The sequence below is a fragment of the Janthinobacterium amylolyticum genome (assembly GCF_051380655.1).
In the GTDB taxonomy this organism is placed as follows: domain Bacteria; phylum Pseudomonadota; class Gammaproteobacteria; order Burkholderiales; family Burkholderiaceae_D; genus Janthinobacterium.
This window is the reverse complement of record NZ_JBNYXL010000003.1, coordinates 458651-516321: the sequence shown is the minus strand read 5'-3', so window position 1 is coordinate 516321 and position 57671 is coordinate 458651. Positions and strand designations below refer to the sequence as shown.

The 57671-nt window shown below is 61.3% G+C and carries 39 protein-coding genes (1 of these 39 cut by a window edge); 22 read left to right on the top strand and 17 right to left on the bottom strand.

Annotated features, from left to right (window positions below; genetic code table 11):
- Positions 1–2: 2 nt before the first annotated feature.
- Complete coding sequence (locus tag ACQ4WR_RS08790) at positions 3–257, bottom strand: acyl-CoA-binding protein (RefSeq protein ID WP_034782468.1); 255 nt, start codon at positions 255–257, stop codon at positions 3–5.
- Positions 258–456: 199 nt separating this feature from the next.
- Positions 457–813, bottom strand: coding sequence for an FKBP-type peptidyl-prolyl cis-trans isomerase (locus tag ACQ4WR_RS08785; RefSeq protein WP_034760263.1), 357 nt, complete (start codon positions 811–813; stop codon positions 457–459).
- Positions 814–1010: 197 nt separating this feature from the next.
- On the opposite strand from ACQ4WR_RS08785, the gene ACQ4WR_RS08780 reads away from it, so the two are divergent.
- From ACQ4WR_RS08780 to ACQ4WR_RS08750, 7 genes are all read left to right on the top strand, one after another.
- A complete protein-coding gene (locus tag ACQ4WR_RS08780; protein ID WP_495542681.1) occupies positions 1011–1982 on the top strand; it encodes a YVTN family beta-propeller repeat protein in 972 nt (323 codons plus the stop codon).
- 14 nt (positions 1983–1996) lie between these two features.
- Positions 1997–2980, top strand: coding sequence for a polysaccharide deacetylase family protein (locus ACQ4WR_RS08775; RefSeq protein ID WP_436486668.1), 984 nt, complete (start codon positions 1997–1999; stop codon positions 2978–2980).
- Positions 2977–4002 (top strand): sterol desaturase family protein, encoded by a 1026-nt coding sequence (locus ACQ4WR_RS08770; protein ID WP_258002951.1) that lies wholly within the window; start codon positions 2977–2979, stop codon positions 4000–4002. Before ACQ4WR_RS08775 ends, ACQ4WR_RS08770 begins: the two co-directional genes overlap by 4 nt.
- A complete protein-coding gene (locus ACQ4WR_RS08765; protein ID WP_102294404.1) occupies positions 4002–4829 on the top strand; it encodes an EI24 domain-containing protein in 828 nt (275 codons plus the stop codon). The genes ACQ4WR_RS08770 and ACQ4WR_RS08765 overlap by 1 nt, the downstream gene beginning before the upstream one ends.
- A gap of 43 nt (positions 4830–4872) precedes the next feature.
- Complete coding sequence (locus ACQ4WR_RS08760; protein ID WP_436486666.1) at positions 4873–5658, top strand: competence/damage-inducible protein A; 786 nt, start codon at positions 4873–4875, stop codon at positions 5656–5658.
- 386 nt (positions 5659–6044) lie between these two features.
- On the top strand, positions 6045–9161 hold the full coding sequence (locus tag ACQ4WR_RS08755; protein ID WP_436486664.1) for a transglycosylase domain-containing protein: 3117 nt from the start codon (positions 6045–6047) through the stop codon (positions 9159–9161).
- A 60-nt stretch (positions 9162–9221) separates the two neighbouring features.
- Positions 9222–9602 carry a hypothetical protein gene (locus ACQ4WR_RS08750; RefSeq protein ID WP_436486662.1) on the top strand — a complete coding sequence of 127 codons (381 nt, stop codon included), beginning with the start codon at positions 9222–9224 and terminating at the stop codon, positions 9600–9602.
- On the opposite strand, the gene ACQ4WR_RS08745 is transcribed toward ACQ4WR_RS08750, so the two are convergent.
- Entirely contained in the window at positions 9599–10204 is a 606-nt protein-coding gene (locus ACQ4WR_RS08745; RefSeq protein ID WP_436486660.1) for a glutathione S-transferase family protein, read from the bottom strand. The two genes, ACQ4WR_RS08750 and ACQ4WR_RS08745, sit on opposite strands and share 4 nt — an antisense overlap.
- A gap of 131 nt (positions 10205–10335) precedes the next feature.
- Here ACQ4WR_RS08745 and ACQ4WR_RS08740 point away from each other — a divergent pair, with 131 nt between their 5' ends.
- The gene (locus ACQ4WR_RS08740; RefSeq protein ID WP_102294415.1) at positions 10336–11688 is read left to right on the top strand and encodes a TAXI family TRAP transporter solute-binding subunit; all 1353 of its coding nucleotides are present in this window, start codon (positions 10336–10338) and stop codon (positions 11686–11688) included.
- 139 nt (positions 11689–11827) lie between these two features.
- Here ACQ4WR_RS08740 and ACQ4WR_RS08735 read toward each other — a convergent pair whose 3' ends face one another.
- From ACQ4WR_RS08735 to ACQ4WR_RS08725, 3 genes are all read right to left on the bottom strand, one after another.
- Positions 11828–12112 carry a Fis family transcriptional regulator gene (locus ACQ4WR_RS08735; protein WP_436486658.1) on the bottom strand — a complete coding sequence of 95 codons (285 nt, stop codon included), beginning with the start codon at positions 12110–12112 and terminating at the stop codon, positions 11828–11830.
- Positions 12109–12468 (bottom strand): type II toxin-antitoxin system RelE/ParE family toxin, encoded by a 360-nt coding sequence (locus tag ACQ4WR_RS08730; protein ID WP_436486657.1) that lies wholly within the window; start codon positions 12466–12468, stop codon positions 12109–12111. Before ACQ4WR_RS08730 ends, ACQ4WR_RS08735 begins: the two co-directional genes overlap by 4 nt.
- Before the next feature lie 157 nt (positions 12469–12625).
- Complete coding sequence (locus ACQ4WR_RS08725; RefSeq protein ID WP_102294399.1) at positions 12626–13087, bottom strand: rhodanese-like domain-containing protein; 462 nt, start codon at positions 13085–13087, stop codon at positions 12626–12628.
- Positions 13088–13473: 386 nt separating this feature from the next.
- Here ACQ4WR_RS08725 and glnA point away from each other — a divergent pair, with 386 nt between their 5' ends.
- From glnA to ACQ4WR_RS08695, 6 genes are all read left to right on the top strand, one after another.
- Positions 13474–14889, top strand: a complete 1416-nt coding sequence (glnA, locus tag ACQ4WR_RS08720) for a type I glutamate--ammonia ligase (protein WP_029496182.1) — start codon at positions 13474–13476, stop codon at positions 14887–14889.
- Between the two features lie 175 nt (positions 14890–15064).
- Positions 15065–15559: a DUF4124 domain-containing protein gene (locus ACQ4WR_RS08715; protein WP_436486795.1), complete on the top strand. Its 495-nt coding sequence runs from the start codon at positions 15065–15067 to the stop codon at positions 15557–15559.
- A 5-nt stretch (positions 15560–15564) separates the two neighbouring features.
- Positions 15565–16653 (top strand): nitrogen regulation protein NR(II), encoded by a 1089-nt coding sequence (gene glnL, locus ACQ4WR_RS08710; RefSeq protein WP_102297590.1) that lies wholly within the window; start codon positions 15565–15567, stop codon positions 16651–16653.
- Between the two features lie 48 nt (positions 16654–16701).
- Positions 16702–18189, top strand: coding sequence for a nitrogen regulation protein NR(I) (gene ntrC, locus ACQ4WR_RS08705; RefSeq protein ID WP_436486655.1), 1488 nt, complete (start codon positions 16702–16704; stop codon positions 18187–18189).
- A 146-nt stretch (positions 18190–18335) separates the two neighbouring features.
- On the top strand, positions 18336–19301 hold the full coding sequence (corA, locus tag ACQ4WR_RS08700; protein WP_436486653.1) for a magnesium/cobalt transporter CorA: 966 nt from the start codon (positions 18336–18338) through the stop codon (positions 19299–19301).
- Between the two features lie 135 nt (positions 19302–19436).
- A complete protein-coding gene (locus ACQ4WR_RS08695) occupies positions 19437–20819 on the top strand; it encodes a GAF domain-containing sensor histidine kinase (RefSeq protein ID WP_102297597.1) in 1383 nt (460 codons plus the stop codon).
- Here the strand turns inward: ACQ4WR_RS08695 and ACQ4WR_RS08690 are convergent.
- Complete coding sequence (locus tag ACQ4WR_RS08690; RefSeq protein ID WP_146012481.1) at positions 20787–21128, bottom strand: hypothetical protein; 342 nt, start codon at positions 21126–21128, stop codon at positions 20787–20789. The two genes, ACQ4WR_RS08695 and ACQ4WR_RS08690, sit on opposite strands and share 33 nt — an antisense overlap.
- Positions 21129–21218: 90 nt before the next feature.
- On the opposite strand from ACQ4WR_RS08690, the gene ACQ4WR_RS08685 reads away from it, so the two are divergent.
- A complete protein-coding gene (locus ACQ4WR_RS08685; protein WP_436486650.1) occupies positions 21219–23909 on the top strand; it encodes a TonB-dependent receptor in 2691 nt (896 codons plus the stop codon).
- Between the two features lie 77 nt (positions 23910–23986).
- Here the strand turns inward: ACQ4WR_RS08685 and ACQ4WR_RS08680 are convergent, their stop codons facing one another.
- Positions 23987–25621, bottom strand: coding sequence for an NAD(P)/FAD-dependent oxidoreductase (locus ACQ4WR_RS08680; RefSeq protein WP_436486648.1), 1635 nt, complete (start codon positions 25619–25621; stop codon positions 23987–23989).
- A gap of 1144 nt (positions 25622–26765) precedes the next feature.
- Here ACQ4WR_RS08680 and ACQ4WR_RS08675 point away from each other — a divergent pair.
- Positions 26766–29639 carry a TonB-dependent receptor domain-containing protein gene (locus ACQ4WR_RS08675; protein ID WP_436486646.1) on the top strand — a complete coding sequence of 958 codons (2874 nt, stop codon included), beginning with the start codon at positions 26766–26768 and terminating at the stop codon, positions 29637–29639.
- 192 nt (positions 29640–29831) lie between these two features.
- Here the strand turns inward: ACQ4WR_RS08675 and ACQ4WR_RS08670 are convergent, their stop codons facing one another.
- The gene (locus ACQ4WR_RS08670) at positions 29832–30557 is read right to left on the bottom strand and encodes a 16S rRNA (uracil(1498)-N(3))-methyltransferase (protein ID WP_436486645.1); all 726 of its coding nucleotides are present in this window, start codon (positions 30555–30557) and stop codon (positions 29832–29834) included.
- A gap of 196 nt (positions 30558–30753) precedes the next feature.
- Between ACQ4WR_RS08670 and tkt the strand changes: the two genes are divergently transcribed.
- Both tkt and gap read left to right on the top strand, forming a co-directional pair.
- Positions 30754–32751: a transketolase gene (gene tkt / locus ACQ4WR_RS08665; protein WP_436486643.1), complete on the top strand. Its 1998-nt coding sequence runs from the start codon at positions 30754–30756 to the stop codon at positions 32749–32751.
- 92 nt (positions 32752–32843) lie between these two features.
- Entirely contained in the window at positions 32844–33854 is a 1011-nt protein-coding gene (gap, locus tag ACQ4WR_RS08660; protein ID WP_046685413.1) for a type I glyceraldehyde-3-phosphate dehydrogenase, read from the top strand.
- Positions 33855–33909: 55 nt separating this feature from the next.
- Here gap and ACQ4WR_RS08655 read toward each other — a convergent pair whose 3' ends face one another.
- From ACQ4WR_RS08655 to glnE, 5 genes are all read right to left on the bottom strand, one after another.
- A complete protein-coding gene (locus ACQ4WR_RS08655) occupies positions 33910–34098 on the bottom strand; it encodes a major surface glycoprotein (RefSeq protein WP_146012443.1) in 189 nt (62 codons plus the stop codon).
- A 138-nt stretch (positions 34099–34236) separates the two neighbouring features.
- The gene (locus ACQ4WR_RS08650; protein WP_102296589.1) at positions 34237–35019 is read right to left on the bottom strand and encodes a YoaK family protein; all 783 of its coding nucleotides are present in this window, start codon (positions 35017–35019) and stop codon (positions 34237–34239) included.
- Positions 35020–35126: 107 nt separating this feature from the next.
- Positions 35127–35591 (bottom strand): hypothetical protein, encoded by a 465-nt coding sequence (locus ACQ4WR_RS08645; protein WP_258003097.1) that lies wholly within the window; start codon positions 35589–35591, stop codon positions 35127–35129.
- Positions 35592–35692: 101 nt separating this feature from the next.
- The gene (locus ACQ4WR_RS08640) at positions 35693–38542 is read right to left on the bottom strand and encodes a TonB-dependent receptor domain-containing protein (RefSeq protein ID WP_436486640.1); all 2850 of its coding nucleotides are present in this window, start codon (positions 38540–38542) and stop codon (positions 35693–35695) included.
- 1019 nt (positions 38543–39561) lie between these two features.
- Entirely contained in the window at positions 39562–42315 is a 2754-nt protein-coding gene (glnE, locus tag ACQ4WR_RS08635; RefSeq protein WP_436486638.1) for a bifunctional [glutamate--ammonia ligase]-adenylyl-L-tyrosine phosphorylase/[glutamate--ammonia-ligase] adenylyltransferase, read from the bottom strand.
- Between the two features lie 268 nt (positions 42316–42583).
- On the opposite strand from glnE, the gene ACQ4WR_RS08630 reads away from it, so the two are divergent.
- The 3 genes from ACQ4WR_RS08630 to tldD all read left to right on the top strand — a co-directional run bounded on the left by ACQ4WR_RS08630 (position 42584) and on the right by tldD (position 49172).
- The gene (locus ACQ4WR_RS08630) at positions 42584–46744 is read left to right on the top strand and encodes a YhdP family protein (RefSeq protein ID WP_436486636.1); all 4161 of its coding nucleotides are present in this window, start codon (positions 42584–42586) and stop codon (positions 46742–46744) included.
- Positions 46745–46772: 28 nt separating this feature from the next.
- Positions 46773–47573, top strand: coding sequence for a carbon-nitrogen hydrolase family protein (locus ACQ4WR_RS08625; RefSeq protein ID WP_436486634.1), 801 nt, complete (start codon positions 46773–46775; stop codon positions 47571–47573).
- 138 nt (positions 47574–47711) lie between these two features.
- On the top strand, positions 47712–49172 hold the full coding sequence (gene tldD, locus ACQ4WR_RS08620; protein WP_436486632.1) for a metalloprotease TldD: 1461 nt from the start codon (positions 47712–47714) through the stop codon (positions 49170–49172).
- A 437-nt stretch (positions 49173–49609) separates the two neighbouring features.
- On the opposite strand, the gene ACQ4WR_RS08615 is transcribed toward tldD, so the two are convergent.
- The gene (locus ACQ4WR_RS08615; RefSeq protein ID WP_436486630.1) at positions 49610–52456 is read right to left on the bottom strand and encodes a TonB-dependent receptor; all 2847 of its coding nucleotides are present in this window, start codon (positions 52454–52456) and stop codon (positions 49610–49612) included.
- A 498-nt stretch (positions 52457–52954) separates the two neighbouring features.
- Here ACQ4WR_RS08615 and aroG point away from each other — a divergent pair, with 498 nt between their 5' ends.
- A complete protein-coding gene (gene aroG, locus ACQ4WR_RS08610; protein ID WP_102294441.1) occupies positions 52955–54019 on the top strand; it encodes a 3-deoxy-7-phosphoheptulonate synthase AroG in 1065 nt (354 codons plus the stop codon).
- A 128-nt stretch (positions 54020–54147) separates the two neighbouring features.
- Here the strand turns inward: aroG and ACQ4WR_RS08605 are convergent, their stop codons facing one another.
- Together ACQ4WR_RS08605 and ACQ4WR_RS08600 are read right to left on the bottom strand one after the other, a co-directional pair.
- Entirely contained in the window at positions 54148–56799 is a 2652-nt protein-coding gene (locus ACQ4WR_RS08605) for a TonB-dependent receptor (protein WP_436486628.1), read from the bottom strand.
- Between the two features lie 379 nt (positions 56800–57178).
- Positions 57179–57671: the 3' portion of a TonB-dependent receptor gene (locus ACQ4WR_RS08600; RefSeq protein WP_436486626.1), read on the bottom strand. The gene runs 2177 nt beyond the window's last position; 493 of the gene's 2670 nt are visible here — the last part of the coding sequence; its start codon lies off the right edge, out of view; its stop codon occupies positions 57179–57181.

Genomic DNA, 57671 nt, shown 5'->3' with positions numbered 1-57671 from the left:
GATCAGTCCTTCAAGTCTTCGATCAGGTCGATGTATTGCTGCTGCGCCTCTTCTTTCGAGGTGCCGGCCAGGGCGGCCCACGCGTCGAACTTGGCGCGGTTGACGAAGTCGGTCATGCCTGGACGCTCGCCCGTGGCGTCGCCGCTCGAAGCTTGCTTGAACAAGGCGTAGATTTTCAACAAGGTCATATTGTCCGGACGCTCGGACAGGGTCTTGGAATCGAGCTGCGCTTGTTCGAATTGCTCTTGTAAACTCATGATGGCTCCTGTGTGCTGATGGAATCGCTGGAAAAGTGCGGCAGGCCCGGCGGAGTGGCCACCGTGCGTGCTGCAGTGCCTGACATCATAGTGAAAAAAGCGCGCCGTGCATTAGAGGACACACTCAAAACAAAAACGCCGCCGCTGTGTGAACAGGGGCGGCGTCTGGCGCGGTCCTTGGAGCGCAGCCTTCAGCTTCTTATACGCCCAGCAGTTCGACGTCGAAAATCAGGGTGGCGTTCGGTGGAATCACGCCGCCGGCGCCGCGTGCGCCATAGCCCAGTGCCGCAGGGATGATCAGCTGGCGCTTGCCGCCCACTTTCATGCCTTGCACGCCTTCGTCCCAGCCCTGGATGACGCGGCCGGCGCCCAGCGGGAATTCAAACGGGTCGTTGCGGTCCTTGCTCGAGTCAAATTTCGAACCGGCGCTGCCGTCGTCGTTCTGCAGCCAGCCCGTGTAATGCACGACAACATTGTTGCCAGCTTGCGCTTCAGCGCCTTCGCCAACAACGGTGTCGATGTATTGCAGGCCGGAAGCGGTAGTGGTGGTGGTCATGATAATCCTTGTGTAGGCGATGAAAGCTTCAGATTGTAGAGCAATGGCTTGCAAAGCGCTATTCCAGGCCGCGCCGGCCCAAAAACCGGAAATTACCGCCACTTGTGGCCATTGGTATCATTCCTAGGGGAATTAGTTCAGAAAATACAGTGTTTCCACGTAAAATACATGTTTTGTATTTAACAGTGATTTCTTCCATGTTCCGCAGTCTACGCCGCCTCATTTTTTCCTCGCTGTGCCTGGTTTCCGCAATGTCCACGGCGCAAGCCGAAGTAGTGGTGGTGCTCAATTCCCGTGACGCTACGGTGCAATTGCTAGACCAGAAAACCTATGCCCCCCTGTCCACCTTTGCCGTCGGCAAGGAGCCACACCATCTGATGGAAACGCCGGACGGCAAGTCGCTGATTGTCGCCAGTTCCGTCGGCAATGAACTGATCTTCCTGGACCCCGTGTCCGGCCAGATCCAGCGCCGCATCAGCAATATCCTTGACCCCTATCAAATTGGTTTTTCGCCGGACCAGAAATGGTTCATTTCCAATTCGCTGCGCCTGGACCGCATCGACCTGTACCGCTACGACGGCAAGAACCTGACCCTGGCCAAACGCATCGCGCTGCCCAAGCTGCCCAGCCACATGGCGTTCACGGCCGACAGCAGCATGGCCTTCATTACGCAGCAGGGCAGCAACCAGGTCAGCGCCATCGACCTGGCCACGCAGACGGTGAAATGGACCATGCCCGTCGGCCCCGCCCCGGCCGGCATCACCATGACGCCCGATGGCAAGCATTTGCTCGTCGGCATCATGGGCAGCGACTACGTGGAAGTGATCGACTGGCGCACGCAAAAGACCGTCAAGCGCATCAAGGCTGGCGCCGGCACGCATAATTTCCGCGCGCTGGGAGACAACCGAATGACGTTTGTCTCGAACCGCGTGTCGAACACCATCAACATCATCGACCAGAAGACCCTGGAAAACGTCGGCACCATCAATGTGCCAGGCGGCCCGGACTGCATGGAAATCACGCCCGATGGCAAGACCATGTGGGTGACCCTGCGCTGGATCAAGAAAGTGGCCGTGATCGACCTGACCACGCGCAAGGTGATCAAGATGATTCCCGTGGGCCGCTCGCCCCATGGCGTGTATTTCGCCAGCCACGCGCCGCGCATGTGATGGCGGGAGGAAAGATGAAACACCTGACCATGCGCCACCCGACGCCGGGGCTGATGCGTTGCGGCCGCATGTCCGCCGTGCTGCTGTGCGCCATTGCCATGCTGCCGCACGCTTGCGCTCACGCACATGCAAGCGCTCCTGGCATGGCCAATGCCAGCGTCGCGCTTGCCAAGCCCGGCGCACACCTGCCCGCAGCCCTCACCACTGCGGCACCCGCTGCCGCATCCACCGCAGCATCCACCGCCGCATCCACTGCAGCATCCACCGCCGCGTCTGCCGCCCCTGCCGCCTGCAAGGGCACGATATACATGACCTTCGACACGGGTAGCCAGTCGCAGGCGGACTTGATCGCCAATGTGCTGAATAAACGCCATGTGAAGGCGACCTTCTTCCTGGCCAATGAAAAGACCACGCGCGGCGACTATTCGCTCGATGCCTCGTGGGCACCGTACTGGAAAGCACGGGTCGCCGAAGGCCATGCCTTTGGCACGCATACGTTTGACCACGTGTACTGGAAGAAGGATCTGGCCAATGGCTTGATCCAGGTCAAGCCCCAGTTCGGCAAGGATGGCGGCAAGCTGGCGTCGTTCTCGGATAAACAATTCTGCGAGGAATTGCGCCGCGTCGACACGCGCTTCCAGGAGCTGACCGGCCGCAAGCTCGATCCGTTCTGGCGCGCGCCGGGCGGCTATACCTCGCCGCGCACCCTGGCCGCCGGCAGTGCCTGCGGCTACCAGCATGCGGGCTGGGCGCCTGCCGGCTACTCCGGCGATGAACTGCCCAGCGACAAGTATCCGAACGCCATGCTGCTGAAAAAAGCGCTGGCGAACCTGCGCAGCGGCGACATCTTCATTGCCCACATGGGCATCTGGTCGCGCAAGGAGCCTTGGGCGCCGGCCAACCTCGACGCCCTGATTCGTGGCCTGCAAGACAAGGGTTTCTGCTTTGCCACCCTGCGCGAGCATCCCGCCTACGTGCAGAAGAAGGGCCAGCCATGATGGAAGTGCTCACTCCTGTCATCGATATGCTCGTCGAGACCTTTGGCGATGCGCAAGGCTGGCTGTTCCAGACCGTCGTCAACCCGCTCGTGTATCACCTGGGTTTTGGCGAATTCACGGAAGAAGCGTTCGAGGGCACGGAGTGGCTGCTGATCGGCCTTTGCGAACTGGTGCTGCTGTTTCTCGTGCTGCGTCCGCTCGAAGCCTTGATACCCGCGCAGAAGATGACGGACCCGCGCGCCCGCTGGAACGATTTTATCTATACCGTGCTGCACCGCATCGGCCTGTTCCCCGTGCTGATCTTCTTCACGCTCGATCCCCTGATGGATGGTCTGGCTGGCGCTTTGCGTTTCGATAACATTCATCCCTTGAACCTGGAATCGCTGTTGCCCGGCATCAGCCCCTTGCTCAGTTTTATCATTTATTTTGTGATACTGGACTTCGTCGACTATTGCTACCACCGCGCCTCGCACCACTTTGGCTGGTGGTGGGGCTTGCACAGCCTGCACCACAGCCAGCAGAACATGAACTTGTGGAGCGACGACCGCAACCACCTGCTCGACGATTTTCTGCGCGACGTGGTGATGGCGCTGGTGGCGCTGGGCATCGGCGTGCCGCCGGGGCAATACGTGCTGCTGGTATCGGTATCGCGCATTTTGCAAAGCTTGCAGCACGCGAATGTGAGGATACACTTCGGCCGCATCGGCGAGCGGCTGCTGGTTTCGCCGCGTTTCCACCGCACGCATCACGCCATCGGCGTGGGGCATGAGTCGCAAGGCAAGGGCAGCATGGGCGGTTGCAACTTCGGCGTGGTCCTGCCGATTTGGGATATGCTGCTGGGCACGGCGAATTTCTCGGCGGGCTATGCGCGCACGGGCGTGCGCGACCAGCTGGCGCGCATCGATAGCGAAGGCGTCGGCCGGCCGGGACGCAACTATGGACGCGGCTTCTGGCAGCAGCAATGGCTGGGCCTGCGCCGCATGGTGGAATTTGCAAGACTGAAACGAAAAGGACGCCGTTGATGCGTAATGTGTTGAACTCGTATGGCCGTGCCTTCCTGTCGCAATTGCACGGCAGGATATTGCTGCTGAGCGCAGTGCCGTTTGTGCTGTCGCTGGTGCTGTGGGGCGTGCTGCTGTACCTGGGCCTGCAGCCGCTGATCGACAGCCTGCATGCGCTGTTCACGCAGTATGACTTTTTCCGCACCAGCGGCCAGGTGCTGTCCACTTTTGGCCTGGGCGTGCTGAAAGCCGTCATCGTGCCGCTGATCGCCATGTTCATGCTGCTGCCGCTGATGATACTCACGGCGCTGATCTTCATGGGCCTGTTCGCCATGCCGGCCATCGGCCGCCATGTGGGCGGGCGGCATTTCCCGCAGCTGGAGAAGAAGTATGGCGGCAGTCTGCTGGGCAGCGTCGGCACCTCGCTGGCCACCTTTTTGCTGTTTATCTTCGTCTGGGTACTGATGTTGCCCCTGTACGCGTTTCCGCCGGCCGCGCTGGCGGGCCAGGCCGTGCTGTGGGGCTGGCTGACCTACCGCGTCATGGCGTACGACGCCATGGCCGACTACGCCAGCAAGGAAGAGCGCCAGGCCATCATGCGCGGGCAGCGCTGGCCTTTGCTGGCCATCGGCATGGTTTCGGGCGCGGCGGGTGCCGTGCCGGGCTTGCTGTGGATGGGCGGCGTGATGTCCGTCGTCTTCTTCCCTTTCCTGGCAGCATTCGCCATCTGGCTGTATGTGCTGATCTTTATCTTTACGGGTCTGTGGTTCCAGTATTACTGCCTGGAAGCGCTGGCGCGTCTGCGAGGCGTGCGCGGCATGACCGACGTGGCGCCGGCGGACGCTTGAGCCTACCATCGAATTTAACCATCGAATTGAACAAGGAAGTTTCATGGCTATCGGATTGATCATCATTGGCGACGAAATCCTGTCGGGCAAGCGCACGGACCAGCATTTTCCGAAAGTGGTGCAAATGCTCAAGCAGCGGGGCTTGCAGCTGAGCTGGGCGGAATACGTGGGCGACGAACCGGCCCGCCTGGTGGCCTTGCTCAAGCGCAGCTTTGCCAGCGGCGACATCGTCTTCAGCTTTGGCGGCATCGGCGCGACGCCGGACGACCATACGCGCCAGGCGGCGGCCGATGCGCTGGGCTTGCCGCTGGTGCTGCATGAGCAGGGCAAGAAGAATATTCAGCAGCGCATCACGGAAATGGGCGAGGAGGCGGGCGTGCCGGCCGATTTGCATTCGCCGGAAAACCTGCACCGCCTGAAAATGGCGGAATTCGTGCAGGGTGCCGAGCTGATTCCAAATCCGTACAACAAGATCGCCGGCTTTGCCGTGCGCGAACATTATTTTGTGCCGGGCTTTCCCGTCATGTCCTGGCCCATGATCGAATGGGTGCTCGACACGCATTACGCGCACCTGTTCAACCAGGTGCCGCACGCGGAACATGCCTTGCTCGTGTACGAAACGGCCGAGTCCCTGCTGACGCCGCTGATGGTGCGCCTGGAAGCGCAATATCCGCAGATCAAGGTGTTCAGCCTGCCCAGCGTGGGCGACGCGCAGACGCGCCGGCATATCGAACTGGGCGTCAAGGGCGAACCTGAGCAAGCGGCCGCGGCCTTTGCGGACATGCGCGCCGAACTCGACGCCATGCAAGCGGAATACGCCACCCTCTGAGTTGTTGCCAGCCCGGCGCCGGCGGCTTTTTCGCTGGCGTCCAGCCCGCCTCGGGCCTATGTACGCAAGCGCACACTCCAAGTCGTTGTTTTTTTGCGAAAATCTTCAATGAAGCAAGATTTTTGTGTGCGCTCGTCAGTCGTTTTCATGCCGATGTGGTGGAATGGTGAACAGGGGCTCCGCGTGTCAACGGGGGCAGCCTGCCTGTGCAGTAGAACGTATTTTTGATTCACCGGTATGGACATCATGTTAAGCAAGTTTCATCGTGACCGGCCCTGGCTGGCCCCGGCCCTGACCAGCGCCGATGGCCGCCTTTGCCGCACCAGCGTGCGGTGCAGCTGCCGCATTTTCCACGCCGTCCACACCCAACCTTACCCCAGCATCCCATGAAAGACACAGGCGTCAATCTGGCCGCGCAAGAGCGGCCCCAGGAAGAACCAGCTGCGCAGGCGCCGCCACCGGCCAGCCCGCCGAAAAAGCGCCGTTCGCGCATCTGGCCCATCTTTGCCATCATCGTGCTGGCGCTGCTTGCCGGCGTGGCCTGGTTCGTCATGCGCGAAGTGCGCACCTCGGCCCTGCAGGCGGAATTTTTTACGCGCCTGGACCGCCAGCTGAGCTATAAAGTCGAGCCTGGCCCGGCGCCTGCCGGCGCCATCCGCTATCCGCAGCATGGGCCGTACGACGAACGCCTCGGCTATGCCAGCCTGCCCGACTTCATCACCAAGCTCAATGCGCGCGACTATGCAGTCACGGCGCAGGCGCGCATGTCGCCGAAGATGGTGCAACTGGTTGACCGGGGCATCTTTGCCACCTATCACGAGAAAAACCGCGCGGGCCTGTCGATCCTCGACTGCCGCGCCGCGCCCCTGTTTGCCGCCAGTTATCCGGAACGCATGTTCGACGGCTTCGCCGAAGCGCCGCCGGCGCTCGTGCAAAGCCTGCTGTTCATTGAAAACCGCGAATTGCTCGATCCGGGCACGCCCATGCGCAATCCGGCCGTGGAATGGGACCGCCTGAGCAAGGCCGTCCTCGACAAGGCCTTGAACCTGTTTGGCGGCCACCGCGGCGGCGGCGGCAGCACGCTGGCCACGCAAATCGAAAAATACCGGCATTCGGAAGATGGCCGCACCAGTTCCATGCAGGACAAGCTGTGGCAGATGGTGTCGGCCAGCCTGCGCGCCTACCAGGATGGCGAAAACACCATGGAAGCGCGGCGCAAGATCGTCGTCAATTACCTGAATACCGTGCCGCTGTCGGCGAAAAGCGGTTTTGGCGAGGTCAACGGCATCGGCGACGGCATGTGGGTCTGGTATGGTCGGCCGTTTGCCGAAGTGAAGACTTTGCTCAAGGGTAATATGGACCAGCCCGGCAGCGCACTGGCCTACAAGCAGGCGTTGAGCCTGCTGATCGCCCAGCGCCGTCCCTCGCATTACCTGGTGGCTGGCGGCGCCGACCTGGAAGAATTGACCAACAGCCATTTGCGCCTGCTGGCGCAAGCGGGCGTGATCTCGCCGCAGCTGCGCGATGCTGCCATTGCCGAGAAGCTGCGCCCGTCGACGGCCTCGGGCGTGCAGTCGGAAGCGTCGACCTCGTTTGTCACGCGCAAGGCTTCGAATGCCGTGCGCAACCACCTGGCGGGCATGCTGGGCGATCCGCGCCTGTACAACCTCGACCGCCTGGACTTGAAAGTGGTCAGCACGCTGGACGCGCAGGCGCAAAACGCCGTCACCAAGGTCTTGCGTGAATTGCGCGATCCGGAAGTGGCGAAAGCGGCGGGCCTGACGGGCAAGGGCATGCTGGGCAATGGCGATCCCGCCAATGTCGTCTACAGCTTTACCCTGCTGCAAAAGGGCGAGCAGGCCAACTTGCTGCGCGTGCAGACGGACAACTACGACCAGCCACTGGACATCAATGAAGGCGCCAAGCTGGACCTCGGTTCCACGGCCAAGCTGCGCACCCTCGTCACCTACCTGGACATCATCGACCAGCTGCACCAGCGTTACAGCGGCATGAGCGCGGCCGAGCTGGGCAAGATTGCCGTCGATCCGAAGGACATGCTGTCGCAATGGGCTATCGCCTACCTGAAACCGTTGCCCATCGGCGAGGCGCGCAATCTGCCGGCCATGCTGGCGGCCGCCATGGAACGCAAATACTCGGGCAATCCCGGCGAAGGCTTCTTCACGGGCGGCGGCTTGCACCATTTCGGCAACTTCTCCAAGCTCGACGACAGCCGCATCATGACGGTGCAGCAAGCCTTGCGCCAGTCGACCAACCTGGTGTTCGTGCGCCTGATGCGCGACGTGGCCCGCTACTACATGTTCTCGCGTCCGGATTCCTCGGCCTCGCTGCTGGCCGATGCGGACGATCCGCGCCGCGCCCAGTACCTGAGCCGTTTTGCCGACAAGGAAGGGCGCGAATTCCTGCACCGCTTCTACCAGAAGTACCGCGGCAAGAGCGTCGACGAGCAGGAAAAAATCCTGCTGGCCAGCATCCGCCCGACGCCCGTGCGCCTGGCGAATATTTTCCGCACCATCAATCCGAAGGGAACCGTGGCGGAATTCGGCGACTTCCTGAACGCCAACCTGCCATCGCAGAATGAAGTGCCGCCCGAGCGCGTGGCCAAGATGTACCAGCAGTACGCGATGGAAAACTGGTCGCTGGCCGACCGCGGCTACCTGGCGAACGTGCATCCGCTGGAACTGTGGATGGTGGCGTACTTGCGCCAGCACGAAGGTTCCACCCTGTCGCAGATGGTGGCGGCCAGCGAGAAAGAGCGCCAGGAAGTGTATAAATGGCTGTTCAATACGCACCGCAAGCATGCGCAGGACCGCCGCATCGCCAACTTGCTGGAAGTGGAAGGTTTCCTGGAAATCCACCGCCAGTGGAAGAAGATGGGCTATCCGTTCGATTCCCTGGTGCCATCGTACGCGACGACCCTGGGCGCTTCGGCCGACCGGCCCGCCGCGCTGGCCGAATTGATGGGCATCATCATCAACGACGGCGTGCGCAAACCAAGCGTGCGCATCGATTCCATGCATTTCGCCGCCAATACGCCATATGACACCATGGTCAAGCGCGGCACCAAGGTGGAGGCCGAGCAAGTGTTGTCGCCGGACGTGGCGAAAGCGGTGGCCAAGGCCATCCGCGAAGTGGTGTCGGACGGCACGGCGAAACGGGCGAAGACGGCGTTTGTTGGCGCCGACGGCGTGCCTATCCCGATGGGCGGCAAGACGGGCACGGGCGACCAGCGCTTCGACGTGTATGGCGCCGGCGGCCGCCTGATCGAGTCGCGCTATGTGAACCGCTCGGCCACGTTTGTGTTCAATATCGGCGAGCGCTTCTATGGCAGCATGACGGCGTATGTGCGCGGACCGGAATCGAAAAACTACGACTTTACCAGCGCCTTGCCGGTGCAATTGCTGGTCTCGTTGGCGCCGAGCCTGATGCCGCTGATCGAGGCGCCCGCGCCGGCCGAAGGCGTGGCGAAGCAGTGCACTAACTAAAAATATCTAGCCTGTGTGAACGCCGGCCCGCAAGGCCGGCGTTTTTTTTGAGGAGTGCAATTGGACAGGACGCAGCAGATTTTTCAGCAATACCACCGCTTTGACGATGGCGCGCTCGTGTCCATCGAGCAGCAGTATCAGCCCGGCGGCATGCAGGCCGTGCGCATCGTCTTGTATGCAAGAAACCATGGGCTGGAAGGCAATGTCTGGCGCCACGTCGCCATCACGTTGGGCGACGTACGGCAAGTGGTCATTAAGACGCCGGGCAACTTCATCAACCGCATCTGCTGCGGCGTGAAGCTGCTGCGTTTCGGCGACGTATGGTGCGTGGATATCGACGGCACCTACACGCACGATGATCCCGCTACGCTGGACGAGGTACGCCGCGATGGCGACTGCTATGTCATCGGCGGCACGGTCGAGGCAATCGAACTCGATTAGCCGGCAAACACGGCCGTTTTATCCGCCAGGCGCGCGTGATAAGTGGCGATGGCCGGGTAGGCGGGACGCTGCATCGGCGCCATCAGCCAGCGCTTGACGGACAGGCCCAGCACGATATCGGCCAAGGTGAATTGCTCGCCGCACACATAGGCGCCCGTGCGCTGCAATTGCTGCTCCAGCACGCCCATCATCTTGTTCCATCCGGTAATACCGGCCGCCAGCTGGGCCGCATCCTGATGTGCCGGGCTGTGGCGCACCAGCGACATGAAGGCGTAGCGCCAGCTGTTGTTCAAATCGCCCATCTGCCAGTCCATCCATTTTTCCACTGCCGCACGGGCGCGCGGATTGCTGGGCAGCAAGTCGTCGCGGCCTGCCTGCGCGCACAGGTAGCGGCAAATCGTGTTCGATTCCCACAGCACCAGGTCGCCGTCGATCAGCACGGGGACCATGGCATTCGGGTTCAGCGCCAGGAAGGCGGGGTCGTCGGTGGCGCGAAAGCCGCTGCCCCAGTCCTCGCGTTCGTAGGGCAGGTCGAGTTCGTCGCAGGTCCACAGGACTTTGCGGACATTGATCGAGGCGGCTTTTCCAAGAATTTTCAGCATGCGGGGCTCCGAAGGACAGATGGTTGATCTTGCACTGTAGCGGATTTGGCCACGCCGCGCCTGCGAAAGTGCCTTGCATAGTTGAGCTTTTCTTGGCATCGTAGCCACCCATGAAACCTATGCGCCACCACATGTCCAAAATCCTCGCGTTCAGCCGCTTTTCCGTGCGCGATTTCCTCGCCACCGCCGGCCCCACCCTGCTGCTGGTCGGCGCCTTTTGCGCGCTCGCTTACTGGCTGGTCGACCCGGCGCCGCCGCGCCAGGTAAGCCTGTCGACGGGGCAGGACAATAGCGCCTACGAAGAGTTCGGCAAAAAATACGCGGCCACCCTGGCCAAACACGGCATCAAGGTGACCTTGCAGCCCTCGCTGGGCTCGCAGGAAAACCTGCAGCGCCTGAATGCCGGCAAGACCGATATCGCCTTCGTGCAAAGTGGCTCGACGGAACACGACGATGCCGAGCGCCATGGCCTCATTTCCCTGGGCAGCCTGTTTACGGAACCCGTCTGGCTGTTCATGCGCGAAGACAAGGCCGTCACGGAGCTGACGCAGCTGAAGGGCATGAAGATCAACCTGGGGCCGGAGGGCACGGGCGTGCCCGGCCTGTTCCGGCAGTTGCTGTCCGTGAATGGCGTGGAAGCGAACGAGCTGACGGTGAGCGACTTGCAAAATACGCCCGCCACGGTGGAGCTGCTGGAAGGGCGCATCGACGGTCTGGTCTTCAGTTCGGCGCCGGAAGCGCCGCTGATCCAGATGCTGCTGCAAACGCCAGGCATCAAGCTGTTTGATTTTTCGCAAGCGGAAGCGTACACGCGGCGCCTGCCCTTCCTGACCCATGTCGTTTTGCCGCGTGGCATTGTCGACCTGGGGCAGAACATTCCCGCGCAGGATTATCACCTGATCGCGCCGACGGCCACCCTGGTGGCGCGCGAAGACTTGCATCCTGCCCTCGTCGACCTGTTCGTGCAGGCGGCGGCCGGCATCCATGGCGGCACGGGCTGGTTCCAGCAGCAGGGGCAGTTCCCGTCCGCGCGCTACACGGAAATTCCCGTGGCGCCGGAAGCGCTGAAATTCTACAAGGATGGCGCGCCCGTGCTGCAGCGCTACATGAGTTTCTGGCTGGCCAATTTCTTCGACCGCATGTGGGTGCTGGTGGTGGCCTTGGGCGCGCTGATTTTACCGCTGTCGCGCGTGGTGCCGCCCCTGTACGTGTGGCGCATCCGCTCGCGCGTGTACCGCTGGTATGGCCAGTTGCGCACGGTCGAGCAGGCGCTGGAAGACGTGCCGGAAGAGCAGCGCGCGCAAGTGTACGCGGCGCAATTGAAACGGCTCGACCAGATCGAGGAGATGGTCAACCAGATCTCGATTCCCCTGTCGTTTGCCGATGGCCTGTATGGCTTGCGCAGCCACATCAATTTCGTGCGCAAGCGCATCCTGACCCTGATGGGCGAGCATCCTGCCGCCGAGGTGGGAGAGCCGGCCTGAGCAATTGACTCGCTTAACAACGCCTCATAAAAACCGTAGCGAGCGGAAGGAAGTTGTGGTTGAGAAGCGCAACTGTACGAAGGTACAGTGAGCATCGTAGACCGCAAATGACGACGCGTAGTAGGTTTTGATAGGCGTACTAAACAAGGGTGATCGACAGCTTGCGCCCGACCGGCGCAGCGGCCCGCTCCAGGGTGGACAGCGTCACATCGCTGCTGGGGTCGAGCAGGCGGTCGAGCTGCGAGCGGCTCGTCTGCAGCAGGGCCGCCATGCGCGTCTTCGACATCGCTTGTTCCTGCATCGCCTGCGTCAGTTGCCAGGCGATCACTTCCTTGATGGCGCGGTTTTGCGTTTGCTCGAAGATGCCTTCTTCCTTGAGGAAGTCGTCGAGACTGCTGCCGAGGTGCGGTGCGGTGGCGTTCATGTCAGTTCCTTGTAGCGTTTGCGGGCCAGGGCCAGATCGTCGTCGGGCGTGGCGCGGGTTTTCTTGATAAAGCCGTGCAGCGCCACCAGGCAGTCGCCGTGATGGCAGATCAGCACACGCGCAAAATGGTTGCCGGGGTTGCCGGGCAGGCTGCTGCGTACCTCCGACAAGCCGTGTCCCAGGTGGCGGCACAGGGGCATGCCCACGGGCCAGCGCCATTGCGCATGCATCAAGTCCTGTCCGATCACATGGCGCTCTTCAACTGGCAGCGACTTGAGCCAGTCGCGCACGGGTTCTCCGCCATTGCCGTTCGCATAGAACAGCAGGGTAATCTGCCGCAAGCCGGAAGCATCCATGACGCACCTCTACGTTGCACTATATAAGGTACATGTTCGCAAGGAGAATTTGCGCCGCAGTTGAAAAAATAGGGCGCGCATGGATGGTTGTAGTCGATGGCGGGCCGCAAGGTGTCCCGCCAGATCAAACACTGTTCAGATAGTCACGGGGCCAGCGTCACGCGCCCAGCCACGGCAGTCCCGCCTTGCACCAGCCGCCCACCTGCTTGCGGTGGCCGTCGGCATCCTTGTCGCCTTCGAATCCTTCGAGGATGTCGTAGCAGTTGCTGTAGCCATGCTCGGTGGCCAGCTTGGCCGCATGGCGCGAGCGCACGCCGGAGCGGCACAGGAACAGCAGGACATCGTCCTTGCCGGCCTGGCCGGCCAGTTGCTGCATAAAATCGGGATTCGGCACGCCGCCCGGATAGGTGGCCCACTGTACCGCACCATGCTGGGTATCGGCGATGTCGATCCGCCCGACCCAGTCGCGCTCGGCATTGGTGCGCACGTCGATCAGTTTCACAGCGGGGTCCAGTTGCAGCAGCTCGTAGGCTTCCTGCGGCGTCACGGCGCCCGCATACGGCGTGCCCTCGTTGGCGCGGCTGCGGGCGGTGGTCAGGATATCGGCGGCGGTGGTCATGGCGTCCTCGATGAAAGTGGAAAGGTGTGGTCGATTATAGTGCGCCGCCGGCGCCCCGCAAGCGGGAATGCTCGGCAGCGGCCTGTCGCACCAAAACAAGGCATTTTGGAAAAAATCAGAAGAAATGCACGATAATGGTGCGTTATTCGTTTTTCGCACTTGTATAGTGCATTCTTGATTTGACGCAAACCTGGCGCGGGAATTCGCGGGTGCGAAAATTTTCACTGGAGTAGTCAGGCTTTTCTTCTTGCCGCCAGCAGGCTCCTGGAGCTGGCATGGAATCTGCTATGATCCTTATGAGTTTTGGTGGCACGCAATGTTTGCTTCGCTTCATCAGCCCGGACGCATTAAGGTCGGCTCACCCCACATTCATTTAGGAGATACGCATGGCAATGACAGCCGCAGAAGTCTTGAAGATGGTAGAAGAGAACGAAGTCAAATTCGTTGATTTCCGCTTTGCCGATACCCGTGGTAAAGAGCAGCACGTGACGGTTCCCGTGTCGCACTTCGATATGGACAAATTTGAATCGGGCCACGCCTTCGACGGCTCCTCGATCGCTGGCTGGAAGGGTATCGAAGCATCCGACATGATCTTGCTGCCGGATCCGAATACGGCCAATATCGACCCGTTCATGGAAGAAACGACCTTGTTCATGCAGTGCGACGTGATCGAACCGTCGGACGGCAAGGGCTACGACCGCGACCCGCGCTCGATCGCGAAACGCGCCGAAGCCTACCTGAAATCGTCGGGCATGGGCGACACCGCCTACTTCGGCCCTGAGCCGGAATTCTTCATCTTCGACAGCGTGCGCTGGAAGATCGACATGTCGGGCTGCTTCGTCAAGATCGGTTCGGATGAAGGTTCGTGGTCGACCGGCAAGGACATCGAAGGCGGCAACAGCGGCCACCGTCCGACCGTCAAGGGCGGCTACTTCCCGGTGCCACCAGTGGACAGCTTCCAGGACATGCGTTCGGAAATGTGCCTGATCCTGGAATCGCTGGGCATCCCGGTTGAGGTACATCATCATGAAGTGGCCGGCGCCGGCCAGAATGAAATCGGCACCAAGTTCTCGACCCTGGTCGAGCGCGCCGACTGGACGCAAAACCTGAAATACGTGGTCTGGAACGTGGCGCACAGCTATGGCAAGACCGCCACCTTCATGCCGAAACCGATCGTTGGCGACAACGGTTCGGGCATGCACGTGCATCAATCCGTATGGAAAGATGGCAAGAACCTGTTCGCTGGCGACGGCTATGCCGGCCTGTCCGATTTCGCCCTGTACTACATCGGCGGCATCATCAAGCACGCCAAGGCACTGAACGCGATTACCAACCCGGGCACCAACTCGTACAAGCGTCTGGTACCAGGCTACGAAGCACCGGTGAAACTGGCGTACTCGGCGAAAAACCGTTCCGCTTCGATCCGTATCCCGCACGTGGCCAATCCAAAAGGCCGCCGCGTGGAAGCGCGCTTCCCGGATCCACTGGCGAACCCGTACCTGTGCTTCGCCGCACTGCTGATGGCCGGCCTGGACGGCGTTGCCAACAAGATCCATCCGGGCGAAGCCGCCTCGAAAGATCTGTACCATCTGCCGCCGGAAGAAGACGCGCTGATCCCGACCGTGTGCGCTTCGCTGGAAGAAGCCCTGGATGCACTGGACAAGGACCGCGAGTTCCTGACCCGTGGCGGCGTATTCAGCGATTCGATGATCGATGCTTACCTGGAACTGAAAATGCAGGACGTGCAGCGCATGCGCATGACCACGCATCCTGCCGAGTTCGACATGTACTACTCGCTGTAATGGCGGCATGCCGGCACGCTGCCGGTAGTAAATAAAAAACGCGGGTGAGGCGATGGTCTTGCCCGCGTTTTTTTTATGCAGTGCGCCAAGGCGGCGCCAGTGCGGTGTTGTATAGTCGGCCCAGGATGGATGCGGCATGCGCTGACAGGAGTGGAAATTGATAAAGTTTGAGACGATGGTACTGGTGGCCGGCCTGCTGGGCGCGGCGGCGCAGGCCCACGGGCAAATCTATATGTGCACGGACGCCCAGGGCCACAAGGAACTGACGGATGTGCGGCGCAACGCCAGTTGCCAGTTGCTCGATCTGCCGGGCGCCATCACGGCGCCGCCCGCGCGCAGGACGCCGCCCCTGTCGGGAGCGCCCGCGCGGCCCGCCATGCAGGCGGCGGGCACGCCGGCGCCGGCCGCCGGCGCGTTTCCCCGCGTCGATGGCGCCGAGCAGCGCGCGCGCGACCTGGACCGGCGCCAGATACTGCAGGATGAATTACGCAGCGAAGAACAGAAACTGGCGGCGCAGCGCCTGGAATTTAACGCCGGCCAGCCGGAGCGCCAGGGCAACGAGGGCAACTATGCCAAGTACCAGGAACGGGTGGCGCAATTGAAGGACAACATTAGCCGGACACAGCAGAACGTCGAGGCCCTGAAACGCGAGATCGCGAATATTCGGTAAAGCACATGACACTAGATACCCATGCCAGCCGCCCAGCCCATCTGGCCGGCCTTGATTTGCTGGCCTCGGCCGTGATTTTGCTCGATGGCGACGGCCGCATCAGCTATGCCAACGCGGCGGCGGAAAACCTGCTGGAAAGCTCATTGAAAGCCTTGTCGCGGCAAAAGCTGACGGCCCTGTTCCTCAATCCCGACGAGCTGGCCGGCATCTGCGCACAGGCGCTGGAACACAAGTTTTCCGACTTGCGCCAGGACCTGAGCCTGGAACGCCTGGGGCGCGAACCGCTGCGCGTGCACAGCATCATCAGCGCGCTCGACGCGCCGCCCGACAGCGTGCTGATCGAACTGCGCGAAAACGTGCAGCAGTTAAAACTCGACCGCGAGGAGCGCATCCTCGACCAGAGCCAGGTCAACAAGGAGCTGATCCGCAACCTGGCGCATGAAATCAAGAATCCGCTGGGCGGCATCCGTGGCGCGGCGCAGCTGCTGGAGCTGGAATTGCCAGCCCTGCACCTGAGCGAGCTGCGCGAATACACGCAAGTCATCATCAAGGAAGCGGACCGCCTGCAAACCCTGGTCGACCGCCTGCTGGCGCCGCACCGCCGCCCGCACATCGTGGGCGACGTGAATATCCACGAAGTGTGCGAGCGCGTACGCAGCCTGATCCTGGCCGAGTTCCCCAGCGGCCTGACCATTTCGCGCGACTACGACGCTTCGATTCCCGAGTTTCGCGGCGACAAGGAGCAGCTGATACAGACCGTGCTGAACATTGCGCACAACGCGGCGCAAGCCCTGGCCGAGCGCATCGAGGCGGGCGACGCTGAGCTCATTTTCAAGACGCGCGTGGCGCGCCAGGTCACCCTGGCCAAGGTCCGCTACAACCTGGCATTAGACTTGCATATCATTGACAATGGACCGGGCATCGCACCCCAGATCCGCGACCGGATTTTCTACCCGCTGGTGTCGGGCAGGGAAGGCGGCAGTGGACTGGGACTGACCTTGGCGCAAACCTTCGTGCAACAGCACCTGGGCGTGATCGAGTGCGAAAGCCGGCCTGGATACACCGATTTCAGGATCGTTCTACCCTTGCCATAAGCGAGGCGGTATCCCACCCATGAAATCCATTGCGGGACGCACACACTAATGAAGCCAATCTGGATAGTTGACGACGACGAATCAATCCGCTGGGTGCTGGAAAAAGCCCTGGCGCGGGAAAATCTCGCCACCAAGAGTTTTGCCAATGCGCGCGACGCCATCGCCGCGCTGGAATTTGACACACCGCAAGTGCTCGTGTCGGACATCCGCATGCCGGGCGCGTCCGGGCTGGAATTGCTGCAGACGGTCAAGTCGCGCTTTCCCGGTTTGCCAGTGATTATCATCACGGCCTTTTCCGATCTCGATTCGGCCGTCGCGGCCTTCCAGGGCGGCGCCTTCGAATACCTGGCCAAGCCGTTTGATATCGACAAGGCCGTCGAACTGATCCGCCGCGCGCTGGAAGAAAGCCTGCGCGAGACCAGCGTCGAATCGGGCCCGTCGGAAACGCCGGAAATCCTCGGCCAGGCGCCAGCCATGCAGGAAGTCTTCCGCGCCATCGGCCGCCTGTCGCAATCGAACGTGACGGTGCTGATCACCGGTGAATCCGGTTCCGGCAAGGAACTGGTGGCGCGCGCGCTGCACAAGCACAGCCCGCGCGCGGCGCAGCCGTTCATTGCCCTCAATACGGCGGCGATCCCCAAGGATTTGCTGGAATCCGAACTGTTCGGCCATGAACGGGGGGCGTTTACGGGCGCGCAGACGACGCGCCGGGGCCGCTTCGAACAAGCCGAGAACGGCACCTTGTTCCTCGACGAGATCGGCGACATGCCGTTCGACCTGCAAACGCGCTTGCTGCGCGTGCTGTCCGACGGGCATTTCTACCGGGTCGGCGGCCATCAGCCGATGAAAGCGAACGTGCGCGTGATTACGGCCACGCACCAGAACCTGGAACAGCGCGTGCGCGACGGCCTGTTCCGCGAAGACTTGTATCACCGCCTGAACGTGATCCGCTTGCGCCTGCCCAGTTTGCGGGAGCGGCGCGAGGATATCCCCATTCTGGTGCGCCACTTCCTGGTGCAGAGCGCGCGCCAGCTGGGCGTGGAAGCCAAACGCATGAGCGAACCGACGATGCAGTTCTTGAGCGGCCTGGATTTGCCGGGCAATGTGCGCCAGCTGGAAAACCTGTGCAACTGGATCACCGTCATGGCGCCGGGCCAGACGGTGGAAATCAAGGACTTGCCGCTGGAACTGACGCAAGGGCAGGGCGACGGCGCCGCAGCCGTCACCGCCGAAGCGGCGCCGGTGCTTGCCGGCCATGCGCAGGGCGGCCAGGTCTTCGATGCGGCGGCACCGGTGAATGGCGCGCCGCCGGGCTGGATCGGCTTGCTGGAATTGCAGGCGGCCGGCATGCTGGGCGCAGGGCAGCAGGAAGTCATGGCCGTGCTGGGACGCCAGTTCGAGTCCGCGCTGATCAAGACGGCGCTCAAGCATACGCATGGACGCAAGAATGATGCGGCCGTGCGCCTGGGCATCGGCCGCAACACCATCACCCGCAAGATCTCCGAACTGGGCATCGACGGCGCCAAGGACGATTGATGCATGGCGGGACGGGGACTCAGCCCCGTCCGCTTTCCCGCCGGCGTGCCATGCACGCCACAACAGCCACAAGAAATGCAGGCGATAAGGTAAGCTGGCGCCTGCCGGACTGTTTCGTCCGGTGTTAACTTTCATTGTGGAACTGTATGCTGATTAACTGCGTGGCCTACCAGGATGGCAAAAAACTGGCCGACTTGCCGATCGACGATATCAGCGATTACGTCGAGCGCCCCGACTGCTTCGTCTGGGTCGCCTTGCTCGATGCCACGCCGGCCGAGCTGAAACAGATGCAGCACGAGTTTTGCCTGCATGAACTGGCTGTCGAGGATGCGCAGCGGGGCCACCAGCGCCCGAAGATCGAGGAATATGGCGATTCGCTGTTCGCCGTGGTGAAAACCGTGGAAATGGTCGATAACGAGCTGGTGCTGGGTGAAGTCGACATTTTTGTCGGCGCCAATTACGTGCTTTCCTCGCGCAGCAACAGTTCGCAGGGTTTCCTCGGTGTCCGCGCGCGCGCCGAGCGCGAGCCGCATTTGCTGCGCCAGGGTTCGGCCTTCGTGCTGTATGCGCTGATGGATGCCGTCGTCGACCGTTACTTCCCCGTGCTCGACGCGCTGGAAACGGAGCTGGAACTGATCGAGGACCGCATCTTCGACCGCGGCACTGAACGCGACAATATCGAACGGCTGTACCAGTTGAAACGCAAGGTCATGGTCTTGCGCCATGTGGTGGCGCCCTTGATGGAAGCGGTGGGCAAGCTGCATGGCGGCCGCGTGCCGCCGCTGTGCCACGATACCCAGGAGTATTTCCGCGACGTGCACGACCATCTGGCGCGCATCAATGGCACGCTCGACACCATCCGCGACACGATCAGCACGGCCATCCAGGTGAACCTGTCGATGGTGGCCATCGACGAGAGCGAAGTGAACAAGCAGCTGGCGGCCTGGGCGGCAATCTTTGCCGTCTTCACGGCGTTTGCCGGTGTGTGGGGCATGAACTTCAAGTTCATGCCGGAACTGGACTGGCAATACGGCTATCCCGTTGCCGTGGGCCTGATGAGCTGCGTCTGCGGTTATATGTACTACCTGTTCAAGCGTTCCGGCTGGCTGTAAAAATTTCCTGCGTATCTGTATTATTAAACAATAGCCAGGGGTACAATCGCGGCAGGTCCGCATGCGCGGGCCATCGCCGATCGATAGCCGCGCGGGCAGCGTTGCCTGCGCCTCCCGTGCCGCGCAGGAGCCTTCATGAGTATTCCGTTGTTTGATGTGAATTCGCAAGAACCCCTGTTCGATCCCGAGCAGCGGCGCACCCTGGCGGAAGCGGCCCTGCGCTCGATTACCGCCTCGACGGCGCGTGCCCGTGGCGACGACTTCCTGCGCATCCTCGTCAAGGACCTGGCCGAAGCGCTCGACGTGCACTACGTGATCGCCGGGCGCCTGGTGCGCCTGGCCGATGGCAGCGAAGGCATCCGCACCCTGGCCCTGTGGGGCGGCGACGGCTACCAGCCGAATATCGAATACAGCCTGCAGCACACGCCTTGCCAGGATGTCACCTGCCAGAGCATGTGTTTTCACGGCAGCGACATCCAGCGTCGCTTTCCATTCGATACCCTGCTGGTGGACATGCGGGCGGAAAGCTATGTCGGCATGCCGCTGATCGACACGGACGGCAAGACCCTGGGCATCCTGTCGGCCATCGACACGCGCCCCATCGATGAAAACAAGCGCTTGCTGGCCTTGCTGCTGCTGTCGATTTTCTCGGCGCGCGGCGCGGCCGAGCTGCAGCACCAGGAGCGCACGCAGCAGCTGGAGGAAGTCGTGCGCCAGCGCACCGAGTCGCTGCTGATGGCGCAGACCAATTTGATCGAGCAGGAACAGATGGCGGCGCTCGGCTCGCTCGTGGCCGGCGTCTCGCATGAAGTCAACACGCCGATCGGCGTGGCGCTGACGGCGGCGTCGAGCATGGGCAGCTATGCCGACCAGCTGGTGCAACTGCTGGGCGGCGCCAAGGTCAGCCGTGCCGAACTGATCGACATTGCCGAGTCGCTCAAGGGCGCGGCGGCCCTGATCGAGCGCAATCTGGCGCGTGCCGCCGACCTGATCGGCAATTTCAAGCAACTGGCCGTGGACCAGGTCAGCGAATACGTGGCCGACCTGCTGCTGCATGATTATGTGCACGGGCTGGTGTCGGCGCACAGTCCCGAATTGCGCAAGGCGGCCCTGGGCGTGGAACTCGATATCGCCCCCGATTGCCAGGTGCGCCTGGCGGCCGGCAAGTTGTCGCAAATCCTATCGAACCTGCTGATGAACAGTGCCCGCCACGGCTATCCGCATGGGGGGCCGGGACGCATCCTGATACGCGCGCGCATCGAAACGCAGACGGACGATGCGCCATGGCTGCTGCTGGAGTTTTCCGATGACGGCGTCGGCCTGGCGCCGGCCGTGCGCGAACACATGTTCGAGCCCTTCTTTACCACCAAGCGGGGGCAGGGCGGCTCCGGCCTGGGCATGCATATTGTTTATACCATTGTGCAGCAACTGGGCGGCCAGGTGTGCGCCATCGATAGCAGCCCCGGCTGCCATATCCATATCCGGCTACCGTTGGCGGCTTCCGCCCGCCGCGAATAATCCTCCCCAAGCCAGTGCAAAAATGGTGACTTTTGGTGCATAAGCTACACCATCATTGTGCAAAACAATATTACTGATTTGTAAAATGTTGTTTTTTGCGGCGGCGCTCAGTACGTCGTTGACACCCTCCAATCGCGCATGTTTTGATGGCTTACTAAGGTTCAGTTCGCTGATGGCGGCTGTGCCTTTAACAGAGTAGTTGGATGGCGGCGATTCATCATCCATGAAGTTCATACAGCCCTTCACTCGTGGCAAGAATGCGCTTTTTATAATGATAAGAATTTCAATGAGTTGATAGCCGTTATCCACGGATAGCCACCTGGATCTTCGGTGACGCTAGCTTACGTGATGATCATGCGATAAAAATTAGGGGAGTTTGCAATGATGATGGAAACAGTCTTGTCTCGTTCTTTACGTTTGATGTTTACCAGCGGCGCAGTCATGGCCAGCCTGACCTTGCTGGCCCAGCCAGCGATGGCGCAACAATCCGACGCGCCGATCCAGCGCGTGGAAATTACCGGCTCGGCCATCAAGCGTATCGATGGTGAAACATCGGTACCCGTCACGATCCTGAAAATGGATGACCTGAAGAAACAGGGCATCACCACCATTGAACAAGTCATGTCGAACCTGAGCGCGTCCCAGGCATCGCAAGGCACCAGCCAGGTGGTCGGCCTGGGCACCGGCGGCGCCTCGTTCGCCGACTTGCGCGGTATCGGCGCCAACAAGACGCTGGTGCTGTTGAATGGCCGCCGCCTGGCCAACAATGCACTTGACAGTTCGGCGCCAGACTTGAACATGATCCCGTTTGCCGCGCTCGAGCGCGTCGAAGTGCTGCGCGATGGCGCATCGTCGCTGTACGGCAGCGATGCGGTCGGTGGCGTGATCAACTTTATCACCCGCAAGGACTTCCAGGGCGGCATCGTCAGCGTCGGTGCCGACATGCCCGAGCAATCGGGTGGCTTCTCCAACAGCGCCAACATCGGCTTCGGCTATGGCGACCTGGAAAAGGACGGCTTCAACATCTTCGGCATGCTGGACCACCAGGGCCAGCGCGCCATCACGGGCACCCAGCGCAACTACAATACGCGTTATCCGGGTGGCATCTCGCCGACCACCAGCCCGGCCAATTACTACCAGGATGACAAGAGCGGCAACCCGACGGCGCCGAGCTGCGCCACCGGTACTTTCCTCGTCCCTGGCGGTGACGGCACCAGCTGCAGCATGACCACCTCGAGCTTCGTCGATTACGTGCCGAAAAGCGAGCGTACCACCGGTCTGATCAAGGGTACCCTGAAGCTCAATGCGAACCACGAACTGAGCCTGGAATACCTGAACAGCGAAAGCAAAGTGTACAGCGCCATCGCCCCGGTACCATACGGCGGCCTGTTCCAGAACCGCACCCGTCCTGACGGTTCGCTCAATCCCTACTTCCCAGGCAACGGCAACTTTACGCCGAACATCTCGCTGAGCCCGACCTATACGGAAGCGAATTTGCCTGCCGGCGTCAACCCCGGCTTCGTGCATGTCAAGTGGCGCGATTTGCCGAACGGCTCGCGTGCGGACGAAAACATCAACAAGCAACAGCGTTTCGTGGCTGGCTTGAATGGCAATCTCGCCGGCTGGGATTACAACGCCGCGCTGACGTTCAATGAAAACAAGGTTGCCGTGAACCTGATGGGCTACAGCGATGGCGGCATCATCACGAAAGGCATCCTCGATGGCGTGATCAATCCTTACGGCGAACAGGACGCGGCCGGCACGGCCTTGCTGAACAGCGCTTTGCTGAACGGTAATGTGCGCAACGCCAAGGGCACGACCAAGGTGGCCGACTTCAATGCCAGCCGCGAGCTGAGCGACTGGTTTGGCGCTGGCCGCTCCGCCGCGCTGGCCGTCGGTGCACAAGTGGGCCACGAGAAGTTCCTCAGCACCGCGAATGCGGAGTATGCGGCCAAGGTCGTCGCCAGTACCGGTATCGACCCGGAAACGCATGATGAAGGTTCGCGCACCACGCAAGCCGTGTATGCCGAGCTGAACGTGCCTATCTTCAAGACCCTCGACGTCACCGCCGCCGTGCGCTATGACCGCTACAGCGACTTCGGCAATACGACCAATCCGAAAGTGGCGTTCCGCTACCAGCCAACCAAGGAAGTGCTGTTCCGCGGTTCGTATTCGACCGGTTTCCGCGCGCCATCGCTGTACGAGATCAATTCGTCGCAGACCTACACCAATACCAGCCTGCAGAACGATCCCGTCAACTGCCCTAACGGCACGGCCATACCTGGCAAGCCAACGGCTGCAAACTGCAAGCAGCAGTTCCAGGCCCTGTACGGCGGCAACAAGAAACTGCAGCCGGAAGAGTCGCGCAACATTACCTTCGGTGTGGTATTCGAGCCGGTCGCCGACCTGAGCATCGGCATCGACTACTGGGATATCAAGCTCGACCATTCGATTGGCATCCTCAGCGAAGATGACGTGTTTGCCGACCCAGCCACCTACGCCAGCGTGTTTCACCGCAATCCGGGTGGCAACCTGGCAACGGACGGCTCGCAATGCCCGAATCCGGCCACCTGCGGCTACGTCGACCTGCGCACGCAGAACCTGGGTGGCGTGAAGACCCGCGGTATCGACTTGAGCGTGAACTACCGTTTGCGCACCAGCGACTACGGTACCTTTGCCGTGGTATCCAACAGCACCTATGTCAACAAGTATGAGTACCAAAGTGCTGAAGGCGGCGCCTGGAAGCAGAACGTTGGCGTGTATTCGGGTCCTGCGCCGGTCTTCCGCTGGCAGCATAACGTGACCTTGAACTGGAATAGCGGCATCTTCAGCGGCGGCATGACGGGCCATTACAAGTCCGGCTATGTCGATCAGGATCCTGAATTCAAAGTGGCGTCCTACACCACCTTCGATGCATTTGCTGCCGTGGCCGCCACCAAGGCCCTGACCTTGACGGCTGGCGTGCGCAACCTGTTCGACCGCGAACCGCCACTGAGCTATCAAACAACGACGTTCCAGGCTGGCTATGACCCACGCTTCGCCGATGCCATCGGCCGCACGGTCTACGTGCGCGGCAGCTACAAGTTTTAATCAGTTGCAGGCTGTAAATTGAAAAGCCCGGGCATGCCCGGGCTTTTTTTTGCTTGCCGCCAGTGGCGGCGCGGCGCTTACTTGCCGCGCGCGGCCATGGACAGGGCGACGGCTTCGGCCACCTTGATGCCGTCGACTGCCGCCGACAGGATGCCGCCAGCATAGCCGGCACCTTCGCCGGCGGGGAACAATCCGCGCGTGTTGAGGCTTTGCAGGTCGTCGTCGCGGCGCTTGATGCGGATCGGCGACGAGGTACGCGTTTCCACTCCCGTCAGCACGGCGTCGGCCTTGTAGTAACCCTTGATCTGCTTGTTGAACGCGGGGAAGGCTTCACGCAGGGCCGTGATCGCATACTCGGGCAGCGAAGGGGCCAGGTCCGTCAGGTGCACGGCGGGCTTGTACGACGGCACGACGCTGCCAAACTCCGTCGAGGCGCGCCCGGCCACGAAGTCACCTACCAATTGCCCTGGCGCATCGTAGTTGCCGCCACCGAGGGCAAACGCGCGCTCTTCCAGTTCGCGCTGCAGGGCGATGCCGGCCAACGGGTCGCCAGGATAGTCAGCCGGCGTGATGCCGACGACGATGGCGCTGTTGGCATTGCGCTCATTGCGCGAATACTGGCTCATGCCGTTCGTCACCAGGCGGCCTGGCTCGGATGCTGCCGCCACCACCGTGCCGCCCGGGCACATGCAGAAGCTGTAGACGGAACGGCCATTGCTGGCGTGGTGCACGAGCTTGTAGTCGGCCGCGCCGAGGATGGGGTGGCCGGCGCTGGGGCCGAAGCGGCAGCTGTCGATCAAGGATTGCGGGTGTTCCACGCGGAAGCCGATCGAGAACGGCTTGGCCTCGATGTACACGCCGCGGCGGTGCAGCATTTCAAACGTGTCGCGCGCGCTGTGGCCGATGGCCAGCACCACGTGGTTGCTGGCGATGGTTTCGCCGCTGGCCAGCACCACGCCGCGCACCTGGCCGCCATCGGCGCCGGGCACGATGTCGATATCGACGACTTTGCTGCTGAAGCGGTATTCGCCGCCCAGCTGCTCGATATTGGCGCGCATTTCTTCCACCATCTTGACCAGGCGGAAGGTGCCGATGTGCGGCTTGCTCACATACATGATCTCTTCCGGCGCGCCGGCCTTGACGAATTCCGTCAGAACCTTGCGGCCGTAATGCTTGGGATCCTTGATCTGGCTGTATAACTTGCCGTCGGAAAAGGTGCCGGCGCCGCCCTCGCCGAACTGCACGTTCGATTCCGGGTTCAGTTCGCGCTTGCGCCAGAAACCGAAAGTATCAACCGTGCGTTCGCGTACCTGCTTGCCCCGCTCGAGGATGATGGGCCGCAAACCCATCTGCGCCAGGATCAGCGCTACGAACAGGCCGCACGGACCGGTACCGATGACGATGGGGCGCGGTTCATTGCTGTGGCCAGCCAGCTGTTCACCACCGGCGACGAATTTATAGTCGGTGTCGGGCGCCGGCATCAGGTGCACATCATGTTGCAGGCGCGCCAGCACGGCGGCCTCGTTGCTGACTTCGACATGCAGCGAGTAAATCAACACCACGGCGCTGCGCTTGCGCGCGTCATAGCTGCGCTTGAAGACGGTAAAGCCAAGCAGGTCGGCGGCGTCGATGCCGAGCCGTGCCAGGATGGCGGCGGGCAGGGCCGCATCGTCGTGTTCGAGGGGGAGTTTTACTTCGTTGAGTCGCAACATGGTGTGTATTTTCAAAAATTGCCGGGCTCCGTATCTAGCGGAGAGTGGGTGTGGGCCGCGTGCACGGCGCCGTCAGGACGCTATTTTACCTGCTGTGCGGCGTGTTGTTGCCGATGCGGCCGCCGGATACCGGGCGCGATGCCGGCGGCACGGCAGGAAAAATACATGCTGGCGTGGCGCGGTGGGAATGGCTTCTCAATACTGCGATAGCGCGCAGAGACGGAAATGCAATATGAAATGGTGCGGGTTTATTTATTGCGCAGCATTGAATCGAATACGCGTTTTGAATGGTGCTGGGCTGATCGGCGTAATGGCGACGCTGATCTTTTTAGATGGGACGGAGAATGGTACTGTGGTGCGGAATAAATCTTGCGGAAATATATGCGGGTATATTCTCGTGAAAATTGGGCTAATAAAATCTCTTATTAAAAAATAACTTTGGAATGCGGATATTTACGCATCCGATCAGCGCGGATGCTGCATTGCAACGTCACTATTTCTTTGAAAGCTGGATCGTAATGTAGAGCAAAAAATGAAGTTTTGATAGCTTTAGTTTATTTTGTTGTATTTTTCCAACATGCTAATTGTTGCCTCTGTTACCAACAGGCTACTTGGCGCCGGCGCCTGCCGCCACGCCCGTGCCATGCGGGAGAGGCGCTGGAATGGCTGCTGTCCCGGTGCGCCACATTGGTGCACCAGGGACAAGGTAGCGGTTTGGCGGACTTTTTTTCAGCAACGCCGGCATTTTTTTTCCAACATCGGCGGGCGCTGTGGTGCATTTCCGTCGTGTAAATGGGACGCACTAGGAAAAGGCGTACAAAACACAGGCAGTATCTGGCACGCACCGTGTTGGTGCATATGAATTTGCTAGGCAGTGTAGCAATAATTTTTTTTGGCGCAAACTAAAACGTTGGTATCAGAAAAAGTGTTGTTTCTTGGATGAATCCGTTTTTTAGTATTATTGACAGTGCTGCTTTGAAAATGGTTTGATGGCGTAATGTCATAGTAACGACGCTGGCTCGCTCATAAAGCGATAAACGGTTGGACACACGGCCGATGGCGCGGGAAGAAAGACATTAAACATAATTTTATGTTTACAAGAGCCTGACTAGATCAGTAGGTAGTATTTCAAATCGGAGAACTTATGCATCAACGCACCAAGATTGCCGTAGCAGTGGCATTGGCATTGAATACGATGACCGCTTTTGCTCAGGCGCAAGCTGAAGCTGAAGCACCACAGCGTGTCGAAATTACCGGCTCGCGCATTCGCCAGGTCGATCTCGAGACCGCTCAACCCGTTCTGAAAATGACGGCGCAACAGATCCAGGCGACTGGTCTGGTGACTGTTGGCGATGTCTTGAATCAACTGACTTCGGCCGGTCCTCCAGCGTTCAGCAAAGGATCGACCCTGACGTCGAACCGCGAGCAAGGCGGCCAGTACATCGACATGCGCGGCCTGGGTTCGCAACGTCTGCTGGTGCTGGTTAACGGCAAGCGCTGGACCACCACCGTTGCCGGCTACACCGACATGTCGACGGTACCTACGTCCATGATCGAACGCATTGAAGTGCTGAAAGATGGCGCATCGGCCATCTACGGTTCCGACGCGATTTCCGGCGTGGTCAACATCATTCTGAAAAAATCCATGCAAGGCGCCAACATGAGCGTCTACAAGGGTGAAAACGACAAGGGTGATGGCAAGAACTCGGACTACAGCTTCTCGTATGGCGCTGGCGACGAAAAAGCCAACCTGATGTTTGGCCTGTCGCACACCACTTCGGGTGTCGTATGGTCCAAGGATCGCAAGTCCACCGCCACCACCTACGGTCCTGACCATCCACTCGACGGCCTTGGCGTTGGTCAGTGGGGACGTTACCGTCAAGTCAGCGCTAGCGGCGCTGCGACCGGCGTCAACCAATATCTGAATCACACCGGCACATGGCAAAGCCCGAACGGCGTGGGTTCCGATTCGCGCAATCCGGCCAGCTACCACCCGTATGCGGCAGCACCGGACGATCTGTTCAACACGACCGAGCAAATGATGTTCCAGTCGCCGAATACGCTGACGACGATGTTTACCAAGGGCACGTATGAACTGCCTATGGGCATCCGTTTTGCCAGCACGGCGATGTTCTCGGAGCGTAACGCCACCCGTCAAAACGGCGGCTACCCGCTCAACAGCCTGAGCCAGGCAAAGTATCCTGTCTACCTCGACAAGAACAGCTATTACAACCCGATCGGCGCCTCCGTCACCGGCGGTGCTGGTTCGGACGCGTTCTTCTACCGTCGCATGATTGAAATGCCGCGTGTTACCGAGAGCAAGAACCAGACAGTCCACATCGATGCTTCGCTGGAAGGCGACTTCACGCTGCGCGGCCTGCCATGGGGCTGGAGCGTAGGCTACAACCACAATGCCGTAACCGGCTTGTCGTCGAGCACCGGTAACTTGAACCTGATCAACCTGAAAAAGGCTCTGGGCCCGTCGTTCCTGAACGCCAGTGGCGTGGTGCAATGCGGTACGGCAGCCAACCCGATCGGTCTGGCAGAGTGCACACCGTTCAACATCCTGGGCGGTCCATCGGCATCCACGCCGGAAGCGTTGAAATATATCGCCGCAAACGGCCAGGCCACCTACGGCAGCACGGTCAACAGCGTCACTGCCGATATCACGGGTGAACTGTTCTCGCTGCCAGCGGGTTCGGTTGGCTTTGCCGGCGGCGTGGAGCATCGCGAAGTCCGCGGTTACGACGTTCCCGATCAGTTCGCACAGTCGAATCTGACCACGGACCTGGCAGGTAACGCCACCTTTGGCCGCTACACGGTCAAGGAAGTGTACCTGGAAACGATTATTCCTTTGCTGAAAGACCAACCGTTCGCAAAGCTGCTGACGCTCGATCTGGCTAGCCGCTACTCGGACTACAGCAACTTCGGCACGACGACCAACAGCAAGGCCAGCTTCATGTGGAAACCGGTCAATGACCTGCTGACACGTGGTACCTGGGCTCAAGGTTTCCGCGCTCCATCGCTGAATGATACTTTCGGCGGCGGTTCGCAATCCTTCGACAGCTATCTGGATATTTGCGATAGCAAATACGGCCAGACCTCCAACCCGACGGTTGCGGCAAACTGCGCGAAAGGCGGCGTTCCAAGCGACTACCGTCAGCGCAATGCGACTGGCGCGATGGTGACTGCTGCTGCACAGACCGCAATCCCGTTCAACACGGGTGCGGGTAACAGCAGCCTGAAGCCTGAAACGGCGACGACCCGTACCCTGGGTCTGGTGTACAGCCCGTCGTTCGTGCCAGGCTTTACCACTACCCTGGACTGGTTTAACATCCAGATCGAAAATCGCATCACGGCAGTGAGTACGCCTTACACCTTGAGCCAGTGCTACCAGTACGGCGTTCAAGAGTTCTGCAACAACCTGAAACGTGATTCGACAGGCGCCATCATCAGCCTTAATCGTGGCAATACCAATCTGGGTACGATGGAAACCGAAGGCGTCGACATTGGTCTGGCTTACCGTCTGCCACGTACGGCATACGGTCAGTTCACGCTCAATTCGCAATCGACCTGGGTCAAGACTTTCCGTACCAAGAGCTCGGCAACGTCCGATTGGAACGAGTACACCGGCGATTTCGGTACGCCACGTCTGAAGTCGAATCTGACGCTGGATTGGGCTCTGGGCAACTGGAGTGCTTCGTTCACGTCGCGCTTTATCTCCGGCACCAAGGCTGATTGCGCCTTTGGCGACGACATCGAGTGCTCGAACCCGGCTACTGAAGTCCGTACCGCGTACAACAAGGTCGGCGCCACTGTGTATAACGATCTGAACGTTTCTTACGCTACGCCTTGGAAAGGCCGCATCATGGTCGGCGCGAATAACGTATTCGACAAGAAGCCAGCGGTCGTGTACAGCGCCAACAGCAACTACGGCGGTGCATCGTCGTCGTCGTCGGTAGATCCTAACCTGCCAATCGACCGTTTCGTCTACGTGCGTTACAACCAGTCGTTCTAATGCCACGCTCCGCAAGGAGCCTGGGATGAATGTCTGAAACAACCCGCCAGGTTCGCCTGGCGGGTTTTTTTATGTGCAGGGAGTATCGACTGGCGCAACTGCCGGAAGAGCGCGGAGGTGCCGGGTGGCATCCATCCGGCGCGGCGGATGGGTGAGGGGATGCGGGCGGCCTTGCGGCAAGCTGGCTTGTGCCTACATGCCGCCCCATAACGCGCCCAAGGTGGCCAGCGCCGTCAGGCCCGCCGTTTCCGTGCGCAGGATGCGCGGCCCCATGGACAGGCCGATGGCGCCGGCGGCCAGGGCCGCCTTTTCTTCCGCGTCGGAAAAGCCGCCTTCCGGCCCCACCATCAGGGTCACGGCTTGCGGCGGCTGGTGGCGCGCCCAGTCGGCCAGCGATTGCTGCGCGCGCGGCGTCAGAATGATGCGCTTGTGTAAATCCTGCTGTTTGCTCCAGCTGTTGAATTCTTGCAGTGGCACCAGTTGCGCCAGACGGTTGCGTCCGCTTTGTTCCGAGGCCGAGACGATGATGCCTTGCCAGTGAGCCAGTTTCTTTTCAGCCCGCTCGGCGGACAGGCGCACGACGCAGCGCTGCGCCGCCAGCGGCACGATGCCTGCCGCGCCCAGTTCGATGGCTTTTTCGATGATCCAGTCCATCTTCGACGCTTCCGGCAATGCCTGCGCCAGGGTCACGGCGTAGGGCAGTTCCGCTTCGCGTGCCACGTGCGCCTGCACCTCGGCCGTCACGCTGCGCTTGGCGACCGTCACCAGGCACGCCTGCACTTCGCCGCCTTCGCCATTGAACAGGGTGATCAGCTCGCCCGGCGCCAGGCGCACCACGGCGATATGGTGGGCGACGGCTTCAGGCAGGTCGATGGTGGTGCCGGCGACGAGCGGCTGGGGGCAGTAAAAACGCGGCATGCAAATCCTCAACGGGGATGAAAATAGGGTGAAATGACAGTAAAGTATAGCGAGTTGGCCCGCCAGTACGCCGCAATTCTAATTTGCAGCCCCCTAGTCTGGTAAAATAGTTGACTACATAAAGCAGCCGGCCTGGGTTCTTTCTTGTCCGTGCTGTTGCAAACGAATCCCAAACTCGCGACTGACCCACACCATCATGACAACTACGCTCCCGACTACCAAAATGGCCAATGCGATCCGCGCACTGGCAATGGACGCTGTACAAAAGGCCAATTCCGGCCATCCTGGCATGCCGATGGGCATGGCCGAGATCGCAGTTGCCCTGTGGAGTGGTCACTATCGCCACAATCCCGCGAATCCGAAATGGCAGAACCGCGACCGTTTCCTGTTGTCGAACGGCCATGGCTCGATGCTGCACTACGCGCTGCTGCACCTGACGGGCTACGACCTGTCGATGGATGACATCAAGGCTTTCCGCCAGATGCATTCGAAAACCCCGGGCCACCCGGAAGTCGATATCACGCCAGGCATTGAAACGACTACCGGCCCCCTGGGCCAGGGTATCGCCAACGCCGTCGGCATGGCCCTGTCGGAGCAATTGCTGGCCGCTGAATTCAACAAGCCTGGCCACGACATCGTCAATCACCACACCTATGCTTTCGTCGGCGACGGTTGCCTGATGGAAGGCATTTCGCACGAAGTGTGCGCACTGGCCGGCACCCTGGGCTTGAACAAGCTGATCGCCCTGTACGACGACAACGGCATTTCCATCGATGGCAAGGTCGAAGGCTGGTTCACGGACGACACCCCGGCACGCTTCGAAGCGTACGGCTGGAACGTCATCCGCGCCGTCGACGGCCATGATGTTGCCGCCGTAGCCGCCGCCATCGCTGCCGCCAAGACTGCATCGAAGCCAACCCTGATCTGCTGCAAGACCATCATCGGCAAGGGTTCGCCGAACCTGCAAGGCGGCGACAAGGTCCACGGCGCCGCGCTGGGCGACAAGGAAATCGCCGCCGTGCGCGAATACATCGGCTGGGATGCCGCGCCATTCGAGATGCCGGCCGACGTGTATGCGGCCTGGGATGCGAAAGAGCAGGGTGCCCTGCTGGAAAAAGACTGGAACGAGCGTTTCGCCGCCTACGGCAAGGAATTCCCGCAGCAAGCCGCTGAACTGTCGCGCCGCATGCAGGGCGACTTGCCACAGGCATTCGAAGTGGCCCTGAGTGCCGCCATCGCGTCCTGCGTCGAGAAGAAAGAAAACATCGCCACCCGCAAGGCCAGCCAGAACGCCATCCAGGCACTGGCGTCGTCCTTGCCGGAATTCCTCGGCGGCTCGGCCGACCTGACCGGTTCGAACCTGACCAACTGGAAAGAGTGCGTGGCCGTGCGTTCGGGCCAGCCTGGCAATCACATCAACTACGGCGTGCGCGAATTCGGCATGAGCGCCATCATGAACGGCATCACCCTGCACGGCGGCTACATCCCGTTCGGCGCCACGTTCCTGACGTTCTCCGACTACAGCCGCAATGCGCTGCGCATGGCTGCCCTGATGAAACTGCGTTCGATCTTCGTGTTTACCCACGATTCGATCGGCCTGGGCGAAGACGGCCCGACGCACCAATCGGTCGAGCACGTCTCGTCGATGCGTTTGATCCCGAACCTGGACAACTGGCGTCCGTGCGATACCGTCGAGTCGGCAGCTGCCTGGGGCGCCGCCGTGCGCCGCAAGGATGGCCCGTCGACCCTGATCTTCTCGCGCCAGAACCTGCCATATCAGGAGCGTAGCGCCGAACAGATCGAGAACATCTACCGCGGCGGCTATGTGCTGAACGACGTGGCCGATGCCAAGGCGATCCTGATCGCCACCGGTTCCGAAGTGGAACTGGCCGTCGCCGCCGCCAGCGCGCTGGCATCGGAAGGCATTAACGTGCGCGTCGTGTCGATGCCGTCGACCGACGTGTATGACCGCCAGGACGCCGCCTACAAGGCCAGCGTGCTGACGAAAGGCGTGCCGCGCGTGGCCATCGAAGCGGGCGTGACCAGCTTCTGGTACAAATACGTGGGCCTGGAAGGCGCCGTGGTGGGTATCGACACCTTCGGCGAATCGGCTCCTGCTGGCGTGCTGTTCAAGCACTTCGGCTTCACGGTCGAGAACGTCGTGGCCAAGGTCAAGGCTGTTATCGCCGGCTAATCGTTTCCGCCGCCAGCGCCCCGCAGATGGGCGCGGCGGCGAGCAGATTTTTTTAATGTGCTAAGTACTTTCTATTCAATCAGGAGCAGAGTATGACGATCAAAGTTGCAATCAATGGCTACGGCCGCATCGGCCGTAATGTATTGCGCGCTTTCTATGAAGGCGGCAAGAAACAGGATATCCAGATCGTTGCCATCAACGACCTGGGCGATGCCAAATCGAACGCCCACCTGACCCGCTACGACACCGCGCACGGCAAGTTCCCCGGCACGGTTACCGTCGAGGGCGACAACATGATCGTCAATGGCGATCCGATCCGCGTATTCGCGCAGCGCAACCCGGCTGAAATCCCATGGGGCGAGCTGGGCGTGGACGTTGTGCTCGAGTGCACGGGCTTCTTCACCACCAAAGAAAAGGCTTCGGCTCACCTGAAGGGCGGCGCCAAGAAAGTCATCATTTCGGCACCAGGCGGCAAGGACGTGGATGCTACCGTCGTGTTCGGCGTGAACCATTCCGTGCTGAAATCGACCGACACCGTCATCTCGAACGCGTCGTGCACCACCAACTGCCTGGCACCGCTGGTCAAGCCGCTGAACGACGCCATCGGCATCGAAACTGGCCTGATGACCACCGTGCACGCCTACACCAACGACCAGGTGCTGTCCGACGTGATGCATGAAGACCTGCGCCGCGCCCGTTCGGCTACCATGAGCATGATCCCGACCAAGACGGGCGCCGCTGCCGCCGTTGGCCTGGTGCTGCCTGAACTGAACGGCAAGCTGGACGGCTTCGCCATCCGCGTGCCGACCATCAATGTCTCGCTGGTCGACCTGTCGTTCATCGCCAAGCGCGACACCACGGTGGAAGAAGTCAACGCCCTGATGAAGTCCGCTTCGGAAGGCGCGCTGGAAGGCATCCTGACGTACCAGACCGAACCGCTGGTATCGATCGACTTCAACCACAACCCGGCCTCGTCGAACTTCGATTCGACCCTGACCAAAGTGTCGGGCCGCCTGGTCAAAGTATCGTCGTGGTATGACAACGAGTGGGGTTTCTCGAACCGCATGCTCGATACCACCGTTGCACTGATGTCCGCCAAGTAACTCTGGCCGCCATGTAAAAAACGCCCGCAAGGGCGTTTTTTTTCGTCTGTTGCGCTTACTCCTTGGGTTCGCACTGATTGCGCCACTGTTCACATGATGCCTCGACGCCCTGATAGCACATGTTGAGGATGTAATCGCAGTTTTCCGAAGGCACCCAGGAGCGCACGGCGGCGGTGCTGGAGAACGAAGCGGCGATGCCGACACTGGCGGCAAAGACAAACAGGGCTTTTTTAATGGAAATCATTTTTCTCGCTTTCAGAATTGGACAACGGTAGGGTGTCGAATCAAAAGGCCGCCACGGCAGGCGTGATGAGCTTGCCGGGCGCAGAAAAATATTAGCATTAAAACCAATAAATTATTGCTATAAAGAAAAATATTTCTGCTAACGCAAGGTGCTGAGGTACAGGCGGCGCCGGTAAAAGCGCCACAGCAGGCGCAGGTCGCGCAGCACGGGCACGCCGGACAGCAGGGTCAGCACGCCGGCCAGCAGGATGGTGGCGGCGGGAAAGCCGATGTGCTTGAAGGCGAGGGCGCCGCTGACGCCGCCGACGAAGAAGCAGGCAATCAGCAGGCTGTGCGTGATGAGCTTGCCCCGGTTGACCCTGACCACGCGGTCGGGCAAGGCACGCCGGTTGTAATAGGCCATCTTGCCCAGTTCGATGCCGATATCGGTGGACAAGCCCGTCACGTGCGTGGTGCGGATGACGGCGCCCGAGATCTTGGTGATGATGGCGTTCTGCAAGCCCATCACAAAGCACAGCAGCAAGATGGTGACGGGACCGAGCACGTCGGGCATGGCAGCCAGGTAGTTGCCCGTCAGGCCGAACAGCAATAGCAGCGCCGCTTCCAGCAGCAGGCTGGCGGCGAACTGGCTGTGCAGGCGGCGCCGCTTGCCCCAGTTCACCATGATGGCCGTCACGGCTGCGCCGCTGACGAAGGCCAGCCAGGCGCCCAGCGCCGCCAAGGCTACCGTGATATTGCCCAGCGCCAAGTCATCTGCCATGCCCGAGACGATGCCCGTCATGTGCGAGGTATAGCCGCCGATGGCCAGGAAGCCGCCCGCATTCACGGCGCCGGCCACCAGCGCCAGCACGCAGCCCAGCTGCAGGTTGGCGCGCTGGTCGCGCCTGGCGCCGCTCAGGCGCGACAGGTAGTGCAAGGGCATGGATGCGGGTTTCCTTTGGCGTGGCGGTACTTGCCACTATCATACGCTGCGGCGCCGCCACGGGCCATTTTGCCAGGTACTTTCCCCAAGGCTGCCGCTGGCCAGCCCTATTGGATGCGGACCACCTTGGGCGAGCGCGAAGCTCCGTCGATATCGAGGAAGATGGCGCCCAGCATGCCGCGCACCAGCGTGGCTTTCAAGTCCTTGCCGACCACCACGCCATCGCTGCCGTCGACCACTTTCCAGCGCTGCCCGTTGGCCAGGGTAATGGTCTGCCCCGGCTGCCAGCCTTCGAACTTGCCGGGAATATGGCTGCTCAGGCTGGCCAGCTGCGGTGCCGCCATGGCATCGACGGCACGTTTTTGCTTGCCTTCCATGCCGAACGCCTGTTTTTGCTGTTCCACCGTCATGGGCGCCGCAGCCGCCACCGCGGCCGGCGCAGCGCCGACTGGCATGGCGTCATAGCACGCCAGCCGTGCCGGGCCATCTTTCAAGGTGCGGCAATGCAATGTCGCCGCATCGTCGGCCATGGCAGGACCACATACCGCCAGCAACAGTAATAATTTCTTCATATCCATTCCCTATATTTTCTTCTGCGGAAAAGAAAACGGCGCGCCGTAGCGCGCCGTTGTTGCGAGGATGAGGAGCGCTGGCGCCCCCATCCCGCGCAGGATTACATCGTCACGCGCACGCCGACATAGTAGCGGCGGCCAATCGGGTCATACGTACCCGCGTTGGTGTTGGTGCCGGTGCTGTTGCCGGTCACGCCGCTCAGGATCATCGGTGCGGCCGTGTCGAAGGCATTGTCGATGCCCAGATACAGTTGCACTTGCTTCTTCACGTCGAAGGTGAGCTGGAAGTCCTGGTAGGTGCGCGAGCCAACCTTGATGGCATTGGCTGGCAGGTCGAACTGTGCCAGGTACTGGTCATCCAGCGCCGACGCCCCGATGAAGGTCGTGGTGCTGCTGATGCCGAAGCTGCCCCATTTGTAGGCCAGGTTCAGGTTGGCCTTGTTCTTGGCTGCGCCGATTTCGCCTGCAAACAGATCACGCTCTTCCTTGGTCTTGTCCGCATCTTTCAATGGAATGACGTAACCCTCTTTGACATGCGTATATTGAATCTTGGCGCTCAGGCGGCCTGGGCCAACCATATCCGCCCACGAAGCGGTCAAGTCGACACCTTCGGTGGCCAGGCCGCCGCTGTTCGATACGGCCGAGTCAATATACGTCAGGGCGCCGACGTTGTTGTCGCCACTGGTGGCGGCACGGCGCGTGATGAAGCTGCAGAATGCCGGGTTGCCGCCGCCGTAGCATTGGCCCAGCGCATACTGGCGTGGCGTGCTGACGATGGCATCCGAGATCTTGATGTCGAAGTAGTCGGCCGTGAAGGTGAACTTGCTCAGTGCCGGGATCGAACGCGGCGTCAGGACCACGCCGATGGTCGTCGAGCGGCCTTGCTCGGCCTTCAGGTCAGGATTGCCGCGGTTGTAGCCGCTGATACCCTGCAAGTCGGCTTGCGACTGCTTGAACGTGCCATTGGCCTGGATATTCGCCAGGACGTAAGGATTGGCGCGGCAGGCAGCTGCGGTTGCGCCAGGCGTACTGGCCGTGACGCCCAGGCATGGATCGGTCAGGCCGCTCGGGAAGTCCTGGCTCGGTGGCGAGTACAGTTCGTTGATGTTCGGCGCACGGGTCGAGATCGAACGCGTGGCGCGGAACTTCACGTCCGCCGTCGGCGCCCATTCCACGCCCGTGTTCCAGCTGTTGGTGTGGCCGACAGTGGAGTAGTCGCCAACGCGGTAAGCGGCGCGGAAGTCGAGCTGTTTCGCCAGGAACTTGTTTTTCAAGATCGGTACCAGGGTTTCCAGGTAGGCTTCCTTGACACTGAACTTGCCGTACGTCGGCGGCGTAGCATTGCCTGCGTTCAAGCCGGCTTGCGTCAGCGGATCGGGCGTGCTGCTCGATTCTTCCTGGCGCCATTCGACGCCGCCCGACAGGCCGACCTTGCCTGCTGGCAGTTCGAACAATTCGCCGCTAATGTTACCGCCGGCAATTTTTTGCGTGGTCGACGTGATCAGCGAACCAGGTGCCGTGACATATTTCAATGCTTCGGGCGAGATGGTGTTGTAGCCAAAGATATTGATTGGCACGCAACCTTGCAGACGTGCGATGGCATCCGAGCACTGCACGCCGCCATTGCCGTCAGGCGTACCCAGCAAGGCATTGCGGAAGTTTTGCACATTCACCTGGCCGGACGAATTCTGTGCTTCCTTGGTTTTGCCATAAGACACGAAGGCTTCATAGTTCCAATCCTTGATCGTGCCCTTCAAACCGGTCGCCAGGCGGAAGGTATCGCGTTCCGCCGTGCTGCCGCGCGTACCGACTTCGGACAGGCGGCGCGAGAACGAGTAATCGGGAATGCCGTCGCCATCGTTGTCGGTAATACGGTCATACAGGTATTGCGGCACCAGTGGATTGCGCACCACGACACCGTTGACCAGGGTTCCGGCAGGAACCTGGCCCGTATCCGGGAAAATATCGCCTGCTTGCAGGCCGAACGGTTCGATGCGCGAAGTGACCTTGGTCGACGAATATGTGCCTTCGAAGAAGGCGCTGTGGTTTTCATCGAAGGCGTGGGTGCCGTTGGTGGCAAACAGGAAGCGTTCTGTCGGTACGGCGATGGTGCGGAAGGCATTGCGGTTGAAGCCCGTCGCCGCCAGGGCTGCCGAGCCGTTGGTGCTCCATGGAATGACGTTGCCAGCCTTGTCGTACGTGAATTCGCCGCTGTCATGGAAGAAACGGCCTTGTGGCGAGATACTCGAGTAGAACGGCGCGATAGGCGTGAAGATGTCGGCCGCATCGCCCGTGATGGCTGCCTTCGACTGGTTGTCGACACCGGTGCCATTGCGGTTGCGCGAGTACACGGCGCCTTGCTTGGAGTAGCCGAAGTGACCCATGATATTGCTGGCGCCGTCGGCGCTGCTGGTGCCGAAGGTAATGGCCAGTTTTTTCTTCGAGTCGTCGTGGTAGTCGCTCTGGCCCAGCGATGCATCGACCAGCACGCCATTGAAGTTGCGTTTCAAGATGATGTTGACCACACCTGCCACAGCGTCCGAGCCGTAGGCGGCCGATGCGCCACCGGTCAGCAGTTCCACGCGTTCGATGAAGTCGGTCGGAATGGTGTTCATGTCGACCGCGGATTCGCCGGGAATGCCGGAAACGAAGCGGCGGCCGTTGACCAGCACCAGGGTACGCGACGTGCCCAGGTTGCGCAGGTCAACCGTAGCGACGCCGACGCTGGCGGTCTGGAAGTTGGAATTGGTGCGGCTGATGGTCGGGGTACCCAACGTTGGATTTTTCAGCAACAGTTCCTGCAAGTTGGTGGCACCGGATGCGGCGATATCGGCCGACGTCAGGATTTGCAGCGGGGAAGGCGAAACGGCATTCGGCGAAGTCAGACGCGAACCCGTGACTTGTACCTTGGTAACATTTTCCTCTTCGGTCTGAGCAAATGCGGAGTGCATGGTCAGCGCGATACTGCCTGCGCATATGATGCGTACTGAACGCGCTAGAACTGTTTCATTCAACATTGTCGATTCCCTTGTGTTGTAAGTTAATAGTTATGTTTTAAAAAACTTTACGACAATCGACTGTACATAAGCGCTAGTTTCAAGTCAATTTAATACTCGCAATCTTTAAAAATAACAACAACTTGCACTTTTATTATCTTTTTGTGCGACTGCACAATTTTGGCGATGTGCAAGCTGAAACTTCACGCCGCTGGGCCTGGCAATGAAATCGGTGCCAATATTTTTCTGGAATAAAATTCCCGGGACGTGGATTACGCGGCGGCGCTGGCTGCCTGTCTAGACAATATGGCGTGTGGATTGTGAAATCTGCGTATCATTTTTGGCATGGAACTGCTTGATGTTATTTGCCACATTGTCTTTTATGCATCGCTTGAATTTTGCAATGTATTTAAATAACGCGATTAACTGGAGTGAATGAATCCGCCTGGACTTGATTATTTTTCTTATATTATTAAATTGCATTTTTGAAAATTAAAATTCTATTTTGCAATGTCCTCTCATAGAGGCGGGAGCTTCAACGAGGGAACTCTTGCCCTGCATCCCGATACGTGGGAACTAAATGGGAAATGGTGGACGGATTATTGAATGCCGATTCCGGCCTGCATGGATCGGGGCCGTATTGGGCATAGGCGAAACGGCGATTTTTTGACTGCTGCCGCGTATGAATACAATATATGCCGCGCCTGGACGTTTTTTGGGAAAAAACATCCAGGGGGAATGGGATGTTTTTTCTACCACTGTTATTGGCGATACGGGGCCGATAAGCGAAACGGCGAAAAAACAGGATGCCGGCTGGTTTGAGACGTGGCATGACGGCGGCGCCGTGTTGTGCCGAGACCCGCCACCGGCACGCAAGGATTGCATGCCGGGTCGGGTGCCAGCCGTCAGTTCATCCGGTTTTTTTGTGGTAAGTTTGCGACAACAGTCAGACAAAGTTTGCCTGGCAAGCAGGATCAGCCCGCCTCATGGAAGATCGCTTGCCACAGGCGCCGTACATTTTCCGCATGCACGCGCACCCGTTCCGGCTCCACGCGGGCCAGGTCCTGGCCCTGCAGGCGCATCTGGTGCTGGAGCTTGCGCAGCGCGCGGTAGGCGTCGGCGACGAGGCCGGCCAGCTGCGCGTCGATCAGCCCCAGTTCGCCGCACAGGCGCAGCAGGGCGATATTGCCCGTATTCGCCGTCAGCTGCGGATACTGGGCCGCGTGCTGCAGCACCAGGTATTGCACCATGAACTCGATGTCGATCATGCCGCCCGGATCCTGTTTCAAGTCAAAGTTGCCGGGGCGTGGTGGGTGCGCGTCCAGCATTTTCTTGCGCATGGTCACCACTTCGCCCTTGAGCGGGCCGTTTTCCGGGCGCTCCTTGCGCAGGATGGTGTCGCGGATGCGTTCAAAATGCTTGCCGATGGTGGAATCCCCGGCGCAAAAGCGCGCGCGCGTGAGCGCCTGGTGTTCCCACACCCAGGCAGCGCTGCTCTGGTAGCGTTCGAATGCCTGCACGCTGGAGACCAGCATGCCGGAAGCGCCATCGGGACGCAGGGCGATGTCGATATCGAACAAAATGCCGGCCGAGGTGTGCGAGGTCATCCAGGTAATGAAACGCTGCGCCAGCTTGGCGTACAGGCCCGGTGCTTCCTGGTCGTCGTCGTCGAACAGGAAGATGACGTCGAGGTCGGAGACATAGCCCAGTTCCTTGCCGCCCAGCTTGCCGTACGCGATGACGGCGAACTTCGGCACCTCGCGGTGGCGGCCGGGGATGGTTTGCCAGACGGCTTGCACGGTGGCGGCGACGATGATGTCGGCCAGCTGCGACAGGTAGTCGGCCAGCTTTTCCACGCTCAGGTCGCCCGCCAGGTCTTGCGCCAGGCACTGGAACAGCTGCGCATGGTGCATTTCGCGCAGGATATCCATCTGCCGCTCCGTGTCGCCTGGCGCGTCGTCAAGCTGGCGTTGCAGGTCCAGCGCCAGCGCGGCCGGGTCCGGCACCGTGTTGCGGATGCGCTCGTCTAACAGCTCGTCGAGCAGGATCGGGTGCTGCGTGAGGAAAGTGGCGGCCCAGCCGCTGGCGCACACCATGCGCACCACGCGCTCCAGGGTGTGCGGATACTCCGTCAGCAGCGACAGATAGGCGGAGCGGCGCGCGATGGCTTCCAAAAAATCGAGCAGGCGGCCCAGGGTGGCCAGCTGGCTGGCGTTGCCGTTGGAAACGGAGCAATCGGTGATCAGGGGCAGGGCGGAATTGACGAGGGCGACGAGGCGCGTGCGGCTCGCTTCGGGCAAGGATTGCAAACGCGGCGCCTGCCAGGTGGCCAGCAGGCGGCGCGCACAGGCGGCCGGCTCATGGAAACCCAGGGCGGCGAAACGCGCTTCGATGGCTTCCTGCTGGTCCGAGGCGGCGCACTCGTTGGACGTCTGCGGGTCGATGCCCGTGTCGGCTGGCGGCGTGCCGCTGCTCTTGTCGCTGAACATTTCGTCAAATTGTCCTGCGACAAACACGCGGTGCGCTTCCAGCTGCGCCAGCAGGGTGGGGCTGTCGGGCAAACCCATCATCTGCGCCACGCTCAGGCGGTCGGCGTCATTCGCCGGCAGGGTGTGGGTTTGCGCATCGTCCAGGTATTGCAGCCGGTGTTCCAGGTTGCGCAGGAACGTATATGAGCCAAGCAACTGTTCCACGATGGCCGGTTCCAGCAAGCCTTTTTCCGCCACCGTGCGCAGGGTGGCGCGCGTGGAGCGCTCGCGCAGCTCGGCATCGCGCCCGCCGCGTATCAGCTGGAACACTTGCGCCAGGAATTCGATTTCGCGGATGCCGCCGCGTCCCAGCTTGACGTTGTTGCTGCGGTCGGGGTGCAGCCGCTCCTGGCGGTTGACCTCGGCGCGGATCTGGCCATGCATGGTGCGGATGGCATCGATGACGCCGAAATCAAGATAGCGGCGGAAGACGAAGGGACGCACGATGGCGTCGAGCGAGGCGATATCCTCGGCCTTGCCCGTCACGGCGCGCGCCTTGACCCAGGCGTAGCGTTCCCATTCGCGTCCTTGCACGATCAGATACTGTTCCACCATGCTCAGGCTGGCAGCCAGTGGACCGGAGTTGCCGTTCGGGCGCAACGCCATGTCTACACGGAAAGTAAAACCGTCTTGCGTGATCTCGGCCAGGGCGGCGATCAGTTTCTTGCCCATACGAATGAAAAACTCGTGGTTGGACAGGCTGCGCTGGCCGGGCAAGGCCGCTTGCGTGTCGCCATCTTCCGGGTAAACAAAGATCAGGTCGATATCCGACGAGACATTCAGCTCACCGCCGCCTTGCTTGCCCATCGCCAGCACCATCAATGCCTGCTCCTGCCCCGATTCCTCGCCGACGGGCATGCCGTGTTGGGCCACCATCTCGGCCATGATGGCGTCCACATGCGTGCGGATGGCGAAATCGGCAAAGCCCGTCATGGCCGTGACGACTTCGTTCAAGTCGGCCTGGCCGCCAAGATCGCGCGCGATCAGGCCGCACACCAGTAAATTGCGCAGGCGGCGCATGGCCCGCTCGGCCGGCAGCGGCGGCGTGGCCGCGTTCGCCTGCTGGGCCAGCGCTGCGCCAAAGTCCAGCTGGTCCAGCGGGGTGCGCACCAGTTGCGCCACCTGTTCGGCGCGTTCGGGGGCGGCATTGAGCCAACGCTGGTAGAAACGGGAGGCGGAGATCAAGGGCGTTTGGCTCATGGTTGCGGTATCGTTAGGGGCTGCGTGGATGCTTCGTGCATGGTTCTTGGTTTACTTGGCTGCGAACGGCAGGGGATGCGGTAAAATTGTGCCGCCGGTGATAATGCCGGCAGGTAGTGCGCACTCTCCTGGACGATGGTAAGGGAGGCTTTGCCCGGACGCAAGCGCAAGGATGCGCGCGCGCGCCACGAATGCAGACGATTTTTGCCATTATTTGACGCCAGGCCAGTTTATTAGCTTATTGATGCAAAAACCGCCAGAAGCAAGCGTGACAGAACATGTGCCATTGGCCCTGCGCTGGCAGCGGCTGCGTGCCGCCTATCGCATGGCCAACCTGGCCACCCATCATGTGCTCGGTTTCGCCATCAAAGTCGTGCTGCTGGCGTATTTCGCCTTCGCCGTCCTGTTCCTGTTCCTGCGCTACGCCATCCTGCCGAATATCGATTACTACAAAGGCGATATCGAGCGGGCGGCCAGCCGCGCGCTGGGCAACCCCGTCAGTATTGCGCGTATTTATGCTTCCTGGCATGGCGTGCGGCCGTCGCTGTTCCTCGGCGACGTGACCCTGCGCGACCAGACGGGGCGCCAGGCGCTGAGCCTGCCGAGCGTGTCGGCCACCGTGTCGTGGTGGAGCGTGCTCGGCAGCGTGCGTTTCGATACCCTGGAAATCACGCGGCCCGACCTGGACGTGCGGCGCAGCAAGGATGGCCGCCTGTATGTGGCTGGCGTGCTGGTCGACAGCAAGCAGGGCAGCGATGGCAAAGGCGCCGACTGGCTGCTGTCGCAGCACGATATCGTCATCCGCGACGGCAAGGTGCGCTGGACGGACGAGCAGCGCGGCACGCCGGAGCTGGCCTTGTCCCAGGTGAATGTGCTGCTGCGCAACCGCTGGCGCAGCCACCGCCTGGGTTTGCAGGCGACCCCGCCGGCCAGCCTGGCCGCCCCCATCGATGTGCGCGCTCACTTCACGCATCCGCCTTTCAGCACGCGCATCTCGGATGTGTCGATGTGGAAGGGCGAGCTGTACGCCGACCTGAAAAACGCCGACCTGGCCGCCTGGCGCCGCTATCTTGATTACCCGTTTGAACTTAGCCAGGGCAAGGGCGCCCTGCGTGCCTGGCTGAGCCTGGATCACGCGCGCCTGGCCGGTTTTACGGCCGATGTGGGCCTGACGGATGTGCAGGCGCAACTGGGCCCGCACATTGCTCCGATGGATTTGCTGACGGTGAGCGGACGCATTTCGGCGAAGGAAGACTTGTCGGTGCAAGTGCCGGATGGCAAGCCGACCTTTGGCGCGAACGGGCACCAGGTGCAGCTGACCAATTTCGCTCTGGAAACGCGCGATGGTCTCAGCCTGCCACCCACGACCCTGTCCGAGCGTTACATCGCCGCCACCAGACGCAAGCCGGCGCGCACGGAAATCACGGCCCAGTCCCTCGATCTGCAGACCCTGGCCGCGCTGGCGGATAAGTTGCCGCTGGGCACGCAACAGCGCCAGCGCCTGGATGCCCTGGCGCCACGCGGCCGCTTGCAGGATTTTGTCGCCGAATGGGACGGCGACATGGCCACGCCCGCCAGCTACCGTTTGCGCGGCAAGCTCGTCGGGCTGGGGCTGAATGCGCAGCCGGCGCGCCTGGCCGTGGCGAAGACGGCGAGCACGCCCGCGCAGGCTGCCGCACCGGCCATCCCCGGCTTTGACCACTTGACGGGCAGTATCGACGCCAGCGACCAGGGCGGCACCATCGCCATCGACGCGCAAGACCTGGTGCTGCAGTTCCCTTCCTATCTGAGCGAACCGGCCTTGCCATTCGCCCAATTCGCCATGCAGGCGCGCTGGAAGTTCGAGGCTGACAATATGCTGCAGGTCGAGCTGGACAAGCTGGACTTCGATCAGCAAGGCTTGCGCGTGGCCCTGCACGGTACGCACCGCATGCCGCTCGATGGCAAGAACCTGGGCCAGGTGGATGTGACCGGTACGATCGACAATTTCGAGATCAACACCATCGACCGCTATTTGCCCGTGCAAACGCCCGAGCACCTGCGCCACTGGCTGACGGGCGCGCTCGAAGGCGGCGTGGCGCACGACGTCAACCTGCGCCTGCGCGGCGAACTTGAGCATTTCCCTTTCAATGCGGCGTCGCCGGCGCAGCGCAACCGCGGCGAATTCCGCGTGGCCGGCAAGCTTGACAATGGCATTCTGAACTACGCGCCCGGCGAATTTGCCGAAAGCGGTACGCTGGCGGGCAAGGCGCCGCTGTGGCCGCAGGCGGAAAAGATCAAGGGCAGTTTCATTTTCGAGCGCGCGCGCATGGAAATCCGGGGCGACACGGCCACTACGGGCGGCGTGGCCCTGACGAACGTGAAAGCCGTGATCCCCGACCTGACCGTGTTCGATACCTTGCTCGATATCGATGGCAACGCGGCCGGCCCGATGCAGGAATTTCTCAAGTACGTGACAGCCAGCCCCGTGCTGGGCTGGATCGAGCATTTCACGGATGAAACCACAGCCACCGGCAACGCCAAGCTGGCATTGAAGCTGCACCTGCCGATCGAACGCCTGATGGAATCGACTGTCCAGGGCAGCCTGCAGCTGGCCGGCAACGACGTGGTGCTGTTCCATGACATGCCGCCCGTGCTGGGCACGCAGGGCAAGATCGAGTTCAACGAGAAGGGCGTCAACCTGAACGGCTTGAATGGCAGCCTGCTGGGCGGGCCGCTGGCCATTTCGGGCGGTACGCAGCCGGACAATTCCATCCAGGTCAAGATTGCGGGCAACATGAGCATCGATGGCTTGCGCAAGACCTATCCGGCGCCCGTGCTGCAGCGCCTGGCCAAACATTTGAACGGCGGCGCCCGCTATAACGGCCTGATCACGGCGCGCGACCACCAGGTCATCGTCAACGTGGAGTCGCCGTTGACGGGCCTGGGCCTGGATTTCCCCGCGCCCCTGAAAAAAGCGGCCGGCGACAGCCTGCCCGTGAAATTCACCCTGACGGGCAATGCGGCCAACGGGGCCGGCTTGCGCACGGACGATATCCGCATCGCTCTCGGTTCCGGCATCGCGGCGCGCTACCAGCGCCAGAAGCAGGGCAAGGACGCCTGGCGTCTGGTGCGCGGCGGCATCGGCGTGAACGTGCCGGCGCCGGAACCGGACAGTGGCATGATGCTCAACGTCAACATGAAGACCCTGGACGTGGATAGCTGGATCGCCGCCGGCAGCGAAATCGCCGGCAGTGGCGCGGCCACCAGCGACACCGGCGTCGATGGCGACGCGCCCGATATTGCCCAGTATGTGGTGCCCGACATGATGGCGGCGCGTGCCAGCGAACTGATGCTGGGCGAGCGCAAGCTGGAAAACGTGGTGGTGGGCGCCACGCACCAGAAAGATGTATGGCAGGCCAATATCGATGCGAAGCAGGTGTCCGGTTATGTGACGTGGCTGGAAACGCCGTCCGGCCTGGGCAAGATGACGGCGCGCCTGTCGTCCCTGATCATTCCGGAATCGGCCGCCAACGATGTGAAAAATCTGCTCGAAGGCAAGAGCGGCGCGCAGTCTATCCCTTCGCTCGATATCGTCGCCGAGCAATTCGAGCTGTTCAACAAGAAGATCGGCCGGCTGGAGTTGCAGGCCTATAACACCATGGCGGCCGGCGGGCGCGAGTGGCGCGTGGGCAAGCTGCAATTGTCGAATCCCGATGGCGCCCTGAGCGGCAATGGAAAATGGGTCATCAAGGATGGGCAAAGCACGACCAGCCTGCGTTTCGGCCTTGACATCGTCGATGCGGGCAAGCTGCTGGACCGCTTCGGCTTTGCCGATACCGTGCGTCGCGGCAAAGGCCGCCTGAGCGGCGACATCGCCTGGAATGGCTTGCCGTATTCGCTGGACATTCCCACCTTGTCGGGCCAGATCGAAATGAATGTGGAGTCGGGCCAGTTCCTCAAGCAGGACCCGGGCGCGGCCAAGCTGCTGGGTGTGCTCAGCCTGCAAGCCTTGCCCCGTTTGCTGAAACTCGATTTCCACGATGTGTTTTCCGAAGGCCTGGCCTTCGACGGCATCACGGCCAACGCCAGCATCAAGCGTGGCGTGGTGACCACCGATAACCTCAAGATGCATGGCGTGGCAGCCACCGTGCTGATGGATGGCACGGCCGACATCGCCAATGAAACGACGAATCTGCACGTGGTGGTGATTCCGGAATTCAATCTGGGTACCGGGCCTCTCGTGTATGCGCTGGCCGTCAACCCCGTCATCGGCCTGGGCAGTTTCCTGGCGCAACTGTTCCTGCGCGCACCCGTGATGAAGGCGCTCACTTACCACATGCAGATCGCCGGCCCGTGGAAATCGCCCGTGGTGACCAAGCTTGATGGTGGTAAATTGGAACCTCTGGCCGTTCCTGCCGCCGCGGCGGCGGAGGCGGTGGCGAAATAGACCGGCGTTTGAATGACAATAGGTGGAAATGATGCATACAGTCGCAGCGATACAAATGGTGTCCTCGCCGTCCGTGGACGACAACCTGGCCACGGCGCGGCGCCTGGTGGCGCAGGCGGCCGCCGGTGGCGCGCTGCTGGTGGTGCTGCCCGAATACTGGGCCATCATGGGCCAGCAGGAAACGGACAAGCTGGCGCACGCGGAGCAGCCCGGCAGCGGCCCGATCCAGGATGGCATGGCGCAGATGGCGCGCCAGCATGGCATCTGGCTGATCGGCGGCACCTTGCCTTTGATTTCCGGCCAGGAAGGAAAAGTGCTGAACACGACCCTGGTGTATGACCCGCAAGGCGAACCGGCCGGCCGCTACGACAAGATCCACCTGTTCGGCTTTACGCGCGGCACCGAATCCTATAATGAATCGCGCACCATCGTGCCCGGCGCGCAGGTGCGTTCGATCGAGACGCCGTTCGGCCGTGTTGGCTTGTCCGTCTGCTATGACCTGCGTTTCCCCGAGCTGTACCGCGCCATGGGCGATTGCGCGCTGATGGTCGTGCCGGCCGCGTTTACCCATACGACGGGCCGCGCCCACTGGGAAGTGCTGCTGCGCGCGCGTGCCATTGAAAACCAGTGCTATGTGCTGGCCTCGGCGCAGGGCGGCTTGCATCCGAACGGCCGCCGTACCTGGGGCCACAGCATGCTGATCGACCCCTGGGGCGAAGTCAAGGCCGTGCTGCCGGAAGGCGAGGGCGTGGTCAGCGGCGAGATCGATCCCCTGTTTCTGGCTGGCGTGCGCGAATCCTTGCCCGCCCTGGCCCACCGCACCATGTGAGCACTGCCTGACATCAGCTGCTGCGCGTCGCGGTTTGAGGCCTGCGACGCTCACCGCCTCGGCGGTCCCGTGCCAAGCACGGCAGCGCTACGGTCAGGTACCGCGATTGCCTTGAATATCATTAGCGAGTGTAAAGTCATGAACCCATTTGAACCCAATCTGTCGAGCCTGGCCGTGGCGCGCGAAATCCTGCTGACGCCGTTCGGCCTGGACGAGGACAAGCTGCTGAAAGCCCTGGGCACGATGTTTACCCACAAGGTCGATTATGCCGACCTGTATTTCCAGTCGACCAAGAGCGAAGGCTGGAGCCTGGAAGAGGGCATCGTCAAGACGGGCAGTTTTTCCATCGACCAGGGCGTCGGCGTGCGCGCCGTGTCCGGCGACAGGACGGCCTTTTCCTATTCCGACGAGATTTCCGAGCGGGCCCTGCTGGAAGCGGCGGCCGCCACGCGCACCATCGCGCGGGCCGGCGCGGGCAAGATCAAGATCGCCGGCCACATGCAGCCGCAGGGCGGGCGCTCCCTGTACCTGCCCAACGATCCGCTCGCATCGCTGGACGCCACGGCCAAGGTGCAGCTGCTTGAGCGCGTGGAAAAAATGGCGCGTGCGAAAGACCCGAGAGTCGTGCAAGTGATGGCGGGCCTGGCCGGCGAATATGACGTGGTGCTGGTGCTGCGCAGCGACGGCGTGCTGGCGGCCGATATCCGTCCGCTGGTGCGCGTCTCCGTGACGGTGATTGCGGAACAGAATGGCCGCCGCGAGACGGGTTCAGCCGGTGGTGGCGGACGCTACAGCTATGACTATTTCAGCGATGCCGTGCTGGAGCAATACGCGACCGACGCCGTCAATTCGGCGCTGGTGAACCTGGAAGCGCGCCCCGCGCCAGCCGGTCCCATGACCATCGTGCTGGGCCCGGGCTGGCCCGGCATCCTGCTGCACGAAGCGATCGGCCACGGCCTGGAAGGCGATTTCAACCGCAAGGGCTCGTCCGCATTTTCCGGACGCATCGGCGAGCGCGTGGCGGCCAAGGGCGTCACCGTGGTCGACGACGGCACCCTGGCGGGCCGCCGCGGCTCATTGAATATCGATGACGAAGGCAATCCCACGCAGTGCACGACGCTGATCGAGGATGGCATCCTGAAAGGCTATATCCAGGACACCATGAATGCGCGCCTGATGAAGATGCCCGTGACGGGCAATGCGCGCCGCGAGTCGTTCGCCCACCTGCCGATGCCGCGCATGACCAACACGTATATGCTCGGCGGCGACAAGGACCCGGGCGAGATCCTCGCTTCCGTGAAAAACGGCCTGTACGCCGTCAATTTCGGCGGTGGCCAGGTCGATATCACGAACGGCAAGTTCGTTTTCTCGGCCAGCGAAGCGTACATGATTGAAAACGGCAAGCTCAGCTACCCGGTGAAGGGCGCCACCCTGATCGGCAATGGCCCGGACGTGCTCAACCGCGTCTCCATGATCGGCAACGACATGCGCCTGGACTCGGGCGTGGGCGTGTGCGGCAAGGAGGGGCAAAGCGTGCCCGTGGGCGTGGGGCAGCCGACCTTGCGCCTGGACGGCATCACGGTCGGCGGCACGGCCTGATTTTTGCCGGTCGGGCGTAGGCGGCAGCAACGCCCGAGTCAACAATGGTGTCGGGTTACGCGTGGCTGCGCCCCGCTAACCCGACCTACCTTTTATCGGATGCTGCCTGCGTAGGTCGGCTTAGCCTGCAGGGCGTAAGCCGACATCATCGAGCCACATTCACCAACGGCCGAGTCAACAATGGTGTCGGGTTACGCGTGGCTGCGCCCCGCTAACCCGACCTGAATTTCATCGGACGCTGCCTGCGTAGGTCGGCTTAGCCCGCAGGGCGTAAGCCGACATCACCGAGCCACATTCGCCAACGGCCGAGTCAACAATGGTGTCGGGTTACGCGTGGCTGCGCCCCGCTAACCCGACCTGCATTCTGGGATGCTGATCGCATAGACACCGCCATCAGGCCAGCATTACCGGCCGCGTCAGCACCGCTAGCGGATTTTTCAGAATTTATACTTTACTCCCGCACTGAAAAACCGTCCTGCCGCGCCCGCGTAGTCGAGCGGGTTGTAGCCTGTGGCGCCATACGTCAGCGGGTCGAGCGGGGCGATCTTGTCGAACAGGTTTTGCACCGTCGCAAACACCTCCAGCTTGGGTGTGGCAAGCCAGCGGGCCGTCAGATCCACCGTGGTGAAGGAGGCGATGCGGCAACCGCGCGGCGAATCCGTGCCATCGGCGAAATGCGTGGCGCAGCCGTCCGGGTCGTTCTTGAACAGCACGTTGTCGAGGTGGGCGAGGTAGTTGACGTTGGCCGAGAGCCGCCAGTTCTGGCGTTCCCAGGTGGCCCCCAGGTTGAGCCTGTCATTGGGCGTGCCCATGCAGTTGGATGTGTCGCAGTTGCCATGCGTGCCGGCAAAGTCGCGCCGTGTGCCATCCTGTTCCGTGCGCAGCCATTTGTACAGGTGCGTCCACTTGATATCGAAGATGAGATTGCCGTAGCCGCCGCCCAGGTTGAAACGCTGGCGTGCATCGATATCGATGCCGCGCACCGTCGTCTGCGCCGAGTTCACGTAATTGGCCAGCACGGCCGTGATGGCACCCGGATCGCCGGCTATGCCGGTGGCTGTCGACGGATCGCGCGCCACATGGCCTTCGGCAATGGCGGTATCCGTCTGCTCCTGGTTGATTTCATTCTTGCGGCGGATCTGCCACAGGTCGACGGAAATGCTGGTGCGCGGCAGTGGATCCCACACGGCGCCCACGGAATAGCTGCGCGAGCGTTCCGGCGACAGGTTGGGGTTGGGCGAGGTGATGACGGCGATCGAAGCCGGATCGCATGCCGCTTCCACGCCCAGCGCGCAGCGCAGCGGATCGCTGGCGGTGGCGAAGGCGGCCAGGCCACCGACGCCGTTTTCCGCCGCGCTGGGGGCGCGAAAACCCTTGGCGAAGGTGCTGCGCAAGGCCAGTTCACGCACGGGCGTCCATTTCACGCCCACTTTTGGCGTGTAGGAATTGCCCACATCGCTGAAATGGTCGGCGCGCAAGGCGCCCGACAGTTCCAAGGTGCTCAGGACGGGCGCCAGCACCTCGGCATAGATGGCCGAAGCATTGCGGCTGCCCCGGTAGGCGGAATAGCCAAGGCCGATGATATTGCCCCGTTCCGTGCCGGCGGTAGGCTGCAGTTCCGTCTTTTCGTGGCGGAATTCGGCACCGACGGCCACGCCCAGGGCGCCGCCATCCAGTTTGCCTATTTCGCGGCTGGCCTTGAAATCGATCTGTGCAATACGGGTCCTGGCGTCATTGGAAATACGCGGCGACAGGGCCGCGTACAAGGCTGGCGAATTGAGTCCCGCATTTTCCGCGATGCGCCACAGGCTGCCTGCCGGCAAAGCCGCATAGGCGGGGTTCAGGCTGGCGGCCGCCACGTTGGCGGCGGTCGGGTTGAGCAGGGCGAAGGCCACGTCGCGCTGCAGGTAGCCGTCCCTGTCGTTCGACACCTTGTTTTGCGAATACAGCAGGGCGCTGTCGATCTCCCAGCCTGCCACGGCGCCCTTGATGCCGGCGACGAATCGCGTGAAGGTGGACTCGACGTCCGATGTGCGCGGCCCCACGTCGGCCGCCAGGTAGCGCAGGCGGGTCGCCGTGCCGAAGTAGGGATTGTCCGGGTGGGCCGCGCCCAGCGAGACGCCCGCATTGCTGACGGGGCCGCCAGGGTAGCCGACCGAGCCGCTGACGGTCGATGGCGTGGTGCTCGAGCGCGACTCGCTGTGGTAGACGTTCAGTTCCGCATAGGCTTGCAGGGCTGGCGTGGCTTGCCATGTGCCGCGACCGAAGAAATTGATGTTTTTTTGCCGGGGCTGGATCTGGCTGTATTGTTGCGCGGCATCGGTCAGGCAGCCGCCACCCGGATCGCCCTGTGGATGGCTGGTGAAGTTGCCGCAGGCGCCGCCGGGGAAGGTGCGCGTAAACCCCACGCCGGCAGGGTTGCCCCGGTTGTAGTAGTCGAGCGTGTCGGGATTGCGCACATTGCCGTTGACGGCGCTGCCGGCCGCGTTGTTGGTGGTGATGGCGCCCGCGCCGCTGAGGGTTTCCTGCGCACTGAAGCCCAGGTCGCGCAAGTCGCTGCGGCCGACGGCGCCCCGTCCGGCCCGGTCGCGGTTCCAGATGGCGGATTTTTCGCCGTACTCAAGGTTCAGCAGCACGTTGTAGCGGTCGCGGTCGAGGTCGCCGAAGCCGTGCGTGATGGCGGCGCGCGCATCGCGCCCGTCCCAGTCATTGGTCTTGCCGTAATTGCCTTTGATGGCCGTGCCCTGGTAGTCGCGCCGTAGAATCACGTTGACCACGCCGGCGATGGCGTCCGAGCCATAGATGGCCGAGGCGCCATCCTTGAGGATTTCCACGCGCTCCACGGCTTCCAGGGGAATGATGTTCAGGTCGGCAAATACCTTCTGTCCGTCGTCGGCCAGGCCGTACGGCGCCACCCTGCGGCCATTCAGCAGCACCAGGGTCGAGGCCGTGCCCAGGCCGCGCAGCGAAATGCCGGAGGCGCCAGCGGCAAAGCCACCGCCGAACGTGGTGGGCACGGAACCCTGGTTGTCCACGGCCAGGGTTTGCAGCAGTTCGGCTACGCTGGATTTGCCTGATTTTTCGATGTCGGCCGCGTTCAGGGTTTGCACTGCCGAGGCGGTTTCAGCCTGGGCGCGGCGGATGTTCGAGCCGGTGATTTCGACACGGGCAATGGGGGCAGCGTCCTGCGCCAGGACGGGCAGGGCCAGCAGGGCGCTGGCGAGGGCCAGGCCCAGGCGTGGCGGTGAAAAGGGGGCGGGGTGGACGGTTGGGGCAGGTATCATGCTGTTCTCCGGTAAGGTCAGGCGTCAAAGGTCATCGGTGCGCCTTTGAGTCTTGTCCGTCCAGCCGTCCGGGACTAGATCTTGATCAGTAGTGCGCCGCTTGCCCCCGCCGAAAGGACGTTGGCGTGGCGTGGGCGCCACGACGGGCACAGCGGTGGAAGCAGGGCCAGGGCCTGCCCATGGCGCGCAACTTTTTATGCTTTTTTGCGTGCTTTGCCGTGTGAAAGGGCAGCCCCATGCGCATTTGCCAACAAATATGCTTGCCAAGCCTTGCAATTTAGGTTTATAGTCGTTCAACACTTACGGAAGACTCGCATGTTCGCACGCCACTTTTTTACCGCTTACTTTTACTTTAGCAATTCCAACCCAAAGGCGGTGGAGTAGCGGTCGGTTCACGTAGCAGCAAAACGAGATCCCAGCAAATTCTAAAAAACCGCCACCGATGGCGGTTTTTTTTTACCCAGATGTTTTACCCTTCCTTAAATTTTGGAGAAAATGATGCCCCGCACCGATGATTTGCGTATTCGCGAAATGAAGGAATTGACTCCGCCGTCCCACCTGATCCGCGAATTTGCCTGCTCGGAGCAAGCCGAACAGACCGCCGCCAACGCGCGCATCGCCCTGCACCGTATCCTGCATGGCCAGGACGACCGTTTGATGGTGGTGATCGGGCCTTGCTCCATCCACGACACCAAGGCGGCCATGGAGTATGCGCGCCTGCTGGTCAAGGAACGCGCGCGTTTCGCCGGTGAACTGGAAATCGTCATGCGCGTGTACTTCGAGAAGCCGCGCACCACGGTGGGCTGGAAGGGGCTGATCAATGATCCGTACATGGACAACAGTTTCCGCATCAACGACGGCCTGCGCATGGCGCGCGAACTGCTGCGCGACATCAATGAACTGGGCCTGCCTGCCGGTACCGAGTTCCTCGACGTGATCAGCCCGCAGTACATCGCCGACCTGATCAGCTGGGGCGCCATCGGCGCGCGCACCACGGAATCGCAGGTGCACCGCGAGCTGGCATCGGGACTGTCGTGCCCGGTCGGCTTCAAGAATGGCACGGACGGCAATGTGAAGATCGCCGTGGAGGCCATCAAGGCCGCGTCGCAGCCGCACCATTTTCTCTCTGTCACGAAAGGCGGCCACTCGGCCATCGTCTCGACCAACGGCAACGAGGATTGCCATATCATCCTGCGCGGCGGCAAGACGCCGAACTATGACGCTGCCAGCGTGGACGAGGCCTGCAAGGCCATCGCCGCGCAAGGCCTGGCGGCGCGCCTGATGATCGACGCCTCGCATGCGAACAGCTCGAAAAAGCCGGAAAACCAGATTCCCGTGTGTGCCGATATCGCCAGCCAGGTGGCGGGCGGCGACGGCCGCATCGTTGGCGTGATGGTGGAATCGCACCTGGTAGCGGGCCGCCAGGATCTGGTGCCGGGCAAGGAATTGATCTACGGCCAGTCCGTCACGGACGGCTGCATCGACTGGAGCGCCAGCGTGGCCGTGCTGGAAAACCTGGCGCAAGCCGTGAAGCAGCGCCGCCTGCGGGGCGACCAGGAATAAGGTGGCGCGCAGCATGCAAAAAAGCCCGGAAAGCTAAGCTTTCCGGGCTTTTTTATTGCGCTCATGCCGCCTGACAGAAGCGTGGCGAGCCGCAAACCGCGACGCGCCACAGTTACTCTCAGGTGTACTTAGAACTTGTACGTGGCGCGCACGTAGAAGGTACGGCCCAGCGGATCGGCAAAACGCGGATCGTAGCCGGACTGGAAGGTACCGATCTGGTTACTGAACGGTGGATCTTCGTTCAGCAGGTTTTTCACGCCGACGGTAACTTCCGTGTTCTTGAAGCCAGAGTAGGCGCCCGACAGCGACCATACCGAGTACGCCTTGACGCTTTGCTCGAATTGCGGATCGACGTAGTTCTGGTCGCGGTAGCCGCTCATGTACTTGTTCGACAGGGTGGCATTCCACTTGTCCATATTCCATTGCAGGGAGGCATTGTGTCTCCAGCGGAATACCGGTGCATTGTCGCCATACACGCCGACGTTCTGCACGAATTCGCCACCGCGCTCGTTCTGGTATTCATACTTCTGTACCCAGGTACCGTCGAAGTTGAACGTGAAGTTGCCGTACTGGCTGCGTGGCAATTTCCAGTTGAGGCCCAGGTCGATGCCCGAGGTGTGCATTTCGCCCAGGTTGCCCAGGGTGGCCAGCACGTAGTCGAGCTTGCCGTCAGCCGTGTAGATGAAGTTGCTCTGATATTTATCGTAGTTGTCGAACAGGGTCTGTTCGGCCACGGTGCCGATCTTGTCGCGCAGCTTGATCTTGAAGTAATCGAGCGATACGGTGACCGATTTGACGGGTTCGATCACGATACCGGCGCTGAAGGTCTTCGATTTCTCCGGACCGACGTCCGGATTGCCGCCCGAGCGGATGTATTGCTGCGCGCCGCAGGCCACGTTGCTATTGGCGCCAGGAATGGCGACGCCGCCTGGGCACAGGCGCGGATCGTCATACTTGTTGGCGGTGAAGGTCTTGGTTTGCGGGCCATGCAGGTCATACAGGGTAGGCGCGCGGAAACCGGTGTTGTAGGAACTGCGCAGCAGCACCTGGCTCGTTGGCTGCCAGCGCACGCCGACTTTCGGGTTGAAGCTGCCGCCGACGTCGTTGTAGTGGTCATAACGGGCGGCCAGCGACAGTTCCAGATCTTTCACGACAGGAATGCTCAGCTCGGAGAAGATGGCGGCGATGTTGCGGCTGCCCGACTGGTTTTGCGCTTCGGCGTAGCCGGAGCTCGATGCCTGGCCAGCCAGGTCGCGGTTCACGTTGTATTCGGCCTTGTCGTTGCGGAATTCCGTGCCGACGGCGAAACCGACGGCGCCAGCGGGCAGGGTGAACAGCTCGCGGCTGACCTTGGCGTCGACTGCCGTGCTGGTCATCTTGGCGCTCAGGTACTCGCCTTTCAGGACGGAGTCATTCAGGTAAGCCTGGCCGGCGGCGCTCTGCTCGCCGAACGGATTCAGGATGCCATTGCCAATGCCGTCGATGATGCGCTGGTCATTCAGGTAGCCGCCCGTGAAGGCGCTGGTGGCCTTGCTGACGGAGTAGCTGAGGCCAACGTTATAGTCCCATGCGCCCAGCACGCCTTCGGAGGCCAGTACCAGGCGGTCCGAGGTGCTGGTGTCGAAGCCGCTGCGCTGGCCCGACGCCACTGGACGCCAGCTGATGTCCAGCGGTTCGCCCGACAGGCCAGGCACGGCTGGCACACCGCCGCTGCCGCCTGGATAGTAAGGCGAGCTCGACGACATGAGGATGCCGATGTTCGACATGGGCGGCGGCGAGATGCGCGCTTCGTTGGTGCTGCGCGAGTGCAGGTATTCGATGGTAGCCAGGTGGTCCTGGTTCAGCTTGAAGCTGGCTTTGCCCAGGAAGGATTCCTGCTTGGTCTTTGGAATGGCCTGGATGAACGGTGTGACATCCATGGCGCACGTGCTTTTGCCCGAGGTGTTCTTGTACAGGTTTTCGCCCACACAGCCGCCGGCGAAGGCCGGGTTGCCGATCACGCCATTGCCCGTATCGTAGAAGTTGGCCGGGAAGGTGGTGCCGCTCAGGTTATCCACGCCCTTGCTCGGGATGTAGCCGCTCTTCGAAAAGGAACGGTCGGCCGCGCTCAGCGCCGATTGGCGGTGCACGTCGACGACGCCGAAGACGTTGAAGCCATCCTTGTTCAGGTCGCCATAGCCGGCCGACAGGTTCAGGCGCGACTCGTCGCCGCCGCCCGATTTTTGTGGCTCGTAATGTTCCACGGTCACGGAGCCGCCCTTGACCGAACGCTTGGTGATGAAGTTGATCACGCCGCCGATGGCGTCGGTACCGTAGATGGCGGAAGCGCCGTCACGCAGCACTTCGACGCGCTCCAGGGCCGAGATCGGAATGATGTTCAGGTCGACGGACGAGCCGTTGAACGGGTGGCTGGCGATGCGCCGGCCATTCAGCAGGACCAGGGTCTTGTCGCCGCCGATGCCGCGCAGGTCGGCAACGGACTGGCCGCCGGTACCGGAGCCGACGGATTGCGAGCTGCTTTGCGAACTTTGATTCATGGAAATGGTGGACAGGACTTCCTGTGCCGTCGTCAAGCCTTGCTTGGCGAAATCGTCAGCCTTGATCGAGGTGATCGGCAAGGCGGTCTCCGACGCCAGGCGCTTGATGCTCGAACCCGTGACTTCCACGCGCTGCATCGCGCCTTCTGTTGTTTCCTGAGCATATGCGGCGTGCATGCCCAAGGCCAGGGTACCAGCAAACATCAGGCGCAGCGACCGCGATATTACACTTTCAATCATCATTTGTAATTCCTTGTTTTTGTGATAAAGGTAGCAATTATCTTGATATAAGTTGTTGCTTGCTAACAATTTATTTGCTTCTTTTTAATTCCGCCACTGAAAATTCGGTAAATTTTCCGGGCCCTCATCAAAACATTCACAATTCAGATTGTCAATTTCGCGCAGACTTTTTGGACGAAATGCAACAAATTACTATTTTTTTTGCATTACTTCATTAATAAAGTATCGTCCGCCCTTGTCAGGCGTGCTCAGGTAGGTAAAAATAAAACGGCGCACATCATCGCTGATGGCGCCGTTTCTTGTTATTGCCAGCACTGCATGCCAGTGCGTATCTTCCGTCTTTTTCTTCAGCCTTTTCCTTCAGCCTTTTCCCGCGTTTCCTTTAGAACGTATAGCTGCCACGCAGGTAGTAGGCGCGCCCGATCGGATCCGTATAGCGTGGGTCATAGCCTTTCTGGAACAGCGTGCCCTGGTTCGAGAATGGCGGCTCCTTGTCCAGCAGGTTTTTCACGCCGGCCGTCAGCAGCAAACCTTTCCACACATAGCTGCCCGACACGCTCAGCAAGCTGTACGACGGTACGTCGTGCTTGAATTGGGGATCGACCTGGTTCTGATCCGTGTAGCCGGACTTGAACGATTGCGACAGGGTCGCGCCCCAGTTGCCCATGCGCCAGTTCAGCGATGCCGTATGCTTCCAGCGGAACACGGGGTTGTTATCCGCATAGCGGCCCACGTTGGCGATGAATTCGCCGCCGCGTTCGTTCTGGTAGTCATACTTGTGGGTCCACGTGCCATCGACCGATACGCTGAAATCGCCATACGTGCTACGGCCCAGGCGTGCGTTGAGGCTCAGGTCGATACCGTCCGTTTTCACT

Excerpts from the sequence above, each read along its gene's own strand:
- ACQ4WR_RS08790 (WP_034782468.1), bottom strand. The coding sequence starts at position 257 with ATGAGTTTACAAGAGCAATTCGAACAAGCGCAGCTCGATTCCAAGACC.
- ACQ4WR_RS08785 (WP_034760263.1), bottom strand. The coding sequence starts at position 813 with ATGACCACCACCACTACCGCTTCCGGCCTGCAATACATCGACACCGTT.
- ACQ4WR_RS08780 (WP_495542681.1), top strand. The coding sequence starts at position 1,011 with ATGTTCCGCAGTCTACGCCGCCTCATTTTTTCCTCGCTGTGCCTGGTT.
- ACQ4WR_RS08775 (WP_436486668.1), top strand. The coding sequence starts at position 1,997 with ATGAAACACCTGACCATGCGCCACCCGACGCCGGGGCTGATGCGTTGC.
- ACQ4WR_RS08770 (WP_258002951.1), top strand. The coding sequence starts at position 2,977 with ATGATGGAAGTGCTCACTCCTGTCATCGATATGCTCGTCGAGACCTTT.
- ACQ4WR_RS08765 (WP_102294404.1), top strand. The coding sequence starts at position 4,002 with ATGCGTAATGTGTTGAACTCGTATGGCCGTGCCTTCCTGTCGCAATTG.
- ACQ4WR_RS08760 (WP_436486666.1), top strand. The coding sequence starts at position 4,873 with ATGGCTATCGGATTGATCATCATTGGCGACGAAATCCTGTCGGGCAAG.
- ACQ4WR_RS08755 (WP_436486664.1), top strand. The coding sequence starts at position 6,045 with ATGAAAGACACAGGCGTCAATCTGGCCGCGCAAGAGCGGCCCCAGGAA.
- ACQ4WR_RS08745 (WP_436486660.1), bottom strand. The coding sequence starts at position 10,204 with ATGCTGAAAATTCTTGGAAAAGCCGCCTCGATCAATGTCCGCAAAGTC.
- ACQ4WR_RS08740 (WP_102294415.1), top strand. The coding sequence starts at position 10,336 with ATGTCCAAAATCCTCGCGTTCAGCCGCTTTTCCGTGCGCGATTTCCTC.
- ACQ4WR_RS08735 (WP_436486658.1), bottom strand. The coding sequence starts at position 12,112 with ATGAACGCCACCGCACCGCACCTCGGCAGCAGTCTCGACGACTTCCTC.
- ACQ4WR_RS08730 (WP_436486657.1), bottom strand. The coding sequence starts at position 12,468 with ATGGATGCTTCCGGCTTGCGGCAGATTACCCTGCTGTTCTATGCGAAC.
- ACQ4WR_RS08725 (WP_102294399.1), bottom strand. The coding sequence starts at position 13,087 with ATGACCACCGCCGCCGATATCCTGACCACCGCCCGCAGCCGCGCCAAC.
- glnA (WP_029496182.1), top strand. The coding sequence starts at position 13,474 with ATGGCAATGACAGCCGCAGAAGTCTTGAAGATGGTAGAAGAGAACGAA.
- ACQ4WR_RS08715 (WP_436486795.1), top strand. The coding sequence starts at position 15,065 with ATGGTACTGGTGGCCGGCCTGCTGGGCGCGGCGGCGCAGGCCCACGGG.
- glnL (WP_102297590.1), top strand. The coding sequence starts at position 15,565 with ATGACACTAGATACCCATGCCAGCCGCCCAGCCCATCTGGCCGGCCTT.
- ntrC (WP_436486655.1), top strand. The coding sequence starts at position 16,702 with ATGAAGCCAATCTGGATAGTTGACGACGACGAATCAATCCGCTGGGTG.
- corA (WP_436486653.1), top strand. The coding sequence starts at position 18,336 with ATGCTGATTAACTGCGTGGCCTACCAGGATGGCAAAAAACTGGCCGAC.
- ACQ4WR_RS08695 (WP_102297597.1), top strand. The coding sequence starts at position 19,437 with ATGAGTATTCCGTTGTTTGATGTGAATTCGCAAGAACCCCTGTTCGAT.
- ACQ4WR_RS08680 (WP_436486648.1), bottom strand. The coding sequence starts at position 25,621 with ATGTTGCGACTCAACGAAGTAAAACTCCCCCTCGAACACGACGATGCG.
- ACQ4WR_RS08675 (WP_436486646.1), top strand. The coding sequence starts at position 26,766 with ATGCATCAACGCACCAAGATTGCCGTAGCAGTGGCATTGGCATTGAAT.
- ACQ4WR_RS08670 (WP_436486645.1), bottom strand. The coding sequence starts at position 30,557 with ATGCCGCGTTTTTACTGCCCCCAGCCGCTCGTCGCCGGCACCACCATC.
- tkt (WP_436486643.1), top strand. The coding sequence starts at position 30,754 with ATGACAACTACGCTCCCGACTACCAAAATGGCCAATGCGATCCGCGCA.
- gap (WP_046685413.1), top strand. The coding sequence starts at position 32,844 with ATGACGATCAAAGTTGCAATCAATGGCTACGGCCGCATCGGCCGTAAT.
- ACQ4WR_RS08655 (WP_146012443.1), bottom strand. The coding sequence starts at position 34,098 with ATGATTTCCATTAAAAAAGCCCTGTTTGTCTTTGCCGCCAGTGTCGGC.
- ACQ4WR_RS08650 (WP_102296589.1), bottom strand. The coding sequence starts at position 35,019 with ATGCCCTTGCACTACCTGTCGCGCCTGAGCGGCGCCAGGCGCGACCAG.
- ACQ4WR_RS08645 (WP_258003097.1), bottom strand. The coding sequence starts at position 35,591 with ATGAAGAAATTATTACTGTTGCTGGCGGTATGTGGTCCTGCCATGGCC.
- ACQ4WR_RS08640 (WP_436486640.1), bottom strand. The coding sequence starts at position 38,542 with ATGCACTCCGCATTTGCTCAGACCGAAGAGGAAAATGTTACCAAGGTA.
- glnE (WP_436486638.1), bottom strand. The coding sequence starts at position 42,315 with ATGAGCCAAACGCCCTTGATCTCCGCCTCCCGTTTCTACCAGCGTTGG.
- ACQ4WR_RS08625 (WP_436486634.1), top strand. The coding sequence starts at position 46,773 with ATGATGCATACAGTCGCAGCGATACAAATGGTGTCCTCGCCGTCCGTG.
- tldD (WP_436486632.1), top strand. The coding sequence starts at position 47,712 with ATGAACCCATTTGAACCCAATCTGTCGAGCCTGGCCGTGGCGCGCGAA.
- ACQ4WR_RS08615 (WP_436486630.1), bottom strand. The coding sequence starts at position 52,456 with ATGATACCTGCCCCAACCGTCCACCCCGCCCCCTTTTCACCGCCACGC.
- aroG (WP_102294441.1), top strand. The coding sequence starts at position 52,955 with ATGCCCCGCACCGATGATTTGCGTATTCGCGAAATGAAGGAATTGACT.
- ACQ4WR_RS08605 (WP_436486628.1), bottom strand. The coding sequence starts at position 56,799 with ATGATGATTGAAAGTGTAATATCGCGGTCGCTGCGCCTGATGTTTGCT.